The following is a 45,645-nucleotide window of genomic DNA, read 5'->3' on the forward strand; positions in this document are numbered from 1 at the left end:
GGGACACGGGAGACGGGAGACGGGAGACGGGACACGGGAGACGGTAGACGGGAGATGGGAGACGGGAGACGGGAGACGGGAGTTGGGAGTTGGGAGACGGGAGATGGGAGGTGGGAGACGGGAGATGGGAGGTGGGAGACGGGAGGTGGGAGACGGGAGATGGGAGACGGGAGATGGGAGACGGGAGATTGGGTGACGGGTCTAAGAATCAATCGCGAAGTGATAAAATCAGACGCCTGCCAACCGTTGGCACACGGTGCCGCATCCGTTATGTTAATTTCATTCTCTCCCTTGGGTACCCGCCTTATTTTTCCGCCATGCCAACGCCGATCCCAATGTCTCCCCTGGTTCCACCCCCACGCAGCCCCTGGTGTCCTGGGTGGTTACTTTTTCTTGTCTTTTGTGCCATGCCCACGACTGCCGCCGAACGGCCCCGGTTTGACTATCCCGCCACCAAGACCGTTGATCAGGCGGACGAATATCATGGCACGCGGGTTGCCGATCCGTATCGCTGGTTGGAAGAGGATGTGCGTGAATCCCCAGCTGTCGCCGAGTGGGTCGAGGCGCAAAACCGTGTTACGTTTGGTTACCTGGAAAAGCTGCCCCAGCGGCAAAAGCTGCGCGACCGCCTGACCGAAATCTGGAATTATGAACGATTTAGCGCGCCGATGTTGCACGGGGGAAAGTATTACTTCTATAAAAATGACGGACTGCAGAATCAAGCGGTACTGTATGTGCAAGACACGTTGACCGCGGAGCCGCGCGTGGTGCTGGACCCCAATACTTGGTCAAAGGATGGCACGATCGCGCTGGCGGGGATGTCCTTTAGCGATGATGGCCGCTACCTGGCGTATGGCCGGGCCAAAAGTGGCTCTGACTGGAACACCTGGCATGTGCTAGATTTGACCACGGGAAAGCTGCTGCCGGATGAACTGGATTGGATCAAATTTAGCGGCGCGTCCTGGACGCCGGATAATCGGGGATTTTATTACAGCCGCTACCCGCAGCCCGCCAGTGGCGAATCGTTCAAGCAACTCAACCTTGATCAAAAAGTGTACTACCACGCGCTGGGAACCGCGCAAGACACTGATCGCCTCGTTTATGAACGGCCCGACGAACCGACGTGGACATTCAGCGCGGATGTGACCGAGGATGGAAATTATTTGATCATTACTGTCTCCAAGGGGACTGATGACAAGTACCGAATCTTTTACCAGGATTTACAAAAACCCGACGGCAAGATTGTGCCGCTCATTGACAATTTTGACCAAGAGTACAGCTTTATCGGCAACGATGGGCGTGTTATGTATTTTCGCACGGACCGGGACGCCCCCCGTCGCCGGGTGATCTCGATTGACCTGGACCAGCCAGAGCAAGAACATTGGCGCGAATTGATTCCGCAGTCGGCAGACACGCTGGAATCAATCAGTTTGGTGGGGGATCAATTTTTTGCCGAGTATTTGCATGACGCGCAAAGCCAAATCAAGGTATTTGACTTGGCGGGTAAATTCATCCACGAAGTGCCGTTGCCGGGGATCGGCAGCGCGTCGGGCTTTGGTGGCAAGCGCAAGGACACCGAAACGTTCTATACGTTTTCTAGCTTTACCACCCCCGCGAATATCTTTCGATATGATCTCGCGAGCGGAAAAAGCGAATTGTTGCGGCAGGCTAAAGTCAAATTCGATCCCGATAAATATGTGGTCAAGCAGGAATTTGCCACCAGCCGCGACGGGACCCGCGTGCCGCTATTCATCATTCATCGTCGGGACATCAAATTGGACGGATCAAACCCGACGCTGTTATACGGCTATGGCGGGTTTAGCATTTCGCTGACGCCCGGCTTTTCGGTCAGCCGGATTGTCTGGCTGGAACAAGGGGGCGTGCTGGCCGTGGCAAACCTGCGCGGTGGGGGGGAATATGGCGAGGAATGGCACAAAGCGGGGACCAAGCTAAATAAACAAAACGTGTTTGATGATTTTATCGCCGCGGCGGAATGGCTCATCGAGCACAAGTACACCCGCCCCGACAAGCTGGCTATCCAAGGGGGGAGTAACGGGGGCTTGCTGGTCGGGGCGGCCATGACCCAGCGGCCCGAACTATTTGGCGCGGCAATCCCCGCCGTCGGCGTCATGGATATGTTGCGCTTTCACAAGTTCACCGCCGGGCGCTTTTGGGTGGATGATTATGGCTCGGCCGATGATCCTACCGAATTCGCCGCGCTCTACAAGTACTCTCCCTACCACAACTTAAAGCCCGGGACCAAGTATCCCGCGACATTAATCATCACCGCCGACACCGACGACCGCGTGGTGCCGGGGCATAGCTTTAAATATGCCGCCGCGCTGCAGGCCGCGCATACCGGCGACGCCCCGGTCCTCATCCGCATCGAAACCAAGGCCGGTCATGGCGCGGGCAAACCTACCAGCAAACTGATCGAGGAAGCGGCCGATCAATGGGCGTTTCTGCTGGATGTGCTGGGGAATTAGCCCGCAGCGTGAGCAAGGGACCTCAGCCCGCGGCGTGAGCCAGGGAACAGAGGCCAGGGAACAGGGCATTCAGCCCGCCGCGTGAGCCAGGGAAGTTACATACCTGTAATTTTATCACGGAGTCACTGACGAAACACTGAGGCACACGGAGCGGTCAGGAACACAAGCTATCGAACACAGCTGATGCGGATGGGACAGATTGCCACGGATTAGCATATAGATTTAAAATATAATTTCCCATCCGTGAAAATCAGCGATTATCCGTGGCTAATGATTTCTTTTTGTAGCCACGGATATTCACAGATGAAACACGGATGATGCGGCCGTTTACCTACTCCGTTCCACTCGGTGCGATCTACGTAAACGCTGGGGGGAGTCACCACTCAGTATTGCCCCCCACCAGGTCCAATTAATCCAGCAAATTTCCGGGAATTTAGCTTGTCGCACTCGCCCCTAGCTTGAATCCCCGTTTATAATCGATTTTTCCGTGGCATGACGAAAAATTTATGAGGAGTGCTTACGCCAAACCCTCCAGCTTACGGGAGAACCGGGATGTCGCAGCAGCCAGTTAATATCGACAAGACAGCCTCAGCATGCTGGATATTTCCGTTAGGCAGTTCCCCTGTGGTGTGCATTTCACGAATCCCTGGCTGTCGCTGGCTCTTCTGTCTGGCCACGGTTCTTTTTTTAGGCAAACTTGACGCCGCGGAAACGCCTCCCCAGGCACCCGCCGCTCCCACGGAAGCGGCTAAAGTGGAGCCAACTGCGGATCAGACTGAACCAACTACCACACCGGCGGAGTCTACAGCCGCTCAGCTTGATTTTTTTGAGCAGCATATTCGGCCCCTGCTGGTGGCCAAGTGTTATTCGTGCCACAGCGCGACGGCGGAGGAACTGGGAGGGGAGCTATTATTAGATTCGCGCGGGGGGAGTCGCCGCGGGGGAGGGACCGGCCCGGCGGTTGTTCCTGGAGATTTGGAAAAGAGTCTGCTCATCACGGCGGTGCGGTACAAAGATAGCGATTTGCAAATGCCCCCCGACGGCAAATTGTCCGACCCAGAAATCGCTCTATTAGAAAAATGGATCTCCACCGGCGCGGCCGATCCCCGCGACGCCGACACCAAGCATGCGGGAAAAACGCTGGACCTAGCCGCCGCGCGGCAATTCTGGTCGCTGCGGCCGATTACCCCGCCGCCAGTCCCCGCGGTTCGGCAAACGGACTGGCCCCTGACCGATATCGACCGGTTTGTCCTGGCTCGGCAAGAAGCACAAAATCTAGCCCCGGCCGCCGATGCCGACAAGCGCGCCTGGCTGCGCCGCGTGACGTATGACGTGACGGGACTTCCCCCCACCCTGGAAGAAGTGGCCGCGTTTATCGCGGATGATTCGCCCAGCGCGTTTGCCACCGTGGTGGATCGGTTGTTGGCCTCCCCCCGGTATGGCGAACGTTGGGGGCGGCACTGGCTAGACGTCGTCCGTTATGCCGACACCGCCGGCGATAACTCGGACTATCCCATTCCGCAAATGCACCGCTACCGCGATTGGGTGATCTCCGCCCTCAACCGGGATCTCCCCTACAACGAATTTGTGCGCGATCAACTGGCCGGGGACCTGCGCGGCGGTTCGACCGAGGCAGAACGTCAGGCGCGGATTATCGCCACCGGCTACTTGGCGAATGCCCGCCGGTTTGGCTCCACGGTCCCTGATTATCCCTGGCATCTGACGATCGAGGACACCATCGATAACGTCAGCCGGGCGTTCCTAGGCACATCACTGGGCTGTGCCCGCTGTCATGATCACAAGTTCGATCCCTTGACCACCCGCGACTATTACGGGATTTATGGCATCTTTCAAAGCACGCGTTATCCTTGGCCGGGGATCGAGTTAGAGAAGCAGCAGCGGGATTTCATTCCCCTAGTTTCCCCGGAAAAATTGCCCCAGGCCCTGGCCAACCAAGCCGCGCACGAACAACAGCTAAAAGACCTGGCGGATGAAATTGGGAAATTGGACGAGTCGATTAAGGGAGCGGAAGGGGAAGAAAAAAGCCGCCAGGAACAGGCCCGCAAGGTGGCCAAGGAACGCCTGCAACAACTGCGTGAGGCTCCCCCCGCGTTTGAAACCGCTTATGCCGTCACTGATGCCGAGAAGCGTGCCGACGCGGCGATTCAACTCAAAGGAAATCCGGCCCAAACGGGGGATGTGGTGCCGCGGCATTTTCCCGAAGTCCTGGGGGGGCAAAAGCTTCCGCCGGACCACCCCACTAGTGGCCGCGAGCTGTTGGCTGAATGGATTGTGGCCCCGGAAAATCCCCTGGCCGCGCGGGTCATTGTGAATCGGGTCTGGCAACACCACTTTGGACGGGGAATTGTTCCCACGCCCAATGATTTTGGCAAACAAGGTCAACCGCCGACGCATCCAGAGTTATTGGACCATTTGGCCAGTCAATTTGTGGCGGACGGCTGGTCGCTCAAGGCCCTGCACCGGCGGATACTACTGTCGCGCGTGTATCGGCTTTCCACGCAACGATCGGAGAGTTCAATGGCCGCCGATCCCGCGAATATTTGGCTAAGCGGTTATCCCCGCCGGCGGCTCGATGCCGAGGCGATCCGCGACACGCTGTTGGCGGTGGGGGGAAATTTGGATCTGAGTCCGGCGGGACCGCATCCGTTTCCGGCGATGGCGACCTGGGGATTCACGCAGCATCATCCGTTCAAGGCGGTCTATGACAGCCAGCGGCGCAGCGTCTATCTGATGACGCAGCGGATTCAGCGGCATCCGTTTTTGGCGATTTTTGACGGGGCGGACCCTTCCGCCAGCACGCCGCTGCGCCAGACCAGCACCACGCCGGTGCAGGCGTTGTTTTTGCTCAATGATCCGCTGGTGCATGGCCAGTCGCGGTTGACAGCGCAGCGCGTGCTAGCGCGGGCCAGCGATCCGGCCGCGCGGGTGGGTTATGCCTACGAATTGCTATATTGCCGAATTGCCACCGAGGAAGAGATTACCGCCGCGCTGCGATTTTTTGACCATGCGAAGGAGTTGCTGCGGCAGCGGGGCGTGGCGGCCGAGGAGTTGGAACTGGCCGTGTACAGCGCATACCTGCGGACGTTGCTGAGTACCAATGAATTTGTGTATTTGGATTAGGGAGGGTGGCAAAGCCAAGACACTTAGCTTGGAGTCACGGAGAAAAATACAGAGGGGCACAGAGAAGACAAATCCAATTGGAACGCTGATAACGCGGATTCAAGTAGACTTTAGCGGATCAGCAAGCGGGAGTTCTTATTCAATTTGAAATTTCAAATCTGAAATCCGAGATTTGCAATTTTGATGCGTGAACATCCGAGTCTGTCTGTGGCTAAAAGAACTTCGCCACGGATGAAACACGGGCTTTAATAAATACAACGGAGAACCCTACATGCGTCAAATTTCTTTACAATCTCCGCTTCCCCGCCGCGCGGTGTTGCAATCGCTGGTGGGGGGGTCCCTCCTGCTCCCCGGCATCTTAAGCGAACTGCTGGCGGCTGACTCCGCCCCGGGACAAGAAACGTCCCCGCCCCCTGGGTCCGCGCCCGATCCCCTCTTGCCGCGGGAGCCGCACTTTGCCGCGCGGGCCAAGCGGGTGATTTTTGTCTTTTCCAATGGGGGCGTATCGCACATGGACACGTTTGATTACAAGCCGGAACTGTTTAAGGCCGATGGCAAGCGGACCGGCGTGGGTGGCGGGTTATCCCGCGACCAGCGAAAATTACAAAAGCCCTTGTGGGAGTTTAAGCCCGGCGGCCAGTGCGGCACGCTAGTGAGCGATATCTTTCCGCACATACGCGATTGTATGGACGACATTTGTCTGTTTCGTTCTTTGCATGGCGAGGATAACGAACATTACAACGCCACGCTGGGGATGCATACCGGGTCGTTCTTTTTCTCCCGGCCCAGCATCGGCTCGTGGGTGAGTTACGGACTGGGGACGATGAACCAGAATTTACCGTCGTTTGTGGCGCTGGCGCCGCAGATGCCGTACGCCGGGACGCAGATTTTTAATAATGATTTTTTGCCCGCGTATCACCAGGGAGTGCGGGTGATCGGCGGAGCGGAGCCAATCGCCAATCTGGCCCGTCGCTCCCCCCAGGAGGGCCTGCAAGAACTGGAACTCAAGCTGGCGGACGCGCTCAACAACCGGCATCTGCGGGTGCGCGGCGCGGATAGCGAGCTTTCGGCCCGGATTCGCAGCTTTGAGACGGCGTTTCACATGCAGACCGAAGCGCCCGAGGTTTTTGATCTAGAGCAAGAGTCCGACGAAACGCTGGCCCTGTATGGGCTGGAGCGCGGTAAGCGCGAGGGTTTTGGCTGGCAATGCCTGGTTGCGCGGCGGTTGGCGGAGCGGGGGGTGCGGTTTATCGAGGTGGTCGATGGCAGCAGCAGCCACAATTGGGACCAGCATGACGACATGGCCAAACACGCCGACCATGCCAAAAATATCGATCAACCGCTGGCGGGTTTATTAAAGGACCTAAAGCAGCGGGGGATGCTGGCGGACACGCTGGTGGTTTGGACGACCGAATTTGGCCGGACGCCCGGCGCGGATGGAGAAAAAGGGCGCGGGCATCATAGCGCGTGCTTTTCGTCCTGGCTGGCGGGAGGCGGCGTCAAGGGAGGGATGACGTATGGCGCCACGGACGAGATTGGCGCCAAAGTGGCCGAAAACGGCGTCCATGTGCATGACTTTCACGCGACGATCTTGCATCTATTGGGGATTGACCATACGCGGCTGACGTACCGCCACGGCGGGCGCGACTATCGCCTGACCGACGTCGCGGGCAAAGTGGTGAAAGAGGCGCTGGGGTAACGGGGGGGGATATTATGACCTACGAGCGCTTTGAGGAAGTACCGGTTTGGCAAGTCGCGGCGGATCTGGCCGCCCGTTTGCTGCTTTGGACCCAGCAAGGGATTTTTCGCAACAAGGGCGATTTGGCCAAACAAATGCAGCGGGCGGTGTTGTCGATTTCCAACAATATCGCGGAAGGCTTTGAACGGGGCACCACCAAGGAGCTATTGCAGTATTTATACATCGCGCGGGGATCGGCGGGCGAGGTTCGCAGTATGCTGTGTGTGTTGGAAAGAATGCTGCGGCTGCAATCGGCAAACCCCACCGGGCAAAATCTCAAATCTAAAATTGCAAATTTGAGATCACAGATTTCAGATTTTCAATCCGAGGTTGCGGAATATAAAGCGATTTGCGAATCGATCTCGCGTCAAATACGCGGGTGGGCGAATAGCCTGCAAAATTCCGACATTACCGGTCAGCGGCATTTGAATGACGCGACACGGAATAAATATCAAGAGCAACGTCGACAAACAGAGTTGGACGAAAAACGGCGTGCCTGGAGAACAGAATTTGAACAACGGCTAAAATGTGAAGCGGCCAATCGAGCAACCGCAAATGATGGGGTTGAGCAAGATATAACGCCAAAAGACTTAGCGCAAAAGGATTCAGCGACAGAATACCGTGATTGAATTAATTCCGATCACATTCAGTCCTTCCACCAACTAGAAGAGTTTGCTTCTACACACAATCCCAAATTTGAAATTTGAAATCTCAAATTTGAAATCTCAATCCTAACCCCCATGTCCCGCACCGAACACATTCACCTGCCGAACTTTGCCGCCGCGGCCGACGGCCTAGTCCCCGCCATCGCCCAGGATGCCGCCACCGGCCAGGTGCTCATGCTGGCCTGGATGAACGCCGAGAGCTTTGCCGAAACGCTCTCCACCGGTCGGGCGGTTTACTATAGCCGTTCCCGCGGCAAACTATGGCACAAAGGAGAGGAAAGCGGCAACGTGCAACTGGTCCGCGATGTTCGCATCGACTGCGACGGCGACACGATCCTGCTGCTGGTGGAGCAAGTCGGCGGCGCCGCCTGCCACGAGGGGTACGCCAGTTGCTTCTTTCGCAGCCGCGCGGGGGACGCTTGGCAGGTCAATGGCGAGCGAATATTTGACCCGGCGACCGTGTATGGGTTAAAGTAGAATAATTGTCATTTAGCAAACGCCTGACCCGTGTGTGGCTTAAGAAAAATTAACGTTTAGGGCCTTTGCCATGAATCCCTATGAACCGAGCCAGTTGCCGGCGAGCGCGTTCACGAATAACACCCTGGAGCAGCCACGGCTGGAAGGTTGGGCGATTTATCGGGAAATCTTTTTGCGCTGGGAGCGGCTGCGGCTGGTGTTTAACGCGGTCCTGGTGGCTTTAAGTCTGATCGTTGGTTCGGCATTTGGCCTCTTAAATACATTTCGCTTTTGGCTGTTATGTGTGGAAGGGGGGATTGTGCTCAACATTTGCTATTTTGCCGGTCCCGTGGTTGAATCGTACTTTACCTGGCTAACCGGGCGCGAGCTTAAAGATATGGGGTTTATTTTATTTATATTGGGGACGATCCTTTGTATGCTTGCAGCTGTTTTTTCGATCGCAATGCAGAGCATAAATTTCACGTTTCCCGCACCTACGTTTTAAAATCCCTGATTGCACGGCAGTCGCTGCACAGTCCCTTTGTCTTGCAGTGTGGCAAACCATCATGCGTATACGAGGCAAACATGCTTAAGAAGCAACCTGTTCTATCATTCACCCTGTGCTGCTGGCTCTGCGCGCTGCTTTCGCTGGCTTTGTCGCTTTTTCTGATACCGCAGCATTCCCGCGCGGACGAACCTTCCCCGGATCAACCGCGGCTTCCCCTCCTCCTGCACGAAACGTTCGACAAGGACGCCGACCGCTGGGAACCAACCGACGCCAAAGCCTGGAAGTTAGTCCAGCCCACCAACCGTGATTCGCGGGCCTATTCCCTGTTTCAAGCCAGTAAATACAGCCCCCCCGTCCGCAGCCCGGTGAATTACAGCCTGCTAAAAGACCTTAACCTGGGCGAGTTCACGCTGGATGTACAGGCCCAAAGCACCGGTCGCGATTATGGCCACCGCGATCTTTGCCTGATCTTTGGCTATCAAGGGCCGCAGGAATTTTACTATGTCCACTTGGCCCGCAACGCCGACGATCACGCCAATCAGATTTTCATTGTCAATAAGGCCCCGCGCGTCAAAATCAGCCAGACCACCACGGAAGGGACCAAATGGGACGACAACTGGCACAAACTCCGCCTGACTCGCAATCCCGCCGATGGTGCGATCGCCGTTTACTTTGACGACCTGGAAAAACCCGTCATGACCGCCAGTGATAAAACGTTTGCCTGGGGGCGCGTGGGCGTGGGTTCATTCGACGATACCGGCAACTTTGACGAGCTATTTTTGTATGGCGAGGAAGCCGCAAAGTAGCAGGCACGGTCCCCGTGCCGTTGAAGCGTTAATCAGCATTAGATACTGCTGGACGCTCGCGGAACGGTGACGGCTGCGGGACGCAGCCTACTACTTTTACGTAGCAGGCACGGTCCCCGTGCCGTTGAAGCGCTAATCAGCATAGTATATTGCTGGGCACCCGTGGTACGGTGACGGCTGCGGGACGCAGCCTACTACATTTACGTAGCAGGCACGGTCCCCGTGCCGTTGAAGCGCTAATCAGCAAAATATATTGCTGGACGCTCGCGGTACGGTGACGGCTGCGGGACGCAGCCTACTACTATTTACCCCCCTGCAAACGTTTAGGCAGTGTAAAGGAATACAATATCACTACCACCCCCGCCGACATGAGGCTCCAAGGAGCCCAGTCCGGCGGGGAAATTTGCGTGGTTTGGGCGTTGGGGATATCCCGGCTGCTGATAAGCGTGGCTTGTTCAATAATCAAAAACTCCACGCCCAGGATCACCGCAAAGATGCCCACAGCCAAAAAAAACGCCCGCCACATGTTTATGCTCCTTAACCATGCTCCAGGAGATAGGATATCCTGCCGTGGATCGCATCCCGGGGTTGATACGTGAAGGGTTGGTTATACATTGACGGGGATAATCCTTTGGCATCGGCTATCATCGGCATTTTTGCGGCTAGCCGTTTGTTTCCCTTGACCCGGCCCAGTTATGCCGACTAAAAAAACCTTGCCGCCAGGAATTTGCAACATGGCCCCGCCCCGGACCTGGCCAACCGCTATCAAGCACAATGGATGGTCCGTCCTCCCCTGTATGATGATTACCCTATCCTGGTGGGTGGTCATGCCGATTGCGGCGATCGGGCAAATTGAATCGGATAAAACCGCGATTCCCAGGAACAGTACCATCACTGCCGCCGAGCAGACCTTGCGCGGCGCGGGTTTGACGCCTGTGGAACGGGTATGGTATCTGCCAGAGGAACTGCACCAGCGCCAGCGTTTGCCGGAATTGGAAAAGCTGGATCAGCACGCCGCCGAACTAAACCAATTGATCGCGCGGCATGTTCAAGCCCGTGAGGTTTTGCGGCAGCAAATTGTCCAATTGCAAGAAACGACTCGGACGAACCGGACCGCCGCGGCAAAATTGCCGCCAGGCGCACCTGCTAAGTTATTATTGGATAAGGAGTTCCAGCTACAATCCGCTCAATTAACCGCGGCCGAAAAGTCATTCCTCTCCGTGGAAAAATGGGCGATGGCCGCGCCGTTGGGCAATTTAACAATGGATTTATTGGCGACTCGCTCGGAATTGCTGGACGGAATATTGCAACTTTCGGCCGCCGCCCCCGTGACCGCCGCCACTTATGAGCGCTTGCGATCCGACTCGCAAATTACCGCCGCGTTGGCGGGTTTTGCGGCTCCCCAGCGATTAGGGCCGGCAAAAGCCATCGCGGCCGAGGCCAAAATTCTATCGCGTCTCGCCCAACAACAGTTGCGACAGGCTTTTTTACCCCTGGCCCGCAGCGGCAATGACTGGCTGGTGACGGGGATCTTCAATGAGCGGCACGTGCTGACCGTGGTTTGGGACGCCGAGCGTTCAGAGACGCTGTTGCCCCATAGTTTGTTCCAAAAATGGGAACTAGAGATTGATCGTGGACAAGAACCTCGACGGATTACGCTGGAGGATCAAGAAATTCAAATTCGCCCGTCAATCATAAAAACCGTGCGATTGGGAACGGCCGCGGCCAACGACGTCACCGTGTGGGTGATGCCGGCGGAAGCGGAGCATTTTGGTCCGCGCTTGGGTTATGAGTTGCAGCAAACGCTTCGCGCGACACTGCGGCCGGAACGATTGGCGGTGGAAATCGCGGTGCCAGAACAAAAATTGCCGTAACCGATTTGAGTTACGTCGGCCCGCTAAAGAATAATCATGGGTACGCGATTTTTATTTAATTAGAATGCCCATAATATTGATTCGCGGCCGGTGGTTGTCTGATTATGCCCATCCGCTCAGTTGTGGCAAGGCGGTCCCCAACCAACAGCGGCGATTGTGATCCGGTGCCAAGGGCCGCCGTCCCACAATCGCCGCAGGCTTCACAATGACATTCCGTGCGCGATTAACCTAGAGGCGGTTGGGTTGCGTGCCCGCGGGGACCGAATTTGCACCACCGGAAGTGTTGGTGTCGTCTACCGAATTGGTATTGGACGGGGAATTCCCCACATCACCCGTGTTATTGCTAGGTGAGTTGCCAAACTGGGCGCGATTGGGCGATTGGTTATTTGCGCCCTGGCCGGCACCACCGCCATTATTAATATTCGCTCCCGAGTTTACGCCACCTTGGACATTTGCGCCCAAGCCGCGCCCGCTGGGATTGTTTCCTTCATAATTTTGTCCAAAAGTGGGACCGGAGCCATATTGACCGCCCCCCGCTCCAGGACCATAAAAACCAGCTCCAGCCTGACCACCATATTGACCCTGGTAGCCGCCCTGGCTGTGAAATGCCTGGCCCTGCATCCCTTGGCCGCCATAACAGCCTTGGCCGCCAAATCCTTGGCCGCCATAGCCCTGACTTGCATAACCGCCCGATCCGCAGCAATCGGACATGGGAGGGCCGGCGTCAAAATATTGTCCACCATGACAGGTATTGACCGGAGGACAATAGGAAACCTGCTCTCCACAGCATCCACCCCCGCGATGCCGACCGCGACGATGCCGATGACCGGCTTCCGCGGTATCCCATACACAGACCATCACTCCTAAAAATAAGAGTCCTCCCAAAAAATACTTGTTCATCGTCCCAACTCCTCATAACAAAAGTTCAACCGGGTAATAACACGAGACTTGCCCTGGTTTTCCAGGATTAGCAAAATCCATTCCCCCCGTTTCTTCCCGGGGGGATGTAACAAATTTACCCAGCTTTTGCCAGGGAACTGTCGCTCTGGAAACCAATATGTCCCTTTGGCGTCCGCGCCTCACTCTTGTGCGTCGAACGGACTCGCTTATGAAAGCCCCCAGTAAAAAATTCGACCCGCATGGCAAATTTTTGTTGCCTTGGTAAAGAATAGTGCTCTGGCAACGATTAATTTTCGGAGGAGCCGTAGGGCGCTAGCCCACGATTAGAGCGGCAAAAACCATGGGCTAGCGCTCAGCGGCTGATCTGCCAAACTCAAATCTTTAGCTGTAACACAGCAATAGTAACCCAGAACTTTATCATGAATATATAATTCATGCATATAAAGATGCCGCCGCGGCCTACATATGTATCGCCTTGGCAAAGGTCGCCCAGGCCGCTTCCTTGAGGGTTTCTGGCAGCGTCGGATGCGCGTGGCAGGTGCGGGCGATGTCCTCGCTGCTGGCCCCAAAGCTCATCGCCGCCCCCGCCTCCGCAATGAGGTCCCCCGCCCGCGGGCCGATGATATGCACGCCCAGCACGCGGTCGGTGGCCTGGTGGGCGAGGACCTTGACCCAGCCCGTGGTCAGGCCCAGGGAGATCGCCCGGCCATTGGCGCGGAAGGGGAATTTTCCCTTTTTGTAGGGGATATTGGCGGCTTGCAGTTGTTCCTCGGTCTGGCCGACGCTGGCGATTTCGGGATCGGTAAAAATCACCGCCGGAATGACGTCATAATTGACATGGCTGTGGCCAGTGACCAAATATTCGGCCACGGCCACTCCTTCCTCCTCGGCTTTGTGGGCCAACATGGGACCGTCGATGACATCGCCGATGGCATAGACGCCGGGCACGCTGGTGGCATAGTGCCGATCGACGGGAATTTTGCCTTTTTTGTCCACGGTCAGGCCGATGGTTTCTAGGCCCAGGTGTTCGGTATAGGGGACGCGTCCCACGGCGACCAGGACGCGGTCGGCCCGCAATGGTTCGGTTCCCTCGGCCTGGACGATCGCGCCGTCGCCATCCGCGCGGGCCGAAAGAACTTTGGTTTTGAGGCGAAAATCAAATCCTTGTTTGGCGAAAATGCCGTAGGCCTCGCTGGCAATTTCGGCATCGCTGCCGGGCAGGATGCGGTCTAAATATTCCAGTACGGTCACTTTGCTGCCCAGGCGCAGCCAGACAGAGCCTAGTTCCATGCCGATGTACCCGCCGCCAATGACGATAAGGCGACCGGGGACGCGGTCATACGAGAGCGCTTCGCTGCTGGTGCCGACGTAGTTGCCGTCCAACTCGATACCGGGCAAGGTGGCGGACTTGCTACCGGTGGCGATGATGATTTTGGGGGCGGTGAGTTCGGTGGATTTTGCTTCGGTTGTGTCGGCTGACGAAATGGGCTGGGGGGAATCAACGAGGATTTTTCCCGGACCGGCAAAGCGTCCCGTGCCGGTGTAGCGGGTGATTTTGTTCTTTTTTAGCAGGCCCTCGATCCCCTTGGTCAGCGTGTCAACGACCTTGGTCTTGCGCGCTAACATCGCGGGCAGGTCCAGCTCGACCCCGCTGGTTTTGATGCCATGCGCGGCGTAGGAATGTTGGACCTCATAAAATTTTTCGCTGGATTCCAGCAGCGCCTTGGACGGGATGCAGCCGATCCGCAGGCAGGTGCCGCCAAGTTGCGGTTCTTTTTCGACGCAGGCGACATTCAGGCCTAGTTGGGCGGCGCGGATGGCGGCGACATAACCGCCGGGACCGCCGCCAATGACAATCAAATCGTGGTGTGGCATGGGAAAAGAAAAAATACCATATGTGAGAAGTCGCGAGCGTTAAAACTAAAATAATGACAAGGCCAGTTAAGGTTTAGAATGAAAAACCAAAGTGAGCTTGTTTACTATTTTAGTTAAGCTCAAGACCGTGATTCATGGGCCAATTGATAGAGTGAAATGATGGGGTTACTTAAATTTAGGGGCGGATTGGGGGATGAAACGCCAATTTGATCGGGGGTAATAATTACAATTTGGCCATTAATTAGCCCACAGACCGGTACGCCTAATTGTTGATGTTCCCAGACAGCCTGTTGAACGGCACGCCGCGCAGCCCCGGTGAACTCATCGGCATAGCGAACAAAAATGTCGGGAGAGTGACTCATTTGGCTCATAACTTTGACTTTCGGAGAAAATCGTTCCAAACTTCCGGTAAATCTATACGATTAACACTACGACCCACGCCATTGGCCACAAGCCGGGGCATGTTTATTAAACTATTATCGAACAATATCCAACTCGACGCCAGCGGTTGGTATGTCGTACAAAAATTTCTTATGCTTTTTAAGTATCTGCGTCGAATATCATGTCCACCCCTTAATACGCGTTGCCCCACCCGCTGAATTGCTAATTCAGGCGATTCCAAATAAACAAAAACCAAGTGAAATCCATATCCTGCTTCAATCCATGTTTGGATTTTTCGAGCGTAAGCTAAACCAGAAAGCGTTGTTTCAAAGGCGAAGGACTGACGCTCATCCACAAGCTCATCGATTCGAGTGAGCATGATTCTGCCAGCCTGAAAGGCCACGGATGCCGACGCTGTTCCAGCCAACCCTTGGGCAATCGCATCGGCGTTTACTGTGGTGGCTATTTGCAATTCTTGAAGAATTTGTGCGGTAATCGTCGTCTTGCCAGCGCCATTAGGCCCGGCCATCCCCAGGGCCATGGGTTGTCCCCTGTTATCCATAAAATGATTGGGTATCACTAATGCACTCGTTGGCTAGAAATTGCCTCCCCCCTATGCCTCCAGCAGTAGCCGCGACGGATCCTCAATCGCGTCCTTGATCCGCTTTAAAAACGATACCGCCTCCCGGCCGTCGACAATCCGGTGGTCATAGGTCAACGCCACGTACATCATCGGGCGGATCACCACCTGGCCATTCCGGGCCACGGGGCGGTCCTGGATGGCGTGCAAACCCAGGATGCCGCTTTGCGGCGGATTGAGGATGGGCGTGCTAAGCAGCGAGCCATACACGCCGCCATTGCTAATGGTAAAAGTGCCGCCAGCCAGCTCGTCCAGCTTGATTTTGTTCTCGCCGGCGCGTTTGCCAAAGTCCGCGACGCGCCGCTCGATATCCGCAAAGGACATCGTCTCGGCATTGCGCAGGATCGGCACCAGTAGCCCCTTCCCCCCGCCAACGGCGATCCCCACGTCGTAATAATTCTTGTAGACAATGTGCGGATCGCGAATTTCCGCGTTTACCGCCGGGTACAGCTTGAGCGCGTCGATGGCCGCCTTTACAAAAAAACTGGTAAAGCCCAGCTTGACCCCATGCCGTTCCTTAAAGGCGTCCTTGTCGTTGTATTTGGCCCGCAGTTCCATCACCGACGACATGTCGATCTCGTTAAAGGTCGTCAACATGGCCGCGGTCGCCTGGGCCTCCAGCAGGCGCTGCGCGATCCGCTGGCGAATGGGACTCATCTGGACAAAATTTTCCTCGCGCGCGGGTGTGCCGGCCAGCTTGACAATCTCGCCTGATTTGGCGGGTGCGGGGGAAATGGCAGTCCCGGATGTCACCAAGCCGGGATTTGTCCCCCCGGAATTCACCACCGCGCCGGGAGTGGCCGGGGCGGCCCCTGTCGCCGTGCTACCGACCCCCGAGGAGCCCCCTCCCCCCATTGTGCCCGCGGAAGATGTAGCCCGCTGCACGTCCTCCTTTAGCATCCGCCCCCCCGGGCCCGTGGGCGTGACAGCGGCGGGAGAAATATTTCCAGCGGCCAGCGCGGCCTGCGCGGCGGGCATGACAAATGGAGGATTGGCGGAACTGGAAGTTGTCGGTGACGGGGAACCGGTGGGGGCCGCTCCGGTCGCCTCCGGAGTGCCAATCGAGACATTATTTCCACGATTAGTCACCGGGACCGTGGTCCCCGAGGGGGCTTGGCTAGGTTGGGTGGGAGGCGCGGCTGGTGGAGCGGAAGAGGTGGATGCCCCGGCTTCTTCACCGGTAAGGATATAGCCAATCACCTCGCCCACTAAAACTTTTTCCCCGGCGGGCTTAAGAATCTTTCCCAATCTACCATTCCCGGGGGCGGGGAGGTCGCTAGTGGCCTTATCGCTTTCGATTTCGACAATATTTTCATCCAGCTTGACGGAGTCCCCCTCGGATTTGTGCCATTTGCTAATCAGGCCCTCGTTGACGGATTCTCCAAATTTAGGAACGACAAGTTCTATCGGCATGGTGATGATGGAGAAATGGAGTTTGGGGGAGTGGAGTTTGGAGAAATGAAGTTTGGAGAAATGAAGTTTGGAGGGGGGGTCTTGAATCTCAAAGTTGAAATTTTGAAATCTCAGATGAGATGATCATCGGCGACGGAGTCGCTTCCTACACAGGCGGATCTACGGCTAGCCCTGGGGGATCACGATCCAACCAACCATTCCTACACATCGCCAAAGGCCGCGGCCAGCAATTTTTCTTGTTCCAGTTTATGGCTGCTGCCCGACCCCGTGGCGGGACTAGCGGCGCTTTGCCGATAAATTCCCGCAAATGGCAGCCGGTCAAACAGACGCTCGCCCAGGTGAATACGCCAAAACCGCCAGGCCCCCATGTTTTCCGGCTCTTCCTGGACCCAATACACGGGCGTGCCGTCGGGATACTGGCCTAAGATGGTGCGAAGTTGTGTTTTCGGCAAGGGGTAATACTGTTCGACGCGGATAATCGCCACATCGTCGGTCCGCTTGAGTTCTTCCCGTTTTTGTAGCAATTCGTAATAAATTTTACCGGAACATAGTAAAATCCGCTCGACTTCGCGGTAATTGGTAATGCTGGCGTCGGGAATCACCCGTTGGAATGATCCATAAGCGCATTCCTCCAAGGTGGAGACCGCCTTGGGGAGGCGCAACAGGCTTTTGGGGGTCATGATGATCAGCGGTTTGCGCCAGACGCGCAACACTTGCCGCCGCAGGCAGTGAAAATACTGCGCCGGGGTGGTCAAGTTGCAAATTTGAATGTTATCCTTGGCCGCTTGCATCAAAAAGCGCTCCAGCCGAGCACTGCTATGTTCCGGACCTTGCCCCTCGAACGCATGCGGCAAGAGCATGACCAGCCCGCTCAGGCGATTCCACTTGTCCTCGGCGCTAGTGATAAACTGATCAATGATCACCTGCGCGCAATTGACAAAGTCGCCAAACTGCGCTTCCCACATGACCAGCCCATCGGGACAGTCCAGGGAGTAACCATATTCAAAGCCCAAGACCCCCATTTCTGACAAGGGGCTGTTGTAGATTTCGACGGGCGCTTGTTGCGGGTCGAGGTGGGCCAGAGGCATATAACACTGCCCCGTTTCCACATCGTGCAACACGGAATGCCGATGGCTAAAAGTGCCCCGTTCGGCGTCTTGTCCGCTCATTCGCACCCGCAATCCCTGGGCGGCAATCGAGGCAAAGGCCATCGCTTCGGCGGCTCCCCAGTCGAGCGGTTTTTTACCCTCGGCCATTTCGGCGCGGGTTTCTAGCAGTTTGCGCAGCTTGGGGTGGGGGGTGAATCCATCCGGGACTTGGGTTTGCCGCAATAGCAAATCCGCCATCTTGGCGCGGTCCAGGCCCGTTTCTACCTCGGCCGCTTCCCGTTCCCGACCGCCAATATAAAACGCCCAAAAGCCTCCGACATCATTGCGGCGGACGTATTCCTCGCTTTTAGCAACGCTCAGTTCCTTATCCAGTCGGGCCCGTTCATCGTCGGCCATGTGGTCAGCCTCTTCGCGGCTGACCTCGTTAAGTTTAAGCAAGTGGTCCAGGTACCCTTCGCGAACGGGTTTGCGTTGTTTGATCGCCCGGTACAGCGCGGGCTGGGTGAATTCTGGCTCGTCGGTTTCGTTGTGGCCCCGGCGGCGGTAACAATACATATCTATCACCACATCACGCTGAAATTCCCGTCGAAAATCGAGCGCCAGCCGCACGCATTGGGCGACGGCCTCGGGGTCTTCGCCGTTAACGTGAAAGATGGGAATTTGTAGCATTTTGGCGACATCGGTGGCGTAGGTGCAACTGCGCGCCTCGGACGGGTCGGTGGTAAAGCCTAGTTGGTTGTTGACCACGACATGCAACGTGCCGCCGATTTTGTATGCTTCGAGCTGGCTGAGGTTAAGCGTCTCCTGGATGATCCCCTCGCCGGCGAAGGCCGCGTCGCCGTGGATCAGCACGCACAGACCCCGTTTGCGGTCAAAATCCTCGGCTCGATCCATTTTTGCCCGGGTACGGCCAATGGCGACTGTATTGACGAACTCCAAATGGCTGGGATTAAAGCATAACGACAGGTGAATGCGGTGCCCGTTGGCGCAGGTCCAGTCGCCGCTATATCCCAGGTGGTATTTGACATCGCCGCGGCCGATGTGCAGTTCGGGGTCGATATCGGCAAATTCGCGAAAAATCTGCTGCGGGCTCTTGCCCATGATATTGGCCAGGACATTCAACCGGCCGCGGTGGGCCATGGCCAGGATGATTTCGTCGGTTTCTTGTTCGCCCGCTCGTTCGATGGCTAGTTCGAGGAGTGGAATCAGGCTTTCGGCCCCTTCCAGGGAAAAGCTTTTTGCGCCGAGAAAGCGTTTTTGGATGAATTCCTCAAAGACGGTGGCATTGGTCAGGCGGCGGAGGATTTTTAGCTGTTCGTCCCGTGTGAGCATGCAGCGATTTTCGGTCCCTTCCATGCGCACCTGCAACCAATCCCGTACCTGCAATTCGTCCATGTGCATGAACTGCACGCCAATCGACCGGCAATAGGTGTTCCGCAGCCGTTCGATGATCCGGCGCAGCGTCATTTGCTGCGGGCCTTGGATGGTGTCGGTAGAAAACGTCCGATCCAGGTCGGTATCACTAAAGCCATAATAGGCCGGATCCAGCTCGGGCAAGGTGGGCCGGGGCAGGCCCAGGGGGTCAATCGCGGCGACCAGATGTCCCCGCACCCGATAGGCGCGAATGAGCTGGTCGACCCGGTCCTGCAAAACGGCCAATTCCATATGCCGGGTTGCGGCGGGGCGGCTGCTGGTCCCGGCGGCGCCCGCGCCGGTCCCGATGGCGCCGTTCGTCCCCCCATGGGAAACGACGTACCCGTTGGTACCGGGGGAAGCGCCGACGGCGTTGTTCCACACGGATTGGGTCTCGCGCGGTAATTGCCCCTGGCGGCGCAGCGTGTCCTCAAAGTAGGAACGCCAGTCGGGCGAAACGGATTCCGGATCGCGCAGATAATCCCCGTACAGACTTTCGACAAACGCCAGGCTACCACTATCCAAAGCAGCCTGTTCAACCACTTCTGCGATACCAGACATAATGGAGTAATTTCCCAAAGATCGAGCCCGAGGGGGTAACGGCCGTTGCCAGTTCGGCGGAGCTTGCTAAATCCGCCACTTCCCCTCACTATGCCAAGTTACTCTCCACCGGACAAAGTTCGCGCTTTATCCCGTCGAGATCCCACCAACGAAAATACTGAAGCAATAAATTTGTGGATAGGCTTTGCCGCCGATCCGGTTTACCACTCTCCCGGGGAGCACATTCCAGCCCTATCTGGCTGGTGCGTTCTACCCCGCGCAACCTAGGCCCGAGGCACGGGCGCACATGAAGTCAAATCCCCGCCGGGGCGGAAAGTTCGTTTAACTGTAATATCTTAGCGGTTATGGGTAGCGGGTGTAATGCTAAATCGGGAAAACAGCGCTGAATTCCGCCACCTTTTCCCCTGTCGCTGGGCCTTCTTTAGCCTTCGCTTGGTCAGCTTGTAATTGCTTATCCTGATTATACTTAGGTAAGGATTTATACAGCTCATTTCACCCGCTTTTGCTTGCTAAAAACATCACGTGACCGGCATTTGCGTAATGACCGCCGCATTCGCCGATGATCGACGACAATTAGGCGTTTCAACCAGGGTAAATTGGCATCTTGTAATAGGCCGGCGGCAGGCCCGGGCCCCTTATACGGCAGCCGGATGAGAGCCGCGTCGTTGGGGTGGGACGCCGGAACCAGGCGGGAATAAACCTCTTTGGTCGTTGCGCCTTGCTATCCCATCCGCGAAATGTACAACAATAGGTGATTCCCGCGCGATTTGTCGACAAGATCAAAGGATTGTCGGCGAATCGCCCGTGGATGCAAATTTTCAACATCTTTCCCCTGTCGATCCCTGCCGACGGGCGCGTGGTACGCCAGGATTTTTTGCAGCTTGCACTTTCTTGACACAAGGAATCGCACGATGATTTTTGGCAAAATTTGGTCGGCGTTTGCGGCACAAATGAACAAAATCGCGAATTGGTTTTGGACTGCGGATCCTGTCGCACAAATGCAGTACGAATACGACAAGGCGGTGGAACAGCTAAAAGAAGGGCGCGAGGGGCTGGAACAATATCGCGCGCTGGTCGAGCGTGTTAGCGGCCAGGTCGCTCGGAACAAGGCCCATGTTTCCCAGTTGGAGGGAAAGGTGAAAGCCTATTTGCAAGCCGGGGATAGGGACACGGCGTCCAAATTTGCCCTGGAAATGCAAAAGGCCAAAACCGAATTGGCCGCCAATGAGGAACAACTTAAAATGCATGAAGAGTCCTATAACAATAACGTGACCAAAATTAAGCACGCCACGCATAAACTGGCCGAGTTAAAAGAAAAAATCCACAAATACGACGCCGAACTTAAAATGTCCAAGGCCGAGGCCGAAATGGCCAAACTGGCCCAAAGCTTTAACTTTGATGTGACCACCGACCTGGGCCAGATCGAATCGGTGATTCAAGACAAGATTTCGCTCAATCGGGCCAAGGCGCGGGTAGCCGCGGACCTAAGCGGCGAAGGCCTGGCCACCATTAAAGCCGAGCAAGCGGCTGAAAAAGCGATGGCCGACCAGGCCCTGCGGGAATTTGAGATGCAGCTAGGGATGGTCACCCCCGATACCGCGGGCGTCACCGCCAGCCAAAAAGACCTGGGCCCCGCGGTCAAGGCGATGGAGAAGAATTGATGAAGTTGTGGGGGGGCGTGATTCGCCTGTGTAGGAGGCGTCTCTGTCGCCGAACAAAACTCAATCTAAAATTTCAAATTTGAGATTCAGATTGTGGAATTGTGTTCCCACTCCTCCGGAATGGTCCCTGTATTTGTCAACCAAACTCCAAAAACCAAATACCAAACTCCATCCTGTAAACCCCACTCCTCCAAACACCCATCGGCGACGGTGTCGCCTCCTACAAAGCTTTTATCCCTTGGGGATGATTCCTGCTTTTGTCAACCAAACTCCAAAAACCAAACTCCACTTCTCCAGCCACTCCCCCCACGTGTCCGAAACGCCCCTCCTGACCACTTCCGACGCTAAACCGCACGACGCCCTCCCCGCGTGGTATCCGGCCTGGGCGCGCGAATTGGCGGATTTGTACTTTTCCGGCACGACCTGCGTCTTTGTCCTGCATGGAAATGTCCATGACCTGATCTATTGCCAAAACGATAAAGGAGAACCATCGTATTGCAGCCTGAACGAATTTTTGGCCGCGCAAGTCTTTGGCAAATGGGACCTGGTCCTGGGCTATGATCTGAGCCGCGGTTTGCGGGCGATGGCGGCGGGGAGCCCGGACCGCCTGCGGGGGATGATGCAGTACCTGACCGGCCGTTGGGGGGAACCAGCGGGTTGGCCCCGCGAACCGGACAAAATCCTGCTGGCGCTTGATCTGTTTATCGAACGCAACCTGCTCGATGACGAGAAAAATCGCAAAAGCCTAGCGCTCATTTTTGATTATGCCCAATATTTGATCTCAGCCGGAGATCTGGAATCCCTGGCCCGGGGGAATGCCGCCCGCTTAGTAAAGTTTCTTTCTTGGGCACAAAGTCCACTCATCAAACGCGTGAATATGGCGTTTGTGTTAATTGTGGACAAGCTGGTCGAAATTAGTGATCGCCTGGTCAATAGTCCCCATGTCGGCACGATTGACATTCCCCTGCCGGATCGGACCGAACGGGAGCGGTTTGTCGCACAGGCCACCGCGGGACAAGATTTGGCCAAATTGACCGACTTTACCGCGCCTCAGTTGGTGGAATTGTCCAATGGGCTGAGCTTGACCAGCTTGGACGTGGTCCTGGCCCAAGCAGCCAAATCGGGCCGTCGGTTGGATGCCCCGCGTTATAAGCAACTCAAAAAGCAACTGTTGGAGCGGCAATGCCAGGGGTTGATTGAGTTTGTGGAACCGCGGCACACGTTGGAGCTGGTCATTGGACACGATGACGCGATCAATCGGCTGCGGGACGATGCGGCCGCCATCCAAAATGGCCACCTTAGCCTGGCGCCGATGGGTTATTTGGTTTGTGGCCCCGTAGGGACGGGAAAAACCTGGCTGGCGGAGTGCTTTGCCGGGTCGATTGGCATTCCGTGCGTGGTGCTGAAGAACTTTCGATCAAAGTACGTCGGCGAGACCGAGGGGAACCTGGAGCAGGTGTTGTCTGTCCTGCGGTCGCTAGGCCCGGTGCTGGTGATTATTGACGAGGCGGACGCCGCGCTGGGCAATCGGCAGGCCAGCGGTGATAGCGGCACGTCGTCGCGGGTGTTTTCGATGATTGCCAGCCAGATGGGGAACACGGCTTATAGGGGCAAAATTGTGTGGATGCTCTTAACCAGCCGTCCGGACCTCTTGCCAATTGATCTAAAGCGCCAGGGGCGGGCGGAAGTCCATATTCCGCTGCTGTATCCCCATACCGAGGATTCGGTGCGGAAGATGTTCCAGGCGATGGCGAAAAAGAATAAAATAACGCTCACGGAAGGGAATATACCCCCCATAGATATGGGGCGGCGGCTGAGCGGCGCGGATATCGAAAGCGTGGTCCTGACGGCCAAGCGGGCGGCCCTGACCGCCGGACGCAACGAATTGACCGCGGCCGACCTCGAAGCGGCCCTAGCGGAATTTATCCCCTCCGCGCAGGGTTTGGAAAAGGAATTGCAAGAAATTGCGGCGGTGCTCGAATGCACTCAGATGAGTTTTTTGCCGCCAGAATGGCAAGAGCGGGTCAAACAACCCAATGGCCGCAGCCAGTTGCAAGAGCGTATGGTGGCGATCCGGCAATTGTTGGAGGAAGGAATGTGACTTTGTAGGGCGGATCGTGATCCGCCAGGATAGTGATAGAACACTTTGTAGGAGGCGACTCCGTCGCCGAACCAGAACTTGATTTTTAAATTTGAGATTTCAAATTGCGGAATTGTACTCAACCACAACCCATCATCCACTGCTCACCTCAACACCCCATTCATAATTCATAATTTTTAATTCTTAATTGAAAGAGGCTTCCCATGTCCAGTTGGTTTGACACCCAGTCCGAGACGCCCCTGATTGCCGAGATGGCCCGCAACCTCGATAGCTTTTTGGCCGCCGTGGCCGATGGCAAAGTCACCACTCAAGAGGTTTCCGCCCAGGAAGACCGCGTGGTGGCGATCATGAAAAAGCTGGAGCCAGAGTTGGCACGGCACCCCGTCTTGCATGCGCAGGTGACGGAATTGCTGGTGGAATTGACCGCCTACGACCTGATGCAGATGATGAGCATGCTGCGGGAGAGCCGCCAAAGCAAGCAAAAGCTCGTGCTGTAATTTTTCCGCGTACTAGAAAATGCATTTAGCACAAAGTCACGATGGAGTTTCCGGGCAGCACAGAGAAGGCAACATCGTTTGAACGTCGTTCGGGCTTCAGCCAACATCCCAGCGCGGAGTGTTAGTGAACTTGTTGGTCAAATCGGACAAATAGGGCCGTTGGCTCTTTCCTGGTTTTACATTACATTGGCTTAGGACGACGCCGCGCTTGCCACATCCATAATACCACGGCTGGGATATGCGGGGCCTTCGGCCCACAAGGTAGCCAACGCCATATCCAACTTGCCTATTACATCCTTCATCTGAATTAGGGCACAACCCATGGCCGGACAACCCAAACCCGCCTTTTACGTCGCTTTGTTTTTGGTCATCGCGGGCCTGGTGGCGTTTGCCGCTTATCGGGCGGATCTGCTGTCGGTGCTGGCCCCGCAGGCCCCCGGAAATGGCCAACAACCAAAGGGGGGGCCGATCAACCTTCCCCCCGCCGAGGATGCCGACGCCACCGCCGTCACCACCGTCAAGGAATACAAGTACAAGCCAGCCGAAAAGCTCCCCCCCGTCGCCGGTACCTCCAACTACCTCGCGCTTGATAAAAATGACAACACCGTCAAATTCGCGCTGAACGTCTGGGCCGGTTGGGGGCCGATCATCCTCGCGAATGAAGGGTTCAAGCCGGGCAAAATCTGGAAGACCCCCGACGGCCAGGAATTCAAGCTGGAATTGGTCCTCATCGATAATCCCATCGCCATGCGCGACGCCTACGCCGCCGGTGAAGTCCACATCGGTTGGGCGACGCTAGACATGCTGCCGTTGTTTATGGAAGGGTTTGTAGATAAGCAGGGCAAGCCCAAGGATAGCCGCGTGATGCCTCGCGTGTATCAGCAGGTCGATTGGTCCAACGGCGGGGACGGCATTGTCGTGCGGGATGATATCGTGGGGGTCAAGGGTTTGGCGGGCAAGAAAATCGTGCTAGCGCAAAACTCTCCCTCGCACTATTTCCTCTTAAATATGCTCGTCTCCGGTGGGTTGCAGCCGGGGGATGTGGATATGGTCTTTACCGATGACGCCTTTCAGGCCGCGGCAGCGTTCAACGCCAATAAGCAAGAACTGCAAGGGTGCGTCTCGTGGGCTCCGGATATTTACAATCTGGCCGAGACCAAGGGAAACAAAATGCTGGTCACCACCGGCACGGCAAATAAGCTCATCGCCGATGTCTGGTTCGCCCGGGCGGACTTTGCCAAGGATCATCCCGGCATTTGCGAGGCCCTGGTCCGGGGTATTTTTGACGCCATGGTCGATCTCAAGGATGAGGCCAAAAAATCCAAAACCGCCGAACTGATGGCCGCCGGTTACAATATTCCCGCCACCGAAACGATCAAAATGTTCGCCGACGCCCACAACACCAATTGGGCCGAAAATTACCAATTTTTTGTCAACCAAAATAACCCCGCCAACTTTGAGCGAGTATGGAACCAAGCCTACTATCTGTACCGCAGCATCGGCTCGATCACGCATCGCAAGGTGGAGTTTGACCAGGTGATGGATTACAGCATCATCGAAAAGCTGGGCAAGGAGGACAAATACGCGCGGCAGATTGATGAATATAAGGTGCTATTGCCTCCGCGCAGCGTCAAGCAAATCGAGGCCGAATCCGACGAGATTTTAACCAATACGATCGTCATTCATTTCTTTCCCAATAGCGCCGACCTGCATAAAAAAATCGTCAAGGAAATCGACGGCAAATCGACCGAAAGCCCCTATGATCCCAACGTGGATCTGGTCATGAAGGACGCGGCCAGTTTATCAGCCCAGTTTGGCGCGGCCCGCATCATTATCGAGGGACACACCGACGCCTCCATGCGCGGCCGCGCGCCCGAGGCCCTGGTCAAGCAGCTTTCCGCCGACCGGGCCGAGGCCGTGCGCAAGGAACTAATCGATAAATATAAAATCGAGCCGGGCCGCATCAGTTCCATCGGTTACGGCTGGGATCGACCGGTCGAGGATGGCAACCACGCCGTCAATCGCCGCGTCGAGATCAAAGTTTACTCGGCGGAACAGCAGTAGCTTTGCCCGGGTGTATTTTTTCCATAGCTGACCGCCCCCGTAGGCCAGAATTGACATAGGACAGCTTGCCCAACGCGCCGCGGATGCTTTCCCAACCGGCATCCCTCCGCTCTTACTCGATACCTTTACGCACCCATGTCCCACAGCGGCATTTGGTCACTCCGCAAAGAACTGCCCGCTTGGGCCAGATTTTTCTGGGGGGTCGTGGGCGTGGCCGCCGTCCTGGCCTTGTGGTGGTTTGTCACCTGGGGGGAACCCCGGGAAGATCGCATTTTATCACCGGCCGTTCTACCCAGCCCGGCGGAAACCTTCGCACCCGAACAACTGCACGAACTGTGGTTTGACCGCCATTTGACACTAAATACCCTGAGCAGTCTGCGCCGGTTGCTCCTTGGCTATGGCCTGGCGGTGGTGGTCGGCGTGCCGATCGGCTTATTGTGCGGCTGCTTTCCCTGGATCAAGGCGATCTTTACGCCCCATCTGGTTTTTGGGCGCAATATTCCCGTCGCCGCCCTGATTCCGCTGACGTTTTTGATCTTTGGCCTGGGCGAAACCTACAAGATTATGTTTTTGTTCCTCGCTTGTATCGCGTTTGTCATCGCGGATACGGCCAACGCCATCGAGGATGTCAGCCAGCGCTACGTCGACACGGCCTATACGCTGGGGGTGAATCGCTGGCAAATCATCTACAAGGTGTTGTTTCCCCTGGCCTTGCCCAACATTTTTAATTCGCTGCGGCTGCTCTTTGGCCTGGCCTTTGGCTATATCATGTTGGCCGAACAGGTCAAGGACACCTCCACCATTTACGCCGGCATTGGCGACATCATCAATCAATCCCAAAAGCGCAACCTTAAAGAGCCAATCATCCTGGTCCTCTTGCTCATTCCGCTGCTGGCCGTGGGTGTGGATCGGGTGCTGTTTTTTGTGCAAAAGCAACTCTTTCCCTATCAATACGGGGGCTTGGGCCTATTACAAAAATTTTGGACCTGGCTCATGCACCTAGGGGAGGATATCAAGCACCTGTTTATTCGCCCCATCCCCATCGCCGAATTTGACGCCACCCGCGCCGCCGCGGCCCTGCATCCCAATTCCGCCAAGAATTTGGCTCCTGCAGCGCAAAGCGTTACGACAAAAGAAGTTGCCTCAACCATTCCTCCCCGCGATCCCATCCAGGGAGGCGCGTAACATGGAGTCGCCCCTTTCTACCCAGACATCCCGGACAGCCCAGCCCAACCAACCAGCCCCCGCAGGCAGTTCCCCCCCCTCCACACCCATCACCTCCAGCACCGCTGATTCCACGCCCATCGCCGAACAGATTGGCATGGGCGTGACGCTCGCGCATCCGACGACCAAGGAGGAATTGTACGTCCCGCCGGTGGTGGAATTTCGCCACGTGGAAAAGACGTACAACGCCGGCCAGCCAAACGCGTACACCGCGATTCGCGATATTAATTTTGTCGTGCCAGACCTGCCGGATAAGGGGGAGTTTGTGTGCATCCTCGGCCCTAGCGGCTGCGGCAAAAGCACGATCCTGCGGTTGATCGCGGGGCTGGAGCCGCAGCATCCCGCCACCAAGGGAGAGGTGCTGGTGCAGAATCAACCGGTCACGGGACCCGGTGCCGACCGGGGGATGGTGTTTCAGGACTACACCAGCTTTGACAATCGGACCGTGCTGGACAACATCGTCTTTGGACTGGAATGCCTGGGTGTGCGGCGGGAAGAACGCTATGCCCGGGGTCGGGAATGGATCAAGCAAGTCGGGCTGAATGTGACCGCCGACGCCGAGAAATATCCGCACGAGCTGTCGGGGGGGATGAGGCAGCGGGTGGCGATCGCCCGGACGCTGATCCTCAAGCCGCGAATTATACTCATGGACGAGCCATTCGGGGCGCTCGACCCGGTGACGCGGATGAATATGCAGGACCTCCTAGTCAAACTGTGGCGGGACGTGCAGGCGACGGTGTTTTTTATCACGCACAGCATCGAGGAGGCGGTGTTCCTGGGGGACCGGGTGTACATTATGAGCAACGCCCCGGGGACAATCCTTGAGGAGCTAAAAATTGAACCGGCGGACAAACCGGCCAAGCAAATGCAAAGCGAGCCGCGCTTTCAAGAAACCGTCCGTTACCTGCGCGAAAAAATCGCCAATTTGGAAATGGGGAAAGACTAAGTGCAGGGGTGAGGTTTAGCCGCGACGCGCAGCGGAGCGCGCCAGAGTGGAACCAGGGATAAGGAACGCGGGACACAAACCCGTAGCGGCGACATTCCGTCGCCGATCTGTTCGTAGCGGCAAGTTGTACTCGCCAATCAGGCTTTTGATTTTTTTACAGCCGCTCTTTGTTTAGCCGCGACGCGCAGCGGAGCGCGCTGCGGCGGAACCAGGGATAAGGAACGCGGGACGCGAACCCGTAGCGGCGACATTTTGTCGCCGATCTGGTCGTAGCGGCGAGTTGTACTCGCCAATCAGGCTTTTGGTTTTTTTGCGGCAGCTCTTTGTTTAGCCGCGATGCGCAGCGGAGCGCGCTGCGGCGCAACCAGGGGCGAGGGACGCGGGACGTGAGTCGCAGGGATATTCTGTCGCCGATCTGTTCGTAGCGGCAAGTTGTACTCGCCAATCTGGTTTTTGGTTTTTTTTGCGGCAGCTCTTTGTTTAGCCGCGATGCGCAGCGGAGCGCGCTGCGGGACGCGGGACGCGGGACGCGGGATGAGAGAGCGGAGAATATAACGACGCTGCTTGCCGTGGCCGAATCGGGGAAAGCATTAAATTTTGGGCATAATTTGATTGCCATCCCCGATGCGTTATTCTAGGATGAGATTACTTTTCTTGCCGACGCGTTCTCCCACGCGGCAGGGGGCTGTTTTAATCGAATCGACGCGAGGCGGCGAGTTTCTTCGCACGCTTGCTGGCGAATGCATTCTTATTAACTCTGCGGAGGACGACGTATGCGAACGGCGATAACGTGGGTTTGCCTAGGATTGGTGCTTTGTGCGGGTTGGACATTGATCGCGTCGGCGTTTCAAAGGGGCTTAGCGTATGAACCGCCCCGTCCGCTGGTTCGCACGGGGCCGTTTGTCGCGCAGGTTGCCACGCAACCGACGAAGGCACCAACACCAGGGGCCGCAACAGCGCTTGATGCGGGCGTGCAGACGATCGTTCCCCCGACCGGTAATCTAACGAATCCGCAAGCAGCCAAAAACACTCAGCAAACCCAGCCGCTGGAACCGACCCCCGAAGAGCGCATTCTCGCAACCTTGCGCGAACCGACGGAATTTGACCTAAAAGACGCCACCATCGAACAGATTGCCACCTACGTGGCGGAACGACACAAACTGAACGTGTTCGTGGATCACAAAGCCTTGAATGACGAAAACTTTGATATAAGTACAAAGTTCAACTTCCGGGCCAAGAATCTACAACTGCGCGAGGCGCTCCGCTTAGTGCTAGATCACCATGACCTAAGCTATCTGATCCAGGAAGCCGCCCTGGTCCTCACCACAAAAAATGAAGCAATCAATCATTTGCTAATCCGTGTCCACTATGTGGGGGACATCCTCACCCCGGATGAAAATGGCGAGTGCGATGTGCTGGGGCTAATTGAAGTGGTTAGTAGCACCGTCCAACAAGATTCTTGGAAAGAGAGCGGTGGACAAGGTTGCATGGCCGGATTTGGCCAGTCGCGGTTGGTCGTCAGCAATACTAATGAAGTTCATGAAAAGATTGAGGATTTGCTAGCACGAATTCGCCGCGACATCCACCTGCATCCCGATCCTCCGGCCAGTAAGCCCAGTCCCAATGGCCCAAGCCGCCCCAAACAAAGTAGTACATCCAAAATCGAGGAATTGCTGGGGCTAAAGCCCGACAAGCCCGCGGTGCAAATGGCGGCGTTGCCCCTGACCAACGCCCACAAACAAGCCGCGCGGGCCATTAACCAATTTGGCATTGATTTTCACCATCGGCAGGCGGCCGCGCAACCGGACGAGAACTATTTTTGCTCCCCCCTCAGCATTGCGACTGTGTTGGGGATGAGCGCGTTGGGTGCCAAGGAAAAAACCCTAGCGGAAACCTGCCGCGTCCTGCATTGGGAAGAAAACGGCCAGCCGCGCCCCTACCATGCCGAGACCGGCGAACTGCTGGCCGATCTGCTGCGGGCGAACCAGACCGAAGATGTAAAAATCACCAACCAGCAGGCGCTGTGGGTGCAAAAAGGCTTGCCGTTGCAGGACTCCTTTACCACCATCCTAAAGCGTGACTACCAATCAACGCCGCGCATCCTTGATTTTGCGCTGGAGACAAACGCCGCGCGGCAGGGGTTAGGGGACTGGGGCCGCGAACAGGGTTTTGCCGAGCTTCCCGGCTTCGGCGAGGCAATCACGGCTGATACCCGCTTTTTCCTGGCCAATGCGATCAATTTTAAGGGGCGCTGGCAGCACGAATTTGATAAAGACAGCACCAAGTACAAGCCGTTTTATCTGGCAAACGGCCAGGCGATGCGCACCAACTATCTAATCCAAAAAGAGGAATTTGAATACGCCAAAACGGACGAGTGCAAGCTGCTGCGGTTGCCATATCGGCAAACTCGGTTCGGCTGCGTGTATCTGCTGCCCAAAAATCGCGACGGACTTCCCGCCCTGGAAAAATCCCTTACCGAACAAAAACTACGCGAGTTGCTGGCCCAGCTTAAGCCGGTCTCGCTGGATGTGGAGGTTCCCAAATTCAAAATGAGCTGGCAGGGAAATTTAATCAAAGACCTGAAGGCCCTGGGGATGAGTGCGCCGTTTGACCAGGAACAAGCGGATTACTCGGGAATGACACCGCGCCCACCGGAGGGGCTGTGGGTGCAGTCCATCATGCATCAAGCGGAGGTCGAATTTGACGAAGAGGGGACCACGGCCAAGGCGGTGACGGTTATGGGTTATGCTGGTGCCATCGTGGAGGAGCCGCCGTCGTTTCGTGCGTATCATCCGTTTTTGTTCTTGATCATGGACCAGCACAGCGGGCTGATTTTGTTCATGGGGCGATTTACCGATCCGGCTAAAGCAGTGGGAAGCCAGGATGCCTTGAACGGGGTGGAATTGTCACCGCCACCGGCAAATCCTCCCCCGGAACGACCCCGGCAAAGTGGAGGAATTTTTTAAGGGATGATTTTCAGCCGCGACGCGCAGGTTGTGGCCAAGCTAAAAAAGTATGTAAGTCAATTGAGGAATGCGTCTTGATCACAAGGGGGATAGCCTTCCGCCGCCGCTACCCGGGAAAAATAAATAATTCCCATGACGCATCGCAAATCAGCGCCGAAGCACCTCAACTAAATACTCCATTCCTTTCCCCCTCTCCGCCATGAAATTCAGCATCGAACAGCATGAAGAAACGCTGGCGGCGATCTTCGCCCCGCTGTGGCTCCGCGCGATCTGCTTCTTCGTGGCGATCTATCTGGGCTTGACGCTCGCCTCGCTCTGGGTGAATCAGGAACTGGTGGGGATGGAGACCTTTGGCTGGTTCGCCGTCGCGTCGATTTACGGCTGGGTGGTGTCGTTCCGGCTGTTTGTCATGAATATCACGTTGTTGTGCGCCCTAGTGACGCTGGTCACGACCGAATCCGGCCTGGCCGTAATTTACGCCCTGCTGGCCGTGATCGGCATGAGCTGTTTTGCGGGGTTGACATGGTTTTGAGAGATTCAGAGCCTTATGCCTGACGAAATACCCTGCAAATCACGGAGACGCGGAGGAGAGACGGAGTTACACGGAGCAGGCGATTGAGTTCTCCAGATTTGCGTCAAGTGGCGTGAAAATTGTAGGAGGCGACTCCGTCGCCGAATAGTTATTTGGTGGCTGGATTATGGTTTTTAGATTTTGGTGGTTGGTTCATGGCTGAAAATGCGAAGCCGCCGAAATCCGGGTTTTTAAACTGCAATCTCAAATCTGAAATTTCAGATTTGAGACACAAACGGTTAGTAGGGTGGCGACAAGCGGCGAATCGCTTGGCTATTTTCTAAATGGATGGACGGCGCAGTCCCACCATGACCTGTCGGAGGTTACTCTTTTGCCGAATATTTGCATTCTAATTAAATTGTCTTCACCGCTGCGCGGCGGCAAGATTTTGTATTAACTTTTTCCGTGGGCTTGCGCCCACGGCTACGATCCTGCGCCGCTATGCGGCAAATACTTTGTTTGTATCCAAGTCACATAATTCAACCTTGCATCGCAAATCCAAGCCGAAATTTCAAATCTTAAATCTTTGATCTCAAATCCAAAATTATCACCCACTTAATCGTACTCCACCTTGCCTCATCAGACTTCCCAATTCTTCATTCTTAATTCTTCATTCTTAATTGACCACCATCTGATACGCCCGCGCGCGGTACAGAAAGTCAATAATGTTCCCCTCGTGCGGTTGCAGCCAATCCAGCCGGGTCGTGGGGATGGGGCCGATGTTGAGCCGGTCGATCTGCACGGCGTCGGTCAGTTCCCGCTGCCAAGCGGCGTTCTCGGTAATGGCCGTTCCGACCAGCGTGTAGCCGATTTTATCCAGCATTTGTTCCTGCGGGCATTCCACCACCGTCACAAACGGGAACATGAACTCGCTTTTGACAATATTCGCCTCGGTGCCGCTGCTATGCGCCACGACGGGCCGCAGGTAGGCGCACCGCTCGATCTCGACCAGGCGCGGACCGTACTGCGCCGTCAGGTCCGTGACGCCGCTTTCGGAAAGGTCCTTTTCGATCATTTTCCAAATTGCCGCCGCCGCGCCGGGGGTCGTAAACGCCGCCAGTTTGCAATCCGGGTCCTCCGGCGGCTTGACCTCGACTGGGCCAATTTTGGCTGCGATGGCCGCCGCGATCTCCCGCGTGTGGCGGCTGGCCCAAATGGTCGAGGCGTTGATGCACCCCCGGCCGCTATTGGCAAAGACGCTTTCCACCATCAGGTCCAAATATTCGGGCCAGCGGTCGACCACATCGTCGCCAATCAGAATTTTGCTAAAGCCCGGGCCGTGCACCTGGACTTTGGGATTTCCCTTGTATTGGTCAACGGTCTTGGCGCTGCCAAAAATCATCGCCCGGTCGCAGTTGGACAGCACCGCCGGGCCGACGTCGTTGCTGCCGGGGTAAATGGCGATCGCCTCGGCGGGGATACCCGCCTGCGTCATGGCGGCGAACATGCGGTACGGCGTCCACGGCTCGCTGCTGCCGGGCTTGATCACCAAGCCGATCTGCAGGGGAATCACCGGCAGCCACAGCGTATGCACCCCCGGCGAATTGCTGGGTAGCACCAGCCCAATAGCGTTGCACTGCGCCTGATAGCTAACGGTGACGCCGCGGCTTTCCACGCCGTAGCCGCGGGTCAGGATATCCAGCGGCAGGCCGCGCGTCAGGGCATCCAGGACGCGGTCCATTTGCGACAGGACAAAGTGATTTTTGGTCATGTTGGCGCGGGCCAGGGATTCCGGCAGTCCGGTCGAGCCGGATTGGGCCTTTACAAATTGCTCGGGCGATTGCTGGCTATCACCGACGGAAAGGGTGGCGTTCAGGTACAGTTCGCCGGCGGTTTTGAGCCGGGCGATCAGGTCGGGGATGGAAAAATCGCGTAGCAGTTGGCGGGCGCGTTTGGCAAAGCGCATGTCGCGCTGCAGCATGGCGCCGTTGGCCAGCGACATCTGCGCAATCGGCTCGCCGGTCAAAAAGTGGGTGAGGGTCGATTTTTCCAGCGAGTCGTAGGGCTTTCCCCAACGGAGTACGGGTAGGTGCATGGCTGTTTTAGGGGGGAGTGGTCAGGGGGGAGGGAGGTGGGAGACGGGAGTGTGGAGGTGGGTGCGCGGGCACAAAGCCGCCGATGGCATCGGCGGAGAGGGTGGGTGGCGGGACCTAGTTGGGGGGAAAAAAGCGTGGAATTCAATCATGCAGCCACTGATTACGCATGGTGACTTAGATGAAGGATAAACTGTTTACGTGGGGATGTATTTGTTTTTTCAGGCATTTTCAAAGTCCTTCCAATTTAAGCCTAATTGCCTAATCGCGGCACGAAGGGTGCCTAACTTAATATCCCGTGCACCCCAGTCAGGAATAACTGTCGCGGTATTTGTCGCCGGATTGAACCATTTGCGGTGTAAACCACCCCCTTCTCGCAATTTCTCCTGACATCCCAAGGATACTAATTTACGGGCTGCTATTCGATAATTCATGGACAACCCACAAGCGTTTCAGAACAAATCACTTCGCCTGTTACAGGCAGTGTTATGCTTGCCGGTAAAGCACGCCCTAGATCGGCGTATAATTCTAATACCGCCATAAAGGCATCTTGAACATTTCCTTGGGCTTCTTCCAGGGTGTTTCCTTCTGTAAGAAATTCCGGCAGTACGGGTGAAGTGACGGTATATCCCCCTTCCGGCTGGGGAGTAAAGACCAACGGTAATCGGTAAACCATACTAATGACCTTTGTTTTCTTTTTGAGTTGCCATTCTGAATTGATCATTCACACAACGTTGTTTATTTCATGAATGTTAAAAAATTAATAATTTGCCACAAAAATTCTAAACTTATCATACCTCCTTCTACCTTTTCCGCTGTGGCGGGCTCGCTTAGGCTCGACTACCACCTCTTGCCACCCCCCGCACCAGTCCCGTCCGGCGGACGGGACCTACCGCACTAATACACGCCCACGGTCGTGGCTTCGGCCAGTTCGTGGAATGGCCGGACGCCGCTGACGCCGTCCCAAGGGTACTTTACATACGGCGGTTCGCGTTCCCCTTCGTCCCGTTCCATAAAGCCCGGCACGAAAAATTCCTTCGTCAAGGTGGTCAGCTTGACCCGTCCGGTCCCGCCATAGGGAACCACCGTGTGATAATCGCCAAATTCGACCACTTCGATGACCGCCCGCGGCTGCGGGGCATAGTAGCTGATCTTGTACCCTTCCTCCGGCGTCACGGGTCGCGAGGCCGCCAGGCCCATCAGCGTGTTCCCATAGGTCGGGGTCATGTACACATCTTCCAGGTATTCCTCGGTGACAAAGCGGGTCCATTGGGGGGTAAATTCCGTCCCGCCCGAAAAGATCCCCTTAATGCCGCAACTTTTGAGCGTCTTTCCTTTTTTCTCCAAAGCGTGCACGAGCGATTCTAACAGCTTGGGCGTGGTAAACATGCACTGCACGTCATGCCCAGCCTCCAGGATGGTGATCGCCTGATCGATGCAGTGCTGCTTGTACGCCTCGAGGTGTTCCATCCAACCTTTTTTGATCAGTTTGATCACCCAGCGGGGGTCCAGGTCGATGCAAAAGCAGATTCCCCCACGATGCTGCGCCAGATGTTCAATAGCCAGCCGCAGCCGCCGGGGACCGCTGGGGCCGAGCATGAGCCAGTTGGCCCCCGGAGGAAATTTATCATCCGGCAAGGTATCGCTAAACATCGAATAATCGATCCGAAAGTCCTCGTGGGCGATGCGGCTTTTTGGCACGCCGGTCGTGCCGCCGGTTTCAAAGACATAGATCGGCTTAGTGGCATAGGCCTGGGGGACCCAACGGCGGACCGGCCCGCCGCGCAGCCATTCGTCCTGAAACTCGGGAAACTTTTTGAGGTCGTCCCAGCCTTTGACCTCGGTCAGGGGGTCGAATTTTAGCTCCCGCTTTTTTTCCAGCCAAAATGGGCAACCGGTGGAATCATGAAAGTGCCACTGGACCATTTCCACGGTTTGCGCGTCAAGTTTTGCGCGGGCGTCGCGGCACAGACGTTCCATAGTGGCGGCATCGGCGCCGATATAAGGGGGAGTGGCGGTAGAGGGCATGATAGGCGGGTGAAAGGTAAAGACGGAGGGGGGCGACCGGGGGCGGAGACGGAACGAGCCGCTGTTAGGTCGTGGTGGGGCAAAGCCCTCAAATTACCGCAAAAGGTGCGATAATTCAATCGGCGGGACTTACCCGAATTCTAGGCCGATGGCGGTTTTGAGCAAGTTGATGGGGAGAAGGTATAATAGGGGGGGGCAGCGGTGGGCGTTTTTGTGGCCAAGTTGCCGTCGGTGCGCGGTTACGAATGTTTTAATGGTTGGATACAATTATATATATTTTGGAATTGAGCTGATCGAGGATTGTGTCTTTTTGAGAATATTCAAATGCTCAAAAGCAATCGCGTTTGGGAACAAGAACTGGTGCTGTGGGAGGATCGGTTGCGAGCCGTGGACGCAATGCGGCAATTATGTGATGATTGGGACGGACAAGCCGCGCAGGCGCCTGGTGAAGCTGTTGTCAGTTTGACCCTGGCCACCCTGCAAGAGCTAATCACGAATCTTTATCCTGCGCCGACCATCGTGTCCGCCGGGGTAAATGGGACGATAGTTTGCGAGTGGAACATGGCTGAATCAACTATCGAGCTGGAGATTGAGACCGATCTACGGAGGGAATGCATCATTATCAACAAGTTATCTAATACAGTAACTCAATTGCCGATGGAAACGCTATTGCGCGGCGAATTTGATTATGATTAATTAGACTAGTCGAAAATCTTCATGTAACAGGAAGTCGAGCCGATTACGGCGGAGGAATGGTTACTGCGAATGTTTCATAGGGACCGCTTTGATGGACAAACGCTTTCCCGCAGTACTTTTGAACCGCGCGATCGTAAATCCCGCCAACCTGATGTTCGCGGGATCAGTCTTTACCGTGAAACCTGTCTCACGGATCGGTCGCTGATTCTTACTTTGCTGCGTCCGGAACAACAACTCTTGCATGGTATCGCTCGAATCCCTGTATTTCGTGTCTTGGAATTGGGATTAATCGTACAATCCGATCCCATTTACGAATTGCCAGGTCATGTCGTCATTCCGGAATTGCACTCCGACAGCAAGAAAGACCCGCGTTATAAAATATGGTTGCGAAAATTAGCGGATTTGTCGGGTTGCGAAATTGTCCACCACCCACAAAGTTAAGAGTTAAGATATGCTAGAAGTTGCCTACAAAAATATAAACGCCGCGCCCCTTTTTCAGTCCTTTTACGCACGTCCCGCGCTCACCGTCGCGCGGGAGCTGATTGGCAAATGTCTCATCCGGGCGCACGCGGACGGCACGCACACCTGCTGGCCCATCACCGAAGTCGAGGCCTACACCGGCGCGCAAGATCTAGCCTGCCACGGCCGCATGGGCCGGACGCAGCGCAACGCTGTCATGTTCGGCCCGGCGGGGCATTGGTATCTGTATTTTATTTACGGCATCCACTGGATGCTCAACATTGTCACCGACCAACCAGAGATTCCCGCGGCGGTCCTCATTCGCGGGGCTGGCCCCGCCGATGGCCCGGGCAAACTGACCCGCGCCTTGGGCCTAGACCGCGAATTGAACGGCCTGGCCGCGACGCCCCATGCGGGTCTGTGGATCGCGGAGTGTGGCGTGCGTGTGCCGCGACGACAGGTGCGCCGCACGCCCCGCATCGGCGTCGATTACGCGGGAGATTGGGCCAAAAAACCGTACCGCTGGGTGTGGGACGCGCGTAATTAAAAATGAAATTTAACAATGAAGTCATACCTACCATCTGTGCATACTCGATTTCGATAATTCTTATAACAGGCACGCAAATCAAATCCCATACTTCAAAAACCAAATCCACCGTTTTCGCGGTTACAACAACTCCGCGCGGAGGCGGCTTAGGCTGCCGTCTGCTTCCGGGGGAGCCAGTTCCTTGCGCCACGCTTGCAACCGCGCTGTCAATGCTTCCAGATTTTGCCGCTGCTTGGCCAGTCCGTCGATTTCGGTCTGTAAGTCGCCAAACAGCGTGTCGACCGCTGAACGTGGAGTAAACTCATTCAGCGCGGATTGCGCGTCCCTTTGCCAGCCAACCAGCACCAACTGTCCCAACACTGTCCGCCACAACCAGCCCCACAGTAACACCCATAACGCTCCCTGGGCCAAGACTTCCAGGCTGGCAGGTTCTCCCCCTAACCACAAATAGTGGTAAAAAAAGTTGTGGCCCACGCGTGCCAAAAGCGCGGCTGGCAGGGATAAAAACAGCGCTTCGAACAAAAATTGCCAAGCCCAAGAGGTTTGCCGCGCGACCCGTAGGCCCACTTGGCGGTCGATGGAGCTAGCCAGGTTTGCCTCGGTTTTATGGACCAGTTGCTCTAACCTCGCGGTTCGTTGAGCATCGCGCGCCGCGGATGGGAGAGGCGCGTTTTCAGCGATGGGCAATCGAGCTTCCGTGGCCAAGCCCCGGACGATTGATTCGGTTTGGGCGAGTTCCCCAGCCCCCCAGCCTAGTTCGGCGGCATCGAGGTTGGTTAAGGTCAAGTCAGGCGTGCGCAAGGCTGCGGAAAGGGCCTGACCGGCGCTCAGGCCGCCCGCGACGACCAACCCGCCCAAACCCCGCGCGCGTAAAAACGGGGCCCAGCGGAGCCAACTCCACAGGTTGCTGGTCAAACGCAAAAACACACCAAAAGGCCCGGCCCCCCACCGCGCGGCCACATCCCCCAGCAGCCGCGTGCGCCAGGCGGATCGTTCCGCCAGCAGTCGCTGCCGCAACTGGTTTTGCGCCAGTTGCGTCAAGCGGGTCGCTTCTTCACCGATGGCTTGTTGAACCGGCGTGACACTCGCCCAGGCGATATTCCAGGTATGCGTCGCTCGCTGCGCGTACTGGCACCATAAATCGAGGGCGTTGGTCCGGCGAATGCGCTCCCGTCCCCGGGCAGAGAGTTCCCCTTCTAGGATCGCGCGCAGTTCGGAGAATTCAGCGGGTTGTGGCAACCGCTGTTGATGTTGGTCGAGGGCCGCCTGGCTATCCAGCCGGAGAATCTTGGCCACGGTCAGGCCGGCTCCCTCTAAGACGCGTTGCCAGTCGGCGCGAATGTCCGGGTCGTAGGCGGCATGCGTCTGGATAAAGATAATGGCCCGCCCCGGGGCGAATCGCCGCAGTTCCTCATAGACGGCCAAGGTCTTGTATTTTTGCGCGGTTCCCAGGCAAATGAGCACGTCGCAAACGGGTAATATTTTTTGCAACACGTCGCGATTCACATTGGTCACTGTTTCTTGCGCGGCGGTTTCCGGGGGATTCGCCGATAAGTGCCCCTCGTTGAGGAGGCCAGGGTGGAGATGCCGGGGCTGCGTGTCGGGGTCGGGGCAATCGATGAGGATCAGATTTTCTAAAAATGGCAAAGGCCGCGCTACCAGTCGGGCGTCCCAATCGGCCAGCGGCAAAAAAGCCGGGTCGCTCCGGGGATGATGGATGACAATGGGCTGTCGCGTGGTGGGTCGCTCCTTATCGCTGGCGGTGGTCACGGTTTCTCCCACCAGCGCGTTGACCAACGTGCTTTTGCCGGTGCCGGTTCCCCCCAGCACGCCCACGACCAGCACGCGGTCGAGCGTCTCGCCTAACTCGCGTAGGCGGGGTTCCAGCCGCTGCCAAAGGGGGCGCAGATCGCGGATCGGCTGCCAGGGAGGGACTCCCGCCTGCCACGCCCGCCAGTCGGCCAGTTGCGCGTCCCATTGGGCCAGGTCGAGTTGTTCTTGGAGGGGCATGCGTGGGAGGATTGAGTTTGGAGTTGAGAGGATGGAGATGAGAATTGGTAAATTTGCAATTGCAGGTCGTCTTTAATTAGTAATGTGTACTTGGTCATTTGTAATTAATCCCTGCACCGTTTTCCATGCGGCGCTATTGGTCAATTCCGCGGCGGCATGCAAATCCAAGAGTGCCTCCCCCAGGACCAGGTCGTGCAGCAGGTTGGCCAGCAGTTCACCCCGTTCGGCATAAAATCGATTAAAAAGCTGGGCCAGCAAGTGTTGCACCGGCACCATGGCTCCGGCAAATAGCCCCTCTCCCGTGACGGCGGTCGCGGTTCCCACGACCAAATCCCCGGTCACATTGATCAAGTGTCCCCCCGCCAAATCAACCAGATGCGCCCCCATCAGGCCCAGGCCGATCGTCACCACCGGCCGGACAATCGCCGTGCCAAACAGCGACCAGGTGATGCCCCGCAAAACCCCCGGATGCGTCTGGCCAAATTGATCCAGTTGTTCCCGCACATAGCGGCGGTATCCGTCGCTAAGTAGCGGCAGTTGGGCGTGGCGGCGGCGCAGTTCCTCAAACACGCGGCGGCGGTCCTCGGGTGGAGCCGATTTTGTCAGGGTCTCGCGAATGATAGCGTTACCGCCGCGACGCAGCGTGCCCAAGCGGTCTAAAAACTCCTCGAGCGCCTGCTGCAGGGCGTGCCATTCGGCTTCTTGATAGCGGACGACTTCCTCCGCGGCCGCCGGGGTAAACCATTGGGTCACCAACCCGCTCACTTGGCTGTAAAAGCCATTCACCCAACGATCAAAGGCCGAGCGATGCCGCGCGAGCCAGGTCCAAATTTCGTCCCAGACGGCGCGGCGGGGGAGTTGGGGCAAGTTATCCATCCGCACGCGCAAGTCCCGCGCAAGTAGTTCGTATGCCGTGGCGTGTTCGCGGCTTTCCCGATGGCAGGCGGCCAGCCAGGCGGGCAGACCCCGCGTGGGATGGAGCACCTCTCGCAGGCTCCCCGCCAGGGCTTGTTGTTTAAGCGGGCCAAACTGCAATTCCGCCAAATCGCGCTGGGGAGTGGTGGCTCCGGGGGTCAAAGGAAAAAATTCCAGCGACAGCGATTCGGCCTGGTCGGGATTCCACGGTGCGGCGTATGCGGCCCGCAGGCGCACGCCGGTCTGTTGGACAAAAGTTTGCAACCAACCCGCGCAATGTGGTTCTTGCCGCGGCCAATGGACCATGTTGATGATCGCCAAGACGGTTTTATCCGCGCGGGCGGCGGCGGCAAAAAAGTCCCGGACGACCGCATCGTTGTATTTTTGCTGTGTCAAAACCGCTATCAACACATCCGCTGCGTGGCGGACCAGCTCGGCCCGTTGGTGATTTTGTGATAACACCCCATCCACGTCCGGCGTGTCCAATACCACCAGGCTTTCCGGTTGGCGGCCGGTGGGATCGGCCCGCCAAAGTAGCAAGTTGTCCGACCCGTCGGCCAAGGCTTCTTCGGCATGCTTCCACACGCGCAGTTCAAAATCTGGAAATACGACCGCCAGATCATGTTGTTGCGCAAAGTCCCGCGGCACCGAGCAAACTGGATGTTTGGTCTGGGTGGCCAGATGATGCGACTGGCTGACCGCATGCCCCGCCAAGTGGTTAAAGATCACACTTTTGCCGGTGTTGGTGCCCCCACAGACCGCCGCAATAAGATAAGGGGCCGCCGTGACCTGGGGGAGCAGCTTGCTAAAGAGCGCTCCCCGCCATTCGGCCTGATCCGCCAGGGAATCACCCGCAAACGCCGGCCATCCCGCAATTTGCTCATCCAGCCGCTTTACCCCCTCCGCCAGTTGGCGAATCTGGTCAGCCCAGTGGTGATAGGCGGCGTCGGACATGGGCAAGCAGGGTAAAAGCTGAAGGGAAACTATGAAATGGGCAAGACAATAATATGGAGGATTCTTTGTACGAGAAACCGTGAAAATATTAATAAAGGACGATGCCGCCGAGATTTTCCCTTATTCTGGTTAATAGGCAAAATCTTGCTGATGAATACTCTACCAGGTTGAAATTATCAGAGTTTATTGTAGATAGCCGCTCTAATTTATGAAAATATCTGGATTTTACCCGGGTTGGCCGTAATTTACTTTGATCACTCAATATCTACCACAGTCAGGGTTCACCGTTCGCGGGTGGCTTCGCGCCAGGCGACGTAGGACATCCACAAAAAAGATGTCAAGATAAACGTTAAAATCCCTCCAATGACCGCCGCGCTAGCGCAGCCGAGGATCCAGCCGCTGAAACTCCCTTGGGACCAATCCCACAACAGCCAGCCCCCCAAGGTACCCCCCGCCAGAGTCCCCGCTCCGGCCCCCCAGGCAATCCCCAAATGAGGCGTCGAACGAACGGAGAGCCGCTCGGGCGGACGAATTTGGTACGTCTGCAACAATCTTCCCGGAGCATCCGGGCGTTGCAGGGGAACGGCGTGCGCAGGGGGTAATTCCCGTCGCTGTAATTCTGAATGATCGCGTAAATGCACGCCCAGGCCATTCCCCGCAACATGCGCCGCGATCAGGCTGGCCACTAGGCCCACCATGGCTAACGGGAGCGAAAACGGGGACTGCACAATTGCCAAAATCGCGGCAAATCCGGCAAATACCAAAAGCACCGTAGAGATGCTAAATTGCCAGCGGGGAGGAGGGGGAGCGTTATCCATAACTTCTATTCTAGCCGCGATCTCCCATTGTGACAGAATAGGTCTAACACAGCAAAAATTGGGCAAGCTTTCTTAGGAATTGCCTACGTAACGACACTTGGGCGGCAGGCCCGCTGGACCGTCCAGAAAAAAATCGACCAGCCTCGCACCACTGCGCCAAATACGTGTATGTTTTTTTAACTATCCTGCCAAATTTTTATGCAGTTGTCCAATTTTACCCCGCTGTGGCTAGGAAACTGCTACCTTTTTTGGCTAAAACTATGGTTGCTAGCCAACTCTGGCTAATGCTGATTTTCGGGTCCAGAATCAAAAAACAACAATGCCGCATACCTTGATCATCTTTGGAGCTTCGGGCGATCTGACTAGCCGTAAATTGATTCCGGCGCTGTACAGTTTATTTGAAAAAGGGAGACTCCCCCCTGAGACGCGGATTGTGGGCTTTTCGCGGACGGAATATACCCACGAAGAGTGGCGTGCCAAGCTGGCGGAAAGCACGGCCAAATTTGAGCCGCAACATTATCAAGCGGAATCGTTTGCCCGGTTCGCGCAGCAGTTGTTTTATTGCCCCGGTGATATTGGGACGGCGGCGGACTTTCTTACCTTAAGGGACCTGCTGGACAAGCTGGAAAACGACCAGCCGTGCGATCGGGTGTATTACCTGAGCACCTCTCCCGTGTTTTATACGACGGCCATTTCGCAATTAGGCCAGGCGGGGTTGGCGACAGAGGATCGTGGTCAACGGCGGATCGTCATCGAAAAGCCCTTTGGCACGGATCTGGCCAGCGCGCGGCAATTGAACGCCCATTTACATACGGTCTTTGCCGAGTCGCAGGTTTACCGGATCGATCATTACCTGGGCAAGGAGACCGTGCAGAACATCCTGGTGTTGCGGTTTGCCAATACGATTTTTGAGCCGATCTGGAATCGCCGCTACATCGACCATGTGCAAATTACCGTTGCGGAGGAGGTTGTCGTGGGACGCCGGGGGGATTACTACGACACCGCGGGGGTGCTGCGGGATATGTTTCAAAATCATATTTTGCAGTTGCTGATGGTGATTGCCATGGAGCCGCCGGCGCGGTTTCGGGCGGATAGCATTCGTGATGAAAAGGTAAAGGTGCTGCAGGCGATCCCACCGCTAACCCCAGCGCAGGTCGCCACGGAAAGCATTCGCGCGCAGTACGCCGGTTATTTAACAGAACCCGGCGTGAAGCCGGACAGCATCACGCCGACCTTTGCGGCGTTCAAGCTGGAAATCGACAACTGGCGGTGGAAGGGGGTGCCGATTTACCTTCGCAGCGGCAAGGGAATGTCCTGCCGCACCACCCAAATTGTGATCCAATTTCGCGAACCCCCAACGCTCCTCTTTAGCCGCCGGGATCAACTTCCCCCCCAGCCGAACATGCTGGTCATTCAGGTGCAGCCAGCGGAGGGGATCCAGTTGCATATTCAATCCAAGGTTCCCGACGCGGGGATGAAGCTGCGGCAGACGGCGCTGGACTTTCGCTTTCAGCGGGAGTTTCCTCAAAATATGCCAGAAGCGTACCAGCGGCTGCTGCTGGACGCGCTCACAGGGGATGCCAGCCTGTTTGCCCGCGCGGACGAAGTCGAGCAAGCCTGGGCGATTATCGATCCGATCTTGGAGGCTTGGAAAACCAGCGGCCAACCCCCCATGGATACGTATGAAAAGGGCCTTTGGGGACCAGAGCGATCAACCGACTGGATGCGCGCGCAGGGTCGGGAGTGGTTTGATTTATGTCCGGTGTTGGGGTAGGGAAGTGATATTTGTTTTTTGGCGTTAGGGATTTGGTTTCCATGAATCTTAGAATACAAAATGCGATAGAACACGGATACCACTGATGAAACTAAATTTCACAGTTCAGTCTTTTTAAATGATTATCCGTGTTCCATCAGTACTACTAACCTTTCGAATTTTCGTTACGTGAGATGATTATTAGTTGCTCAAGCAATGGTTTGCCAAGGGTGTTTAATTCTTTGCGGGCCAAAGGCGTTTGATTCCTGCGGGCCACAGGCCCGACCTATCCCAGCCGAGGGCAAGCGCAGCGTCGCCCTAGGTAAATGGGAAGAAATGAATGGAAGGGCCAAAGGCCCGATTCAACCAGTTCAACCAACAAAATCAGTTTACAGCCTTGAGTTGCGGGCCAAAGCCCGCAACTGGAATATCTGTGTCTGAAATTATTCCTAGCCACGGATGAGCACGGATTTTCACGGATCAGGAATTTCAAATCCCAGCAGCCAGTTTTCAAAACTCAGATCGCTGATTTCAAATCTCAAATCTGCAATTTGAAATCACAGATTGGAATTTCACATCTATCCGCTGCTATGATCAGTGAAAATCTGTAAAATCAGTATCGTCTACGATCCCTATTGGTATTCATCCCCCTGCGTGAGCTATGCAACTCGCCCGACAGACATTTGTGGTAACCGGTGGGGCGTCGGGGTTGGGCGCGGCGGTTGCAAAGGATTTTTTAGCAGCCGGGGCAAATGTCGCTCTGCTGGATCGACAACCATGCGATCTGGGCGGTTTTTCACCCATTGATCAGGCGCTTTGTCATAGCCTCCTGGCCGATGTCACGCAATTTGATCAAGTTGTCTCGGCGTTTGATCAGGCTTTGGCCAGATTTGGTTCCATTCAAGGCGTGGTCCATTGCGCGGGAGTCATACACGCCGAAAAAATCCTCGGCAAATCCGGTCCGCATGACGCCGCGGCCTTTGCCAAGGTGCTGCAAATCAATCTCATCGGGACGTTTCATGTCTTAACCGTCGCGGCCACCCGCATGACAAGTAGTCCCCCCCAGGTGGATGATGAACGGGGAGTGATTATCTTGACCAGTTCCATCGCCGCCAGTGAGGGACAGATTGGCCAGATTGCCTATGCCGCCAGCAAGGCGGGCGTGGCGGGGTTGACCCTGCCCGCCGCGCGCGAGCTAGCACGCCACGGCATTCGCGTGGTGACCATCGCTCCGGGCGTCTTCGACACCCACATGCTGGCGGGGCTGCGCGACGATGCCCGCGACAGTCTGGCCACGCAGGTGCCCTTTCCCCGTCGTTTGGGTCAACCGGCGGAGTTTGCCGCGTTGGCCCGGCACATTGTGGAAAATGCGTTGCTTAACGGCTGTGTGATTCGCCTGGATGGCGGGTTACGGATGAGCGCGCAGTGATTTCTTT

Annotated in this window: 32 protein-coding genes; 20 read left to right on the plus strand and 12 right to left on the minus strand. The window is 56.3% G+C overall.

All coding sequences use genetic code 11. From position 1 onward, the window contains the following. Window positions 1-407: 407 nt before the first annotated feature. The 7 genes from SFX18_03235 to SFX18_03265 all read left to right on the plus strand — a co-directional run bounded on the left by SFX18_03235 (window position 408) and on the right by SFX18_03265 (window position 9,800). Complete coding sequence (locus SFX18_03235) at window positions 408-2,486, plus strand: prolyl oligopeptidase family serine peptidase (protein ID MDX1962139.1); 2,079 nt, start codon at window positions 408-410, stop codon at window positions 2,484-2,486. 552 nt (window positions 2,487-3,038) lie between these two features. After that, the gene (locus tag SFX18_03240) at window positions 3,039-5,627 is read left to right on the plus strand and encodes a DUF1553 domain-containing protein (GenBank protein MDX1962140.1); all 2,589 of its coding nucleotides are present in this window, start codon (window positions 3,039-3,041) and stop codon (window positions 5,625-5,627) included. A gap of 271 nt (window positions 5,628-5,898) precedes the next feature. Next, window positions 5,899-7,326, plus strand: a complete 1,428-nt coding sequence (locus SFX18_03245) for a DUF1501 domain-containing protein (GenBank protein ID MDX1962141.1) — start codon at window positions 5,899-5,901, stop codon at window positions 7,324-7,326. A 14-nt stretch (window positions 7,327-7,340) separates the two neighbouring features. Then, a complete protein-coding gene (locus SFX18_03250) occupies window positions 7,341-7,994 on the plus strand; it encodes a four helix bundle protein (protein ID MDX1962142.1) in 654 nt (217 codons plus the stop codon). A 111-nt stretch (window positions 7,995-8,105) separates the two neighbouring features. After that, complete coding sequence (hisI, locus tag SFX18_03255) at window positions 8,106-8,507, plus strand: phosphoribosyl-AMP cyclohydrolase (protein ID MDX1962143.1); 402 nt, start codon at window positions 8,106-8,108, stop codon at window positions 8,505-8,507. A 70-nt stretch (window positions 8,508-8,577) separates the two neighbouring features. Continuing rightward, window positions 8,578-8,991, plus strand: a complete 414-nt coding sequence (locus SFX18_03260; protein ID MDX1962144.1) for a hypothetical protein — start codon at window positions 8,578-8,580, stop codon at window positions 8,989-8,991. Between the two features lie 80 nt (window positions 8,992-9,071). Continuing rightward, entirely contained in the window at window positions 9,072-9,800 is a 729-nt protein-coding gene (locus tag SFX18_03265; GenBank protein MDX1962145.1) for a hypothetical protein, read from the plus strand. A gap of 301 nt (window positions 9,801-10,101) precedes the next feature. On the opposite strand, the gene SFX18_03270 is transcribed toward SFX18_03265, so the two are convergent. Then, window positions 10,102-10,326, minus strand: a complete 225-nt coding sequence (locus tag SFX18_03270) for a hypothetical protein (GenBank protein MDX1962146.1) — start codon at window positions 10,324-10,326, stop codon at window positions 10,102-10,104. Window positions 10,327-10,534: 208 nt separating this feature from the next. Between SFX18_03270 and SFX18_03275 the strand changes: the two genes are divergently transcribed. Beyond that, window positions 10,535-11,674, plus strand: coding sequence for a hypothetical protein (locus SFX18_03275; protein MDX1962147.1), 1,140 nt, complete (start codon window positions 10,535-10,537; stop codon window positions 11,672-11,674). Window positions 11,675-11,902: 228 nt separating this feature from the next. Here the strand turns inward: SFX18_03275 and SFX18_03280 are convergent, their stop codons facing one another. From SFX18_03280 to SFX18_03300, 5 genes are all read right to left on the minus strand, one after another. Continuing rightward, complete coding sequence (locus tag SFX18_03280) at window positions 11,903-12,574, minus strand: hypothetical protein (GenBank protein ID MDX1962148.1); 672 nt, start codon at window positions 12,572-12,574, stop codon at window positions 11,903-11,905. Between the two features lie 459 nt (window positions 12,575-13,033). Then, complete coding sequence (gene lpdA, locus SFX18_03285) at window positions 13,034-14,449, minus strand: dihydrolipoyl dehydrogenase (GenBank protein ID MDX1962149.1); 1,416 nt, start codon at window positions 14,447-14,449, stop codon at window positions 13,034-13,036. Window positions 14,450-14,816: 367 nt separating this feature from the next. Further along, on the minus strand, window positions 14,817-15,392 hold the full coding sequence (locus tag SFX18_03290; GenBank protein MDX1962150.1) for a zeta toxin family protein: 576 nt from the start codon (window positions 15,390-15,392) through the stop codon (window positions 14,817-14,819). A 51-nt stretch (window positions 15,393-15,443) separates the two neighbouring features. Further along, the gene (gene odhB, locus SFX18_03295) at window positions 15,444-16,883 is read right to left on the minus strand and encodes a 2-oxoglutarate dehydrogenase complex dihydrolipoyllysine-residue succinyltransferase (GenBank protein ID MDX1962151.1); all 1,440 of its coding nucleotides are present in this window, start codon (window positions 16,881-16,883) and stop codon (window positions 15,444-15,446) included. A 200-nt stretch (window positions 16,884-17,083) separates the two neighbouring features. Next, window positions 17,084-19,966: a 2-oxoglutarate dehydrogenase E1 component gene (locus SFX18_03300; protein ID MDX1962152.1), complete on the minus strand. Its 2,883-nt coding sequence runs from the start codon at window positions 19,964-19,966 to the stop codon at window positions 17,084-17,086. A gap of 911 nt (window positions 19,967-20,877) precedes the next feature. Between SFX18_03300 and SFX18_03305 the strand changes: the two genes are divergently transcribed. The 8 genes from SFX18_03305 (at window position 20,878) to SFX18_03340 (ending at window position 31,957) form a co-directional block, all read left to right on the plus strand. Beyond that, complete coding sequence (locus tag SFX18_03305) at window positions 20,878-21,627, plus strand: PspA/IM30 family protein (GenBank protein ID MDX1962153.1); 750 nt, start codon at window positions 20,878-20,880, stop codon at window positions 21,625-21,627. Between the two features lie 310 nt (window positions 21,628-21,937). Next, the gene (locus SFX18_03310; GenBank protein ID MDX1962154.1) at window positions 21,938-23,728 is read left to right on the plus strand and encodes an AAA family ATPase; all 1,791 of its coding nucleotides are present in this window, start codon (window positions 21,938-21,940) and stop codon (window positions 23,726-23,728) included. Window positions 23,729-23,931: 203 nt separating this feature from the next. Continuing rightward, complete coding sequence (locus tag SFX18_03315; protein ID MDX1962155.1) at window positions 23,932-24,225, plus strand: hypothetical protein; 294 nt, start codon at window positions 23,932-23,934, stop codon at window positions 24,223-24,225. Between the two features lie 321 nt (window positions 24,226-24,546). Beyond that, window positions 24,547-26,289: a phosphate ABC transporter substrate-binding/OmpA family protein gene (locus SFX18_03320; protein ID MDX1962156.1), complete on the plus strand. Its 1,743-nt coding sequence runs from the start codon at window positions 24,547-24,549 to the stop codon at window positions 26,287-26,289. A gap of 135 nt (window positions 26,290-26,424) precedes the next feature. Continuing rightward, entirely contained in the window at window positions 26,425-27,474 is a 1,050-nt protein-coding gene (locus tag SFX18_03325; protein ID MDX1962157.1) for an ABC transporter permease subunit, read from the plus strand. A 1-nt stretch (window position 27,475) separates the two neighbouring features. After that, window positions 27,476-28,459 carry an ABC transporter ATP-binding protein gene (locus tag SFX18_03330; GenBank protein ID MDX1962158.1) on the plus strand — a complete coding sequence of 328 codons (984 nt, stop codon included), beginning with the start codon at window positions 27,476-27,478 and terminating at the stop codon, window positions 28,457-28,459. Window positions 28,460-29,232: 773 nt separating this feature from the next. After that, a complete protein-coding gene (locus SFX18_03335; protein MDX1962159.1) occupies window positions 29,233-31,425 on the plus strand; it encodes a serpin family protein in 2,193 nt (730 codons plus the stop codon). A 199-nt stretch (window positions 31,426-31,624) separates the two neighbouring features. After that, window positions 31,625-31,957 (plus strand): hypothetical protein, encoded by a 333-nt coding sequence (locus SFX18_03340; protein ID MDX1962160.1) that lies wholly within the window; start codon window positions 31,625-31,627, stop codon window positions 31,955-31,957. Between the two features lie 655 nt (window positions 31,958-32,612). Here SFX18_03340 and SFX18_03345 read toward each other — a convergent pair. The 3 genes from SFX18_03345 to SFX18_03355 all read right to left on the minus strand — a co-directional run bounded on the left by SFX18_03345 (window position 32,613) and on the right by SFX18_03355 (window position 36,009). Then, window positions 32,613-34,031: an aldehyde dehydrogenase family protein gene (locus SFX18_03345; protein ID MDX1962161.1), complete on the minus strand. Its 1,419-nt coding sequence runs from the start codon at window positions 34,029-34,031 to the stop codon at window positions 32,613-32,615. 428 nt (window positions 34,032-34,459) lie between these two features. Next, window positions 34,460-34,753 (minus strand): type II toxin-antitoxin system HicB family antitoxin, encoded by a 294-nt coding sequence (locus tag SFX18_03350; GenBank protein ID MDX1962162.1) that lies wholly within the window; start codon window positions 34,751-34,753, stop codon window positions 34,460-34,462. A 173-nt stretch (window positions 34,754-34,926) separates the two neighbouring features. Further along, the gene (locus SFX18_03355; GenBank protein ID MDX1962163.1) at window positions 34,927-36,009 is read right to left on the minus strand and encodes a hypothetical protein; all 1,083 of its coding nucleotides are present in this window, start codon (window positions 36,007-36,009) and stop codon (window positions 34,927-34,929) included. A gap of 372 nt (window positions 36,010-36,381) precedes the next feature. On the opposite strand from SFX18_03355, the gene SFX18_03360 reads away from it, so the two are divergent. After that, window positions 36,382-36,753, plus strand: coding sequence for a hypothetical protein (locus SFX18_03360; protein MDX1962164.1), 372 nt, complete (start codon window positions 36,382-36,384; stop codon window positions 36,751-36,753). A 451-nt stretch (window positions 36,754-37,204) separates the two neighbouring features. Continuing rightward, on the plus strand, window positions 37,205-37,759 hold the full coding sequence (locus tag SFX18_03365; protein MDX1962165.1) for a DNA-3-methyladenine glycosylase: 555 nt from the start codon (window positions 37,205-37,207) through the stop codon (window positions 37,757-37,759). Between the two features lie 120 nt (window positions 37,760-37,879). On the opposite strand, the gene SFX18_03370 is transcribed toward SFX18_03365, so the two are convergent. From SFX18_03370 to SFX18_03380, 3 genes are all read right to left on the minus strand, one after another. After that, window positions 37,880-39,769 (minus strand): dynamin family protein, encoded by a 1,890-nt coding sequence (locus tag SFX18_03370; protein MDX1962166.1) that lies wholly within the window; start codon window positions 39,767-39,769, stop codon window positions 37,880-37,882. A gap of 72 nt (window positions 39,770-39,841) precedes the next feature. Beyond that, on the minus strand, window positions 39,842-41,638 hold the full coding sequence (locus tag SFX18_03375; protein MDX1962167.1) for a GTPase: 1,797 nt from the start codon (window positions 41,636-41,638) through the stop codon (window positions 39,842-39,844). A gap of 281 nt (window positions 41,639-41,919) precedes the next feature. Continuing rightward, entirely contained in the window at window positions 41,920-42,456 is a 537-nt protein-coding gene (locus SFX18_03380) for a hypothetical protein (protein MDX1962168.1), read from the minus strand. A gap of 277 nt (window positions 42,457-42,733) precedes the next feature. Between SFX18_03380 and zwf the strand changes: the two genes are divergently transcribed. Further along, window positions 42,734-44,230 carry a glucose-6-phosphate dehydrogenase gene (gene zwf, locus SFX18_03385; GenBank protein ID MDX1962169.1) on the plus strand — a complete coding sequence of 499 codons (1,497 nt, stop codon included), beginning with the start codon at window positions 42,734-42,736 and terminating at the stop codon, window positions 44,228-44,230. Window positions 44,231-44,870: 640 nt separating this feature from the next. Then, a complete protein-coding gene (locus SFX18_03390) occupies window positions 44,871-45,638 on the plus strand; it encodes an SDR family NAD(P)-dependent oxidoreductase (protein ID MDX1962170.1) in 768 nt (255 codons plus the stop codon). Window positions 45,639-45,645 lie beyond the last annotated feature (7 nt).

The sequence above is a fragment of the Pirellulales bacterium genome (assembly GCA_033762255.1).
Taxonomy (GTDB): domain Bacteria; phylum Planctomycetota; class Planctomycetia; order Pirellulales; family JALHPA01; genus JANRLT01.

Bases quoted from the DNA above. Each gene is read 5' to 3' on its own strand.
- SFX18_03235 (MDX1962139.1), top strand. From the start codon at position 408: ATGCCCACGACTGCCGCCGAACGGCCCCGGTTTGACTATCCCGCCACC.
- SFX18_03240 (MDX1962140.1), top strand. From the start codon at position 3,039: ATGTCGCAGCAGCCAGTTAATATCGACAAGACAGCCTCAGCATGCTGG.
- SFX18_03245 (MDX1962141.1), top strand. From the start codon at position 5,899: ATGCGTCAAATTTCTTTACAATCTCCGCTTCCCCGCCGCGCGGTGTTG.
- SFX18_03250 (MDX1962142.1), top strand. From the start codon at position 7,341: ATGACCTACGAGCGCTTTGAGGAAGTACCGGTTTGGCAAGTCGCGGCG.
- hisI (MDX1962143.1), top strand. From the start codon at position 8,106: ATGTCCCGCACCGAACACATTCACCTGCCGAACTTTGCCGCCGCGGCC.
- SFX18_03260 (MDX1962144.1), top strand. From the start codon at position 8,578: ATGAATCCCTATGAACCGAGCCAGTTGCCGGCGAGCGCGTTCACGAAT.
- SFX18_03265 (MDX1962145.1), top strand. From the start codon at position 9,072: ATGCTTAAGAAGCAACCTGTTCTATCATTCACCCTGTGCTGCTGGCTC.
- SFX18_03270 (MDX1962146.1), bottom strand. From the start codon at position 10,326: ATGTGGCGGGCGTTTTTTTTGGCTGTGGGCATCTTTGCGGTGATCCTG.
- SFX18_03275 (MDX1962147.1), top strand. From the start codon at position 10,535: ATGGCCCCGCCCCGGACCTGGCCAACCGCTATCAAGCACAATGGATGG.
- SFX18_03280 (MDX1962148.1), bottom strand. From the start codon at position 12,574: ATGAACAAGTATTTTTTGGGAGGACTCTTATTTTTAGGAGTGATGGTC.
- lpdA (MDX1962149.1), bottom strand. From the start codon at position 14,449: ATGCCACACCACGATTTGATTGTCATTGGCGGCGGTCCCGGCGGTTAT.
- SFX18_03290 (MDX1962150.1), bottom strand. From the start codon at position 15,392: ATGGATAACAGGGGACAACCCATGGCCCTGGGGATGGCCGGGCCTAAT.
- odhB (MDX1962151.1), bottom strand. From the start codon at position 16,883: ATGCCGATAGAACTTGTCGTTCCTAAATTTGGAGAATCCGTCAACGAG.
- SFX18_03300 (MDX1962152.1), bottom strand. From the start codon at position 19,966: ATGTCTGGTATCGCAGAAGTGGTTGAACAGGCTGCTTTGGATAGTGGT.
- SFX18_03305 (MDX1962153.1), top strand. From the start codon at position 20,878: ATGATTTTTGGCAAAATTTGGTCGGCGTTTGCGGCACAAATGAACAAA.
- SFX18_03315 (MDX1962155.1), top strand. From the start codon at position 23,932: ATGTCCAGTTGGTTTGACACCCAGTCCGAGACGCCCCTGATTGCCGAG.
- SFX18_03320 (MDX1962156.1), top strand. From the start codon at position 24,547: ATGGCCGGACAACCCAAACCCGCCTTTTACGTCGCTTTGTTTTTGGTC.
- SFX18_03325 (MDX1962157.1), top strand. From the start codon at position 26,425: ATGTCCCACAGCGGCATTTGGTCACTCCGCAAAGAACTGCCCGCTTGG.
- SFX18_03330 (MDX1962158.1), top strand. From the start codon at position 27,476: ATGGAGTCGCCCCTTTCTACCCAGACATCCCGGACAGCCCAGCCCAAC.
- SFX18_03335 (MDX1962159.1), top strand. From the start codon at position 29,233: ATGCGAACGGCGATAACGTGGGTTTGCCTAGGATTGGTGCTTTGTGCG.
- SFX18_03340 (MDX1962160.1), top strand. From the start codon at position 31,625: ATGAAATTCAGCATCGAACAGCATGAAGAAACGCTGGCGGCGATCTTC.
- SFX18_03345 (MDX1962161.1), bottom strand. From the start codon at position 34,031: ATGCACCTACCCGTACTCCGTTGGGGAAAGCCCTACGACTCGCTGGAA.
- SFX18_03350 (MDX1962162.1), bottom strand. From the start codon at position 34,753: ATGATCAATTCAGAATGGCAACTCAAAAAGAAAACAAAGGTCATTAGT.
- SFX18_03355 (MDX1962163.1), bottom strand. From the start codon at position 36,009: ATGGAACGTCTGTGCCGCGACGCCCGCGCAAAACTTGACGCGCAAACC.
- SFX18_03360 (MDX1962164.1), top strand. From the start codon at position 36,382: ATGCTCAAAAGCAATCGCGTTTGGGAACAAGAACTGGTGCTGTGGGAG.
- SFX18_03365 (MDX1962165.1), top strand. From the start codon at position 37,205: ATGCTAGAAGTTGCCTACAAAAATATAAACGCCGCGCCCCTTTTTCAG.
- SFX18_03370 (MDX1962166.1), bottom strand. From the start codon at position 39,769: ATGCCCCTCCAAGAACAACTCGACCTGGCCCAATGGGACGCGCAACTG.
- SFX18_03375 (MDX1962167.1), bottom strand. From the start codon at position 41,638: ATGTCCGACGCCGCCTATCACCACTGGGCTGACCAGATTCGCCAACTG.
- SFX18_03380 (MDX1962168.1), bottom strand. From the start codon at position 42,456: ATGGATAACGCTCCCCCTCCTCCCCGCTGGCAATTTAGCATCTCTACG.
- SFX18_03390 (MDX1962170.1), top strand. From the start codon at position 44,871: ATGCAACTCGCCCGACAGACATTTGTGGTAACCGGTGGGGCGTCGGGG.